This is a genomic window from Brevundimonas aurantiaca, assembly GCF_904830995.1.
Classification (GTDB): domain Bacteria; phylum Pseudomonadota; class Alphaproteobacteria; order Caulobacterales; family Caulobacteraceae; genus Brevundimonas; species Brevundimonas aurantiaca.
On sequence record NZ_CAJGVD010000001.1, the window covers coordinates 1 to 53,351 of the forward strand.

62 protein-coding genes and 1 pseudogene (1 of these 63 running past the window's edge) are annotated in these 53,351 nt (G+C 69.4%); 30 read left to right on the forward strand and 33 right to left on the reverse strand.

The features are described from left to right. From JMT67_RS00005 to arsH, 3 genes are all read left to right on the forward strand, one after another. A partial coding sequence (locus JMT67_RS00005) for an arsenic resistance protein (protein WP_407645706.1) occupies positions 1-635 on the forward strand: 635 nt, incomplete at its 5' end. Beyond that, on the forward strand, positions 635-1,054 hold the full coding sequence (locus JMT67_RS00010; protein WP_003169309.1) for a GNAT family N-acetyltransferase: 420 nt from the start codon (positions 635-637) through the stop codon (positions 1,052-1,054). The genes JMT67_RS00005 and JMT67_RS00010, both read left to right, overlap by 1 nt. After that, complete coding sequence (gene arsH / locus JMT67_RS00015; RefSeq protein WP_003169308.1) at positions 1,051-1,806, forward strand: arsenical resistance protein ArsH; 756 nt, start codon at positions 1,051-1,053, stop codon at positions 1,804-1,806. The genes JMT67_RS00010 and arsH overlap by 4 nt, the downstream gene beginning before the upstream one ends. 186 nt (positions 1,807-1,992) lie before the next feature. Here the strand turns inward: arsH and JMT67_RS00020 are convergent, their stop codons facing one another. The 7 genes from JMT67_RS00020 to lspA all read right to left on the reverse strand — a co-directional run bounded on the left by JMT67_RS00020 (position 1,993) and on the right by lspA (position 9,874). Continuing rightward, positions 1,993-3,102 (reverse strand): Fic family protein, encoded by a 1,110-nt coding sequence (locus JMT67_RS00020; RefSeq protein WP_128115441.1) that lies wholly within the window; start codon positions 3,100-3,102, stop codon positions 1,993-1,995. Between the two features lie 228 nt (positions 3,103-3,330). Further along, on the reverse strand, positions 3,331-5,262 hold the full coding sequence (locus JMT67_RS00025; protein ID WP_201462383.1) for a cytochrome c/FTR1 family iron permease: 1,932 nt from the start codon (positions 5,260-5,262) through the stop codon (positions 3,331-3,333). Positions 5,263-5,425: 163 nt separating this feature from the next. After that, a complete protein-coding gene (gene lpdA / locus JMT67_RS00030; RefSeq protein ID WP_197273300.1) occupies positions 5,426-6,826 on the reverse strand; it encodes a dihydrolipoyl dehydrogenase in 1,401 nt (466 codons plus the stop codon). A gap of 72 nt (positions 6,827-6,898) precedes the next feature. Continuing rightward, positions 6,899-8,158: a cytochrome P450 gene (locus JMT67_RS00035; protein WP_201462384.1), complete on the reverse strand. Its 1,260-nt coding sequence runs from the start codon at positions 8,156-8,158 to the stop codon at positions 6,899-6,901. A gap of 163 nt (positions 8,159-8,321) precedes the next feature. Beyond that, positions 8,322-8,756 carry a MerR family transcriptional regulator gene (locus JMT67_RS00040; protein ID WP_054765660.1) on the reverse strand — a complete coding sequence of 145 codons (435 nt, stop codon included), beginning with the start codon at positions 8,754-8,756 and terminating at the stop codon, positions 8,322-8,324. Positions 8,757-8,810: 54 nt separating this feature from the next. Then, positions 8,811-9,353, reverse strand: coding sequence for an MAPEG family protein (locus tag JMT67_RS00045; RefSeq protein WP_054765661.1), 543 nt, complete (start codon positions 9,351-9,353; stop codon positions 8,811-8,813). Next, positions 9,350-9,874, reverse strand: coding sequence for a signal peptidase II (gene lspA, locus JMT67_RS00050; protein WP_082382684.1), 525 nt, complete (start codon positions 9,872-9,874; stop codon positions 9,350-9,352). Before lspA ends, JMT67_RS00045 begins: the two co-directional genes overlap by 4 nt. Positions 9,875-10,031: 157 nt before the next feature. Between lspA and JMT67_RS00055 the strand changes: the two genes are divergently transcribed. From JMT67_RS00055 to JMT67_RS00090, 8 genes are all read left to right on the forward strand, one after another. After that, complete coding sequence (locus tag JMT67_RS00055; RefSeq protein WP_054765662.1) at positions 10,032-10,682, forward strand: cation transporter; 651 nt, start codon at positions 10,032-10,034, stop codon at positions 10,680-10,682. Continuing rightward, a complete protein-coding gene (locus tag JMT67_RS00060; protein ID WP_054765663.1) occupies positions 10,679-11,329 on the forward strand; it encodes a class I SAM-dependent methyltransferase in 651 nt (216 codons plus the stop codon). The genes JMT67_RS00055 and JMT67_RS00060 overlap by 4 nt, the downstream gene beginning before the upstream one ends. A gap of 68 nt (positions 11,330-11,397) precedes the next feature. Then, positions 11,398-11,727: a hypothetical protein gene (locus JMT67_RS00065; RefSeq protein WP_066624846.1), complete on the forward strand. Its 330-nt coding sequence runs from the start codon at positions 11,398-11,400 to the stop codon at positions 11,725-11,727. 53 nt (positions 11,728-11,780) lie between these two features. Next, entirely contained in the window at positions 11,781-13,037 is a 1,257-nt protein-coding gene (locus tag JMT67_RS00070; protein WP_201462385.1) for a TolC family protein, read from the forward strand. Then, positions 13,037-14,224: an efflux RND transporter periplasmic adaptor subunit gene (locus JMT67_RS00075; RefSeq protein ID WP_066624849.1), complete on the forward strand. Its 1,188-nt coding sequence runs from the start codon at positions 13,037-13,039 to the stop codon at positions 14,222-14,224. Before JMT67_RS00070 ends, JMT67_RS00075 begins: the two co-directional genes overlap by 1 nt. Positions 14,225-14,232: 8 nt before the next feature. Further along, positions 14,233-17,454, forward strand: coding sequence for an efflux RND transporter permease subunit (locus JMT67_RS00080; RefSeq protein WP_201462386.1), 3,222 nt, complete (start codon positions 14,233-14,235; stop codon positions 17,452-17,454). Continuing rightward, entirely contained in the window at positions 17,454-18,053 is a 600-nt protein-coding gene (locus JMT67_RS00085) for a cation transporter (RefSeq protein WP_054765668.1), read from the forward strand. The genes JMT67_RS00080 and JMT67_RS00085 overlap by 1 nt, the downstream gene beginning before the upstream one ends. A 118-nt stretch (positions 18,054-18,171) precedes the next feature. Continuing rightward, positions 18,172-19,338, forward strand: a complete 1,167-nt coding sequence (locus JMT67_RS00090) for an acyltransferase family protein (protein ID WP_201462387.1) — start codon at positions 18,172-18,174, stop codon at positions 19,336-19,338. On the opposite strand, the gene JMT67_RS00095 is transcribed toward JMT67_RS00090, so the two are convergent. From JMT67_RS00095 to JMT67_RS00115, 5 genes are all read right to left on the reverse strand, one after another. Then, positions 19,303-19,770 carry a DUF411 domain-containing protein gene (locus JMT67_RS00095; protein ID WP_201462388.1) on the reverse strand — a complete coding sequence of 156 codons (468 nt, stop codon included), beginning with the start codon at positions 19,768-19,770 and terminating at the stop codon, positions 19,303-19,305. The genes JMT67_RS00090 and JMT67_RS00095 overlap by 36 nt on opposite strands. A 30-nt stretch (positions 19,771-19,800) precedes the next feature. Further along, positions 19,801-20,031: a hypothetical protein gene (locus tag JMT67_RS00100; RefSeq protein ID WP_054765671.1), complete on the reverse strand. Its 231-nt coding sequence runs from the start codon at positions 20,029-20,031 to the stop codon at positions 19,801-19,803. A 72-nt stretch (positions 20,032-20,103) separates the two neighbouring features. After that, the gene (locus JMT67_RS00105) at positions 20,104-20,304 is read right to left on the reverse strand and encodes a hypothetical protein (RefSeq protein ID WP_201462389.1); all 201 of its coding nucleotides are present in this window, start codon (positions 20,302-20,304) and stop codon (positions 20,104-20,106) included. Between the two features lie 285 nt (positions 20,305-20,589). Then, on the reverse strand, positions 20,590-21,432 hold the full coding sequence (gene dmeF, locus JMT67_RS00110) for a CDF family Co(II)/Ni(II) efflux transporter DmeF (RefSeq protein ID WP_201462390.1): 843 nt from the start codon (positions 21,430-21,432) through the stop codon (positions 20,590-20,592). Positions 21,433-21,442: 10 nt separating this feature from the next. Then, positions 21,443-21,718, reverse strand: a complete 276-nt coding sequence (locus JMT67_RS00115; RefSeq protein ID WP_054765685.1) for a metal/formaldehyde-sensitive transcriptional repressor — start codon at positions 21,716-21,718, stop codon at positions 21,443-21,445. A gap of 223 nt (positions 21,719-21,941) precedes the next feature. Here JMT67_RS00115 and JMT67_RS00120 point away from each other — a divergent pair, with 223 nt between their 5' ends. Then, positions 21,942-22,505, forward strand: a complete 564-nt coding sequence (locus JMT67_RS00120) for a manganese efflux pump MntP (protein ID WP_054766931.1) — start codon at positions 21,942-21,944, stop codon at positions 22,503-22,505. Between the two features lie 43 nt (positions 22,506-22,548). Here JMT67_RS00120 and JMT67_RS00125 read toward each other — a convergent pair whose 3' ends face one another. Beyond that, positions 22,549-22,956, reverse strand: a complete 408-nt coding sequence (locus tag JMT67_RS00125; RefSeq protein ID WP_054765686.1) for a MerR family transcriptional regulator — start codon at positions 22,954-22,956, stop codon at positions 22,549-22,551. A 62-nt stretch (positions 22,957-23,018) separates the two neighbouring features. On the opposite strand from JMT67_RS00125, the gene JMT67_RS00130 reads away from it, so the two are divergent. Genes JMT67_RS00130 through JMT67_RS00150 form a run of 5 tightly spaced genes read left to right on the forward strand, consistent with a single transcriptional unit; the run spans position 23,019 to position 26,086 of the window. Beyond that, positions 23,019-23,405 (forward strand): MFS transporter permease, encoded by a 387-nt coding sequence (locus tag JMT67_RS00130; RefSeq protein ID WP_066624881.1) that lies wholly within the window; start codon positions 23,019-23,021, stop codon positions 23,403-23,405. Continuing rightward, positions 23,402-23,620, forward strand: coding sequence for a GDCCVxC domain-containing (seleno)protein (locus JMT67_RS00135; protein ID WP_054765688.1), 219 nt, complete (start codon positions 23,402-23,404; stop codon positions 23,618-23,620). Before JMT67_RS00130 ends, JMT67_RS00135 begins: the two co-directional genes overlap by 4 nt. A gap of 34 nt (positions 23,621-23,654) precedes the next feature. Further along, positions 23,655-24,014, forward strand: coding sequence for a bleomycin resistance protein (locus JMT67_RS00140; RefSeq protein ID WP_054765689.1), 360 nt, complete (start codon positions 23,655-23,657; stop codon positions 24,012-24,014). A gap of 46 nt (positions 24,015-24,060) precedes the next feature. After that, positions 24,061-24,981, forward strand: a complete 921-nt coding sequence (locus JMT67_RS00145; RefSeq protein WP_066625035.1) for a HEPN domain-containing protein — start codon at positions 24,061-24,063, stop codon at positions 24,979-24,981. 16 nt (positions 24,982-24,997) lie between these two features. Continuing rightward, positions 24,998-26,086 (forward strand): hypothetical protein, encoded by a 1,089-nt coding sequence (locus JMT67_RS00150; RefSeq protein ID WP_201462391.1) that lies wholly within the window; start codon positions 24,998-25,000, stop codon positions 26,084-26,086. Between the two features lie 29 nt (positions 26,087-26,115). On the opposite strand, the gene JMT67_RS00155 is transcribed toward JMT67_RS00150, so the two are convergent. Together JMT67_RS00155 and JMT67_RS00160 are read right to left on the reverse strand one after the other, a co-directional pair. After that, a complete protein-coding gene (locus JMT67_RS00155; RefSeq protein ID WP_054765692.1) occupies positions 26,116-26,352 on the reverse strand; it encodes a DUF2188 domain-containing protein in 237 nt (78 codons plus the stop codon). Positions 26,353-26,421: 69 nt separating this feature from the next. After that, on the reverse strand, positions 26,422-27,768 hold the full coding sequence (locus tag JMT67_RS00160) for a dihydrolipoyl dehydrogenase family protein (RefSeq protein WP_184272810.1): 1,347 nt from the start codon (positions 27,766-27,768) through the stop codon (positions 26,422-26,424). Positions 27,769-28,692: 924 nt separating this feature from the next. On the opposite strand from JMT67_RS00160, the gene JMT67_RS00165 reads away from it, so the two are divergent. The 9 genes from JMT67_RS00165 (at position 28,693) to JMT67_RS00205 (ending at position 34,834) form a co-directional block, all read left to right on the forward strand. Further along, complete coding sequence (locus tag JMT67_RS00165) at positions 28,693-28,989, forward strand: DUF736 domain-containing protein (protein ID WP_054765695.1); 297 nt, start codon at positions 28,693-28,695, stop codon at positions 28,987-28,989. A gap of 68 nt (positions 28,990-29,057) precedes the next feature. Further along, positions 29,058-29,948, forward strand: a complete 891-nt coding sequence (locus JMT67_RS00170; protein WP_201462392.1) for an ArdC family protein — start codon at positions 29,058-29,060, stop codon at positions 29,946-29,948. A gap of 79 nt (positions 29,949-30,027) precedes the next feature. Next, entirely contained in the window at positions 30,028-30,381 is a 354-nt protein-coding gene (locus tag JMT67_RS00175) for a hypothetical protein (protein WP_201462393.1), read from the forward strand. Between the two features lie 49 nt (positions 30,382-30,430). Beyond that, entirely contained in the window at positions 30,431-30,577 is a 147-nt protein-coding gene (locus tag JMT67_RS00180) for a hypothetical protein (protein ID WP_169802110.1), read from the forward strand. A gap of 227 nt (positions 30,578-30,804) precedes the next feature. Then, positions 30,805-31,326 (forward strand): MobC family plasmid mobilization relaxosome protein, encoded by a 522-nt coding sequence (locus JMT67_RS00185; RefSeq protein ID WP_201462394.1) that lies wholly within the window; start codon positions 30,805-30,807, stop codon positions 31,324-31,326. Beyond that, positions 31,323-32,315 (forward strand): relaxase/mobilization nuclease domain-containing protein, encoded by a 993-nt coding sequence (locus JMT67_RS00190; RefSeq protein ID WP_112862604.1) that lies wholly within the window; start codon positions 31,323-31,325, stop codon positions 32,313-32,315. Before JMT67_RS00185 ends, JMT67_RS00190 begins: the two co-directional genes overlap by 4 nt. A 71-nt stretch (positions 32,316-32,386) precedes the next feature. After that, positions 32,387-32,980: a DUF6088 family protein gene (locus tag JMT67_RS00195; protein ID WP_201462395.1), complete on the forward strand. Its 594-nt coding sequence runs from the start codon at positions 32,387-32,389 to the stop codon at positions 32,978-32,980. Continuing rightward, the gene (locus tag JMT67_RS00200; protein ID WP_112862337.1) at positions 32,973-33,989 is read left to right on the forward strand and encodes a nucleotidyl transferase AbiEii/AbiGii toxin family protein; all 1,017 of its coding nucleotides are present in this window, start codon (positions 32,973-32,975) and stop codon (positions 33,987-33,989) included. Before JMT67_RS00195 ends, JMT67_RS00200 begins: the two co-directional genes overlap by 8 nt. Continuing rightward, a complete protein-coding gene (locus tag JMT67_RS00205; RefSeq protein WP_201462396.1) occupies positions 33,986-34,834 on the forward strand; it encodes a hypothetical protein in 849 nt (282 codons plus the stop codon). The genes JMT67_RS00200 and JMT67_RS00205 overlap by 4 nt, the downstream gene beginning before the upstream one ends. Before the next feature lie 9 nt (positions 34,835-34,843). On the opposite strand, the gene JMT67_RS00210 is transcribed toward JMT67_RS00205, so the two are convergent. The 17 genes from JMT67_RS00210 to JMT67_RS00290 form a co-directional block, all read right to left on the reverse strand. Further along, positions 34,844-35,428: an LPD7 domain-containing protein gene (locus JMT67_RS00210; RefSeq protein ID WP_201462397.1), complete on the reverse strand. Its 585-nt coding sequence runs from the start codon at positions 35,426-35,428 to the stop codon at positions 34,844-34,846. Further along, on the reverse strand, positions 35,425-37,245 hold the full coding sequence (locus JMT67_RS00215) for a type IV secretory system conjugative DNA transfer family protein (protein ID WP_201462398.1): 1,821 nt from the start codon (positions 37,243-37,245) through the stop codon (positions 35,425-35,427). The genes JMT67_RS00210 and JMT67_RS00215 overlap by 4 nt, the downstream gene beginning before the upstream one ends. Next, complete coding sequence (gene virB11, locus JMT67_RS00220) at positions 37,211-38,218, reverse strand: P-type DNA transfer ATPase VirB11 (protein WP_054765301.1); 1,008 nt, start codon at positions 38,216-38,218, stop codon at positions 37,211-37,213. The genes JMT67_RS00215 and virB11 overlap by 35 nt, the downstream gene beginning before the upstream one ends. After that, positions 38,218-39,333: a type IV secretion system protein VirB10 gene (virB10, locus tag JMT67_RS00225; protein WP_197273290.1), complete on the reverse strand. Its 1,116-nt coding sequence runs from the start codon at positions 39,331-39,333 to the stop codon at positions 38,218-38,220. The genes virB11 and virB10 overlap by 1 nt, the downstream gene beginning before the upstream one ends. Continuing rightward, positions 39,330-40,157, reverse strand: a complete 828-nt coding sequence (locus JMT67_RS00230; protein ID WP_201462399.1) for a TrbG/VirB9 family P-type conjugative transfer protein — start codon at positions 40,155-40,157, stop codon at positions 39,330-39,332. The genes virB10 and JMT67_RS00230 overlap by 4 nt, the downstream gene beginning before the upstream one ends. Continuing rightward, on the reverse strand, positions 40,154-40,837 hold the full coding sequence (locus tag JMT67_RS00235; RefSeq protein ID WP_201462400.1) for a virB8 family protein: 684 nt from the start codon (positions 40,835-40,837) through the stop codon (positions 40,154-40,156). The genes JMT67_RS00230 and JMT67_RS00235 overlap by 4 nt, the downstream gene beginning before the upstream one ends. Next, complete coding sequence (locus JMT67_RS00240; protein WP_201462401.1) at positions 40,834-41,025, reverse strand: hypothetical protein; 192 nt, start codon at positions 41,023-41,025, stop codon at positions 40,834-40,836. Before JMT67_RS00240 ends, JMT67_RS00235 begins: the two co-directional genes overlap by 4 nt. A 1-nt stretch (position 41,026) precedes the next feature. Then, entirely contained in the window at positions 41,027-41,947 is a 921-nt protein-coding gene (locus tag JMT67_RS00245; protein WP_112862330.1) for a type IV secretion system protein, read from the reverse strand. Between the two features lie 9 nt (positions 41,948-41,956). Further along, positions 41,957-42,172, reverse strand: coding sequence for an EexN family lipoprotein (locus JMT67_RS00250; RefSeq protein WP_201462402.1), 216 nt, complete (start codon positions 42,170-42,172; stop codon positions 41,957-41,959). Beyond that, positions 42,169-42,897 (reverse strand): type IV secretion system protein, encoded by a 729-nt coding sequence (locus tag JMT67_RS00255; protein ID WP_233455738.1) that lies wholly within the window; start codon positions 42,895-42,897, stop codon positions 42,169-42,171. The genes JMT67_RS00250 and JMT67_RS00255 overlap by 4 nt, the downstream gene beginning before the upstream one ends. Continuing rightward, entirely contained in the window at positions 42,894-45,269 is a 2,376-nt protein-coding gene (locus tag JMT67_RS00260) for a VirB4 family type IV secretion/conjugal transfer ATPase (protein ID WP_233455739.1), read from the reverse strand. Before JMT67_RS00260 ends, JMT67_RS00255 begins: the two co-directional genes overlap by 4 nt. After that, positions 45,262-45,597: a type IV secretion system protein VirB3 gene (locus JMT67_RS00265; RefSeq protein WP_055808227.1), complete on the reverse strand. Its 336-nt coding sequence runs from the start codon at positions 45,595-45,597 to the stop codon at positions 45,262-45,264. The genes JMT67_RS00260 and JMT67_RS00265 overlap by 8 nt, the downstream gene beginning before the upstream one ends. Continuing rightward, positions 45,590-45,772 (reverse strand): hypothetical protein, encoded by a 183-nt coding sequence (locus JMT67_RS00270; RefSeq protein WP_201462403.1) that lies wholly within the window; start codon positions 45,770-45,772, stop codon positions 45,590-45,592. The genes JMT67_RS00265 and JMT67_RS00270 overlap by 8 nt, the downstream gene beginning before the upstream one ends. Then, positions 45,772-46,071, reverse strand: a complete 300-nt coding sequence (locus JMT67_RS00275; protein ID WP_055808232.1) for a TrbC/VirB2 family protein — start codon at positions 46,069-46,071, stop codon at positions 45,772-45,774. Before JMT67_RS00275 ends, JMT67_RS00270 begins: the two co-directional genes overlap by 1 nt. Beyond that, on the reverse strand, positions 46,068-46,682 hold the full coding sequence (locus JMT67_RS00280) for a lytic transglycosylase domain-containing protein (protein ID WP_055808481.1): 615 nt from the start codon (positions 46,680-46,682) through the stop codon (positions 46,068-46,070). Before JMT67_RS00280 ends, JMT67_RS00275 begins: the two co-directional genes overlap by 4 nt. 76 nt (positions 46,683-46,758) lie before the next feature. Beyond that, the gene (locus JMT67_RS00285; protein ID WP_201462404.1) at positions 46,759-47,019 is read right to left on the reverse strand and encodes a helix-turn-helix domain-containing protein; all 261 of its coding nucleotides are present in this window, start codon (positions 47,017-47,019) and stop codon (positions 46,759-46,761) included. Positions 47,020-47,078: 59 nt separating this feature from the next. Further along, entirely contained in the window at positions 47,079-47,579 is a 501-nt protein-coding gene (locus tag JMT67_RS00290) for a helix-turn-helix domain-containing protein (RefSeq protein ID WP_201462405.1), read from the reverse strand. Between the two features lie 256 nt (positions 47,580-47,835). On the opposite strand from JMT67_RS00290, the gene JMT67_RS00295 reads away from it, so the two are divergent. From JMT67_RS00295 to JMT67_RS16130, 4 genes are all read left to right on the forward strand, one after another. Then, on the forward strand, positions 47,836-48,447 hold the full coding sequence (locus tag JMT67_RS00295) for a GntR family transcriptional regulator (RefSeq protein ID WP_055808237.1): 612 nt from the start codon (positions 47,836-47,838) through the stop codon (positions 48,445-48,447). A 71-nt stretch (positions 48,448-48,518) separates the two neighbouring features. Then, the gene (locus JMT67_RS00300) at positions 48,519-48,836 is read left to right on the forward strand and encodes a hypothetical protein (RefSeq protein ID WP_112862326.1); all 318 of its coding nucleotides are present in this window, start codon (positions 48,519-48,521) and stop codon (positions 48,834-48,836) included. After that, positions 48,824-49,516 carry a lasso peptide biosynthesis B2 protein gene (locus JMT67_RS00305; protein WP_055808242.1) on the forward strand — a complete coding sequence of 231 codons (693 nt, stop codon included), beginning with the start codon at positions 48,824-48,826 and terminating at the stop codon, positions 49,514-49,516. Before JMT67_RS00300 ends, JMT67_RS00305 begins: the two co-directional genes overlap by 13 nt. After that, on the forward strand, positions 49,513-51,252 hold the full coding sequence (locus tag JMT67_RS16130) for an asparagine synthase-related protein (RefSeq protein WP_082503526.1): 1,740 nt from the start codon (positions 49,513-49,515) through the stop codon (positions 51,250-51,252). Before JMT67_RS00305 ends, JMT67_RS16130 begins: the two co-directional genes overlap by 4 nt. An 18-nt stretch (positions 51,253-51,270) precedes the next feature. Here the strand turns inward: JMT67_RS16130 and JMT67_RS16440 are convergent. After that, a pseudogene (locus JMT67_RS16440) lies at positions 51,271-53,351 on the reverse strand (hypothetical protein); its annotated part runs 214 nt beyond the window's last position; the annotation flags it as partial.

Here is a 53,351-nt window from a genome sequence, read left to right on the forward strand (position 1 = left end):
TGGCCTTCAACTCGATCTTCCAGATCCTGTTCTTCAGCCTCTATGCTTGGCTCTTCCTCACCGTTCTGCCGCCGCTGTTCGGCCTGCGGGGCAGTGTGGTGGACGTCAGCGTCTGGACCATCGCCGGCGCCGTTCTCGTCTACCTCGGTCTTCCCTTCCTGGCCGGCTTCCTGACCCGGCGCAGCCTGATCGCCCGCCGCGGGGCCGACTGGTACGAGCGGCGCTTCCTGCCGCGCATCGGACCGATCACCCTGATCGCCCTGCTGTTCACCATCGTGGTCATGTTCAGCCTGAAGGGCGGCGAGGTGGTGGCCCTGCCGCTGGACGCCCTGCGCATCGCCATTCCCCTGACCATCTACTTCCTCGTCATGTTCGTGGTCAGCTTCCTCATGGGCAAGTTGATCGAGGCCGACTACCCGCGCACGACCGCCCTGGCCTTCACGGCGGCCTCCAACAATTTCGAGCTGGCCATCGCGGTCGCCATCGCGGCGTTCGGCCTGGCCTCGCCGGTCGCCTTCGCCGCTGTCATCGGCCCGCTGGTGGAGGTGCCGGTGCTGATCCTGCTGGTGTCGGTCGCCCTCTGGATGGGCCGGCGGTGGTTTCCGGACACGGCCCCGCCGGCGGACGCCGCCTGATGGTCGTGCTGCATCTCCTGGACGCGGATGACGCCGGCCTGATCGCGGCCCTGCAGGGCGAGGGCCTGCCGGAGCCCGGGGCCGGCCGCTACTTCCGAGCCGACGACGACAGCGCCCTGGCCGGCTACGTCGGCCTGGAAGGAGAGGGGCGGGACCTGCTGCTGCGCTCCCTGGTCGTACTCGCTGGCCTGAATTCGCGGGGGCTCGGGAGCCGGATCCTGAGCGCCGCCGAGGCCGCGGCGAGCGAGCTGGGCGGAGAACGGCTCCACCTGCTCACCACGACGGCCGAGCCCTTCTTCGCCCGGCGCGGCTTCGCCGCCGCAGATCGGGCGGCCGCGCCCGCCGCGATCCGGCGAACCCGCGAGTTCGCAGACATCTGCCCGGCCTCGGCCGCCTATCTGACCAAGGATCTCGGATGATCTTCGCCCGCCTGCGGCCGCTGCCGGATCCCGATCATCTGCCGGCCCTGGACGCGGCCTATCTGTCGAGCAACCCGGCCGCCGGCCTGGGTCCGCACGACCACCCGCCACGCATCCTTCTCCTGTACGGGTCGCTGCGCGAGCGCTCCTATTCGCGGCTCTGCGTCGAGGAAGCGGCCCGCTTGCTGCAGCGCATGGGATGCGAGACCCGCATCTTCGACCCCTCCGACCTGCCTCTGCCGGGCTCGCCCGGCGACGACGACCATCCGGCGGTGCGCGAGCTGCGCGAGCACGCCCTGTGGTCGGAGGGCATGGTCTGGTGCAGTCCGGAACGGCACGGCCAGGTCTCCGGACTGATGAAGCTGCAGATCGATCACCTGCCATTGAGTTTGGGCGGCATGCGCCCGACCCAGGGCCGCACGCTCGCGGTGATGCAGGTGTCGGGCGGTTCCCAGAGCTTCAACGCCGTCAACACCCTGCGCCTTCTGGGCCGCTGGATGCGGATGATCACCATTCCCAACCAGTCGAGCGTGGCCAAGGCCTTTCAGGAGTTCGACGAGGCCGGCCGGATGAAGCCTTCGGCCTACTATGAGCGCATCGTCGATGTGATGGAGGAGCTGGTGCGCTTCACTGTCCTCACTCGACCGCACGCCACCCAGCTCGTGGACCGCTACTCCGAGCGCAAGGCGGCCGGCAGTCCGGTCGAGGCCGCAGCGGATCTCTCCGCCATCGCCATCGCGCGTCAGGCGTGAGGCCGCGTCGGCGGCGCCTTGCGGCGTCGCGCGCCTGGCAAAGGTGGTAATTCGCCACTTCTGGCGAATTAGGCGGGTTGTTGGCGGTAACTCGCCAGATGTGGCGAATTGCGATCCTCCCTGTTGAGGCTCGGGTCTTGAGCGACCGACCTGGCGAAGTGCCGTGCCGGCGTCGTGCGGTCCCGCCTATCCTCGATCGACCAGCGAATAGCTTGTGCTGCGCCCGCCGCCTTCATCCTTCACGAGGATGCCCCGCCCCACCAGATCGTTGATGTCGCGCAGGGCCGTGTCGGGCGAGGACCTCGTCAGCGCCGCCCATTTGGTCGAGGTGAGCTTGCCTTCGAAGCCGTCGAGCAGCCGGTTGATGACCGTGCTCTGGCGCTCGCTCAACGTCTGACCTGCTAGCGCCTCCCAGAAGCGCGCCTTGCGCATGACATGCGTCAGGGTGGTTTCCGCGCCATCGAACGCGCGATCGAGGCAGCCGAGGAACCAGTCCAGCCAGAGGGACACGTCCAGCGCGCCTTTCTGGGTCGCCTCCAGGGTGGCGTAGTAGTCCTTGCGCTCCAGCCTGATCTGGGCGGACATGCTGTAGAAGCGTTGAGCGCTTTTCTCGGAGCGGGCGAGCGCCATGTCGGCGATCGCCCGCGCGATCCGGCCGTTCCCGTCGTCGAACGGGTGGATGGTCACGAACCACAGGTGGGCGATCGCGGCCTTGAGGACCGGATCCGTCCGCGGCTCGTCATTGAACCAGTCGAGGAACGCCCGCATCTCGTCCTGCAGACGGTCGGCAAGGGGCGCTTCATAGTGCACGCGCTCTCGTCCGAAGGGGCCCGAGACGACCTGCATCGGGCCGGAGCTCTCGTTGCGCCAGGCGCCGACGACGATCCTCGTCATGCCGCTGCGCCCGGTCGGAAACAGGGCGGCGTGCCAGGCGAACAGCCGTTCCTCGGTGAGCGGAGACGCAAAGTTCTGGGTCGCGTCGAGCATCATTTCGACGACGCCTTCGACGTTGCGATCCGCGGCGGCGAGGGCCCCGATATCCATGCCGAGGCGGCGGGCGATGGAGGATCGCACCTGATCCTTGTCGAGCAGCTCGCCTTCGATTTCGCTGGATTTCAGGACATCTTCGGTAAGGGTCTCGAGGACGGCTTCAGCGCGGAGGTCGAAGCCGAGCGTGTGCATCCGGCCAAGCAGAAGGCCCTGGCGATGACGGACGGCTGCGAGGCGATCGGCAAGCGCGTCAGCGCGCCAGTCCAGACGCGGCCAGCCTTCGATCTCATGGATGTATTGCGCCATTCCCCGCACTCCTTGCGGAGAATATGGGCGCCATTCGCCGAAAGAGCAAGGTTATTCTCCGCGCGAAGTGCGGAGAATAGGGCGCCTAATCTCCGCACCAAGGGTGGTCTCCGCACGCTATCGGCTGCGGCCCCGCACCTTGGGTATCCGCGGACTGCGCGGCTATCGGCGCCCAAGCAGCTCCGAAACCCTGCCAACGGGTCGCAGTTGAGGGCCTCAGACGCCCGCTCAAGAGGCTGGGCGCGCGCCTTTCGGCGCCGCATGCCGGGAGAAGCCGACCACGAGGATAGCGATCGTCAGAAGCTGAACGGCGACGCCTTCGACCGTCGGATAAAGACCGAGGATCTCGATGCGGGGGATCCACGCCAGCGGATGGACATCGAGCCAGCCCGCCTCCTGCAGCGCCGCCACCCCCTTGCCGACGAGGACGACCGACAGGATGGCCATCAGGATCGAGCTCAGGGAGAAGAACCGGCCGATCGGGAGGCGCTTGCTGTAGGCCAGCAAGGCCCAGGCCACCACGGCCAGGATCGCCACCGCCGTAAGGGCGCCGGCCAGCATGCCGAGATGGCCGCCCTGGCTCCAGATCGCCGCATAGAACAGGATGGTCTCGAACACCTCGCGGTAGACCACCACGAAGGCCAGCAGGAACAGGAACCAGGCCGACCGTTTCGACAGGGCGTGAGAGAGCTTGTCGCGGATATAGGTCTGCCAGGCGTCGGCGTGCGACTTGCCGTGCATCCAGATGCCGACCGAGACGAGCACGACGGCCGCCAGAAGCGAGCCGAACCCTTCGGTCAGCTCCCGGCTGGCGCCGCTGATGGAGATGAAGAAGGTCGCGGCCGCCCAGGTGGCGCCGCCGGCGACCAGCGCGGCCACCCAGCCGCCGTGGACGTAGCGCAGCACCTCGGGACGTTCGGCCTTCCTGAGGAAGGCGATCATCGCCACCACGATGAGGATGGCTTCCAGACCTTCGCGCAGCAGGATGGTGAAGGCGCCGAGGAAGCTGGCGAGATTGTCCGCCTCCTGGGGCGCGAGTGCGCGTTCGGCCGTGTCCAGCAGGGCGTTCGCGCGGGCGACCCGGTCCGCGACCTCCGGGGCCGGCGCGCCCCTGCTGATCGAGACGCGCAGGTCGGTCATGGCCGTCTCGCCCCGCCGCAGCAAGGCGCCGTCGCGGGCGCCCAGCGCCGGCTCCATCGGTTCGACGCCGTCGAGATAGGCCGACAGGGCCAGGTCGGTCGCGGCCCTGCGATCGCCCCGGCGATAGGCGGCCTCGCTTTCGGCCAGTCGCGTCCGGGCCAGGGACAGGGTCGATCCCTCGGCGCGGACCGTCGCCTCCGGGTGGCGGCGCAGGTAGGCCGTGACCGCCCGTGCCTTCGTCTCGCCGATCCTTGTCGCCAGCTCGGCCGGCGTCGCCTGGGTGAGGGCGGCCAGGTCCGGGAAGACGGCGCGGATCGCCGGGTCGCTCTCCCAGAGGCGTCGACCTTCGGCGGCTTCGGCGTCGGTGAAGGCGAACCGGCCCACGTAGAAGGCCAGGGCCCAGCGGTCCTCGGCCGGCAGATGGGCGAAGCTGGCCATCGCCGTGCCCTCCAGCCCCTGATCGATGACCTGGTAGAGGCCGAACACGCTGCGCTGACGGGCGCGCTCCACATCCGCGAAGGCGATCGCGGGCGGATCAAGCCCCTCGGCGCCCGGGCCGTCGGCGCGTCCGGTCACGCCATGGCAGACCGAGCATTGCTCGGCATAGAGCGTCGCGCCGCGGGCCAGATCAGGCGGGAACGAAGGCGCCAGCGGGCTCGGATAGGCCGTCAGCACCGCGCCGGCGAGCGCCTTGGCCCGGTCGCCAACGACGCGCGGATCCGCCTTGTCCCTGATGGCCGCCTGCAGGGCCTCGGCGTCGCGGACCAGACCGGCCTTGGCCGGATTCGGCGGCAGGGCGTCCAGGCGGGTCCGGATCTGGCCGCCGAACTCGATCATCTCCCCGTATTCGGCCGGATTGGTCACCTGACCGTCGGCCACCGCGCCGGCGTAGTCGACCGCTACATAGTCGAGCAGCCGCCAGGCGACCTGGGCCTCGGAGGCGGACGGCGTCTGGGCCAGGGCGGGCGCGGCCAGCCCCAGGGCGAACAGCAGGGCAAGCAGACGGAGCAGAGGACGCATGGTCAATCCAGATGTGAACGGCTCGCATTAGCATTCAGGCGGCGACGCTGTCGCGCTTTATTCGCGACGCGGCCGGGCTCGTAGGCGGCTACGGGTCCTCTACGCCCGCCGGGACGCCTCGGCGCCGCGCGGCCAGCCCGGGCAGCCACGCGACGGGCGGTCGTTACAGGTGGATCGTGCGGTCGGCCACAGCCAGGCATGCCTCGCGCAAGGCTTCCGGAAGCGTCGGATGCGCATGGCTCGTCCGCGCCACGTCTTCGGCCGCCGCGCCGAATTGCATGACGGCGACCGCTTCATGGATCAGGCTGCCCGCGTCCGGCCCCAGGATGTGCACGCCGAGAATCCTGTCCGTGCCGGCGTCCGCCAACACCTTGACCAGCCCGTTCTTCTCCAACCGCGCCTTGGCCATGGCGTTTGCCGAGAACGGAAAGCGCCCGACGCGATAGGCCACGCCGGCCGCCTTGAGGTCGTCCTCGGTGCGCCCGACTGAGGCCAGTTCCGGCCAGGTGTAGACGACGGCCGGGATTGTTCCGTAGTCGACATGGCCCGCGGCGCCGGCAAGGCGCTCGGCAAGGGCGATCCCTTCTTCCTCCGCCTTGTGGGCCAGCATGGCGCCGCCGATGACATCGCCGATGGCGTAGACCCCTTCGGCGCTGGTTCGAAAGCCGTCGTCGACCGGAATATAGCCCCTTGGGTCCGGCTTGATGCCGACCGTCTCCAGATCGAGTCCGTCGGTGGCGGGACGTCGGCCAATGGACACGAGCACGACATCGGCCTTGATGGTTCCTCGCGCGCCGTCTCCCATGGGCTCGACCTCAAGGACGACGTCGTCCGCCTCCATTCGCGATCCGACCACCTTGTGCGCCAGGCAGAATTGGAAGCCCTGGGCCTCGAGCACCTTGTGCAGCGCCGTCGACATCTCTGAATCAACGCCGGACGCGATCCGGTCGAGCACCTCGACGACGGTGACCTCGCTGCCGAGACGGCGCCAGACGGAGCCCAGCTCCAGTCCGACATAGCCGCCGCCGATCACCGCCAGATGGCGCGGCGCCGCCGTCAGGCTGAGGGCGCCCGCCGAGGTGACGATCCGCTGCTCGTCGATGGGCAGGTCCGGCAACGTCGCCGCTTTCGATCCGCTGGCGAGCACGATCGCCTTGCGGACCTGCACCTCGAAGCTGCCGTCCGGGGCGCTCACTTCCACACGGTCGCGCGACAGCAGCCGGCCGCGGCCCTGCAGGCGGGTGACCTTGTTCTTGCGCAGGAGGTAGGCGACCCCTTCACCAAGCTCCGTCACGACCCTGGCCTTGTGCCGCATGACGCCTGCAAGGTCGGCCCGCACATTGTCGACCAGGACGCCGAAAGCCTCGAGATTGCGGGCCATCTCCAGCCGCTCTGTGGCCTGCAGCAGCGCCTTTGACGGAATGCACCCGATGTTCAGGCAGGTTCCACCGAGGAGTTCCCGGTCGTCGATAACCGCCACCGACATGCCGAGCTGGCTCGCCCGGATGGCGCAGGGGTACCCGCCCGGCCCGCCGCCGATTATCACCAGGTCATAGGATGTCATCGAAGCCATCGCGTCAGCCTTCGCTGTAAGTGAAAGAGGGACGAAGGCGCCGGCCACCCGCATGAGCAAACATCAGGCGCCGCCCTTACGCGGGGAAGTCCGACGCGTCATCATTCGGAACCCGCTCCTGGGGAGGGCCGGAAGGCGGCGGAAGTCGATCTCCAGATCCTGAGCCGGCAGCCGGTAGTTCAGGCCGGCGAGCATGCCGAGGGCCCGCTCCATCAATTCGACGACGATGCTTTCGCCGGGACAACGGTGACCGGTCAGGGCGTTCCCGCCGCCTTGGGGAATCAGGCCGAACGCGTCCCCGGAGCCGTCGATGAAACGCTCTGGCCGGAATTCGTCGGGATCGGTCCAGACGGCAGGATCGTGATTGGAGCCATAGAGATCGAGGATCACCTGCCGACCCACCGGGAAGTCAAGGTTGCGCCAGCGAAACGGCGCGCGCACACGCCCGATCACCGCCGGGAAAAACGGATAAAGGCGTCGCACCTCCTGAACGAAGGCGCGGCGGCGGCCGGCGTCCGCGGTGGCCAGACGGGCCGCCGCGGGGTGCGCCTGCATCGCGTGCGCCACAAACACGATATAGACCGAGGTCGCCACGGTCGGCCTCAGCACATTGGCCAGTTCGACCGCCGCCGTCCGGGCCGCCAACGGTTCGCCATCATCCGCGCTCGCCCAGGCCCAGGCGTAGGCGGCGGTGTCTGGATCCGGCGCCAGTCGTCCGGCGCGAATGCCCTCGATGATCGAGGCCAGCCAGGCGTCGACGCGTCGCCGCGCGTACCTCGACCACAGGTGGCGAGGCCCCCGCGATCCTGCCGCGTCAAACAGCGCCCTGAGGTGACTGACCCGTTTCGCTTCGTCGTCGGGATTCAGCGGCACCCCCGCCCAGCGGCAGACGGCGCGGGTGAGCACCGGCTGCAGGGCGTCGTACAGCACGATCTCTTCCTGGCCAGCCCATTCAACGGCCGCGCGTCGCCATTCCGCCTCGAACAGGTCGCCCAGCCGCGCGATCCGTTCCGGCGACATAAGAGCGATGAACACGCGTTTGCGGGCGCGGTGCGCTTCGCCATCCAGGCCCTGGACGCCGCCTTCGCCGAGCAGTGTGCGTCGGACAGGCGCCGGCATGGCGCCCGCGCGCGAGATGCGGGTCTCGTCGTAGAAGACCTGGGCCGCTTCACGCCCTCTCAGACAGGCCGTCTCCTTCAGCGCCAGACGGGTCTCGATTGCGTCCGCGCCGGCCTGCTCGAACAGGCGGGAGATGCGCCTGTACGGGTCCGTCAAAAGGGCGAACGTCTGATCGGCGTGTCGCTGTGTCGATCGATGCGCCATCGAAGTCCTCCATGGACGAAGGGAGCGCGACGAGGGCCGCGGGATTACTCAAAACGTCGCGGTGACCCAATGGCTCCTGCATCATCCCGGGCCCGTTCTGACCTTCAGCGCCGACCTGCACGGCGAGGCCGAGGAGCGGTGCAAACCCGGGTCGGGTTCGTCTTCAAACCGGCGCCGAGGGATCGTGCAGGGCTTCGATCACCTTGCAGGCGGACACGCGTCCGCCGGCACATTCCGCCGTCATCCGCGAAAGCTCGCGTTGCAGGGCCCGGAGTCGGGCGATCTTATGCGTCACCTCCGCCAGATGACGTTCGGCGAGGATGCTGGCTTCGGCGCAGGGCCGATCAGGGTGATCGGACAGATCCAGCAGGGAGCGGATCGAGTCCAGATCGAAGCCCAATTGCCGTGCATGCCGAATGAACGACAGGCGGCGTTCCGCCGCGTCGTCATACATCCGCCGGTCGCTGGCGGTGCGCGGGGCGGCGGGAAGCAGGCCGATCTCCTCGTAGAAGCGGATGGTCGGGACCTTGACGCCGGTGGCCGCGGCGAGCTTGCCGATAGGGCGCAGGCCGGACGAGGCCGGGGAGGGCAGGGTCATCGCATCATCTCGCAGCAGCGGGCTGAAGGGCGGCAGGCGCAGGACGGAAAAGGATCATCGGCCCAGCCCCATGAGGACGATGGCGGCGCCGAAGGCGGCGATCGTGGAAGCGCCGGTAAGGGCCATGCCGAAGGCCCTGGCCGCCGCGCCCCGGGCATAACCGTGGGCGAACAACACGCGGCCGATCAGATAGAGGGCGACCAGCACCGGCAGCACGACCATCTCCTCGCCGCGCAGCACGGTGGCGAGCACCAGGTGGGCGCCCACCGCCAGGACCGTCTGCTCCAGGGTGTTCTGAAGCACGGCGGCAGGCACGGCGAGCCTCGAGCTGGGCGCCGCATAGGCGGAACCCGGCCGGTCGGCGTCGGACCGGAACCGGATGCTCGCCACGGCCCTCAAACAACCGGCGAGCCACAGGAAAACGAGGAGGTCCGCCTTCAGGGCGTAGGCCAGCCGATCAGCTGTCGCCATGTCCGGCGCGGCGCCCAGGAGACGTGGCGAAAGCCATAGCCAAGCTGACGCCACCGCCGCAGCGGTGATGAGAATCGCCAACCCCGAACGGACGGCGATCGCCTTCTGTTCGGCGGAAAAGGTCATCGCGCCGCCCGTCCCAGGGTCGACGTCGCCGGGCGGCCGTCCGAGCCCCGGACGGTCAGGAGGAGCAGCGCCACGCCGCAAACAATGGCCGCATCGGCGAGGTTGAAGGTCGGCCAGTGCGCGTCGCCCCAATGAAGATCGATGAAATCCGTCACCGCGCCGGAGCGCAGACGATCGAGCAGGTTCCCGAGCGCTCCACCGGCGATGAGGCTCGCCGCGACCGCCGTGACGGCGCTTCGCGTACGCCAGATCCAGGTCAGCAGGACGCCGATGATCAGGAATGCCACGGCGCTCAGGGCCCATCGTCCCACCGCGCCCGAGTCTGCGAACAGGCCAAAGGTGACGCCGGGATTGAATCCCAAACGCAGCGCGAGGAACGGCGTGAGGTCCACCGGGCTCTCGAGTCGGGCGCGAGCCGCGGCCTTGGCGGCCTGATCCAGAGCGGCGATCAGCATGAAGAACGAGAAGGCGATCGCCCGCATGCGGCTGGGACCGCGTCGCGACGGGTGCATCGTGATCATGAGGCCTCCTGTGGATTTCGTCCGATTGTGCGTCCTCTAGCTACTAGAGGATCAAGTCGGTTCCGCCAAACCGCGTCTTTTTGGGCGAGGCATCCATTTTTGTTCTTGATCCTCGAGCGACTGGAGGATGCATTCTCGTGGTGAAAGGCGGACTTCGATGACTGACTCCCTCTCGTCCCCCGAACCGGCGGCCGCCGGCTGCGGCTGCGGCGCGGCCGTCAAGTTCGACGGCGCCACGCCGGCCTATCGCCGCATCCTGATGGCGGTGATCGCTATCAACGGCGCCGCCTTCCTGGCCATCGCCGGCGGCGCGGCCCTGCAGGGCTCGGCCTCGCTGGGTGCCAACGCCCTCGACTTCCTGGCCGACGCCGCCACCTACGGCATCAGCCTGGCCGTGATCGGGCGCTCGGTCGCCGTGAGATCCGGGGCCGCCATCATCAAGGGCGCCAGCCTCGCGGCGCTGGCGCTGTTCATCCTTGGCTACGCGATCTGGCGGGCGACCTCGGGGGCGCCCCCGGAAGGCGTCGTCATCACCGGCCTGGGCGCCCTGGGCTTTTTCGCCAACGCCCTGGCCGCGCTGCTGCTGGTCCGCCATCGCGAAGGCGACGCCAATGTCCGTTCGGTCTGGCTGTGCACGCGCAACGACCTGATCCAGAGCCTGGTGGTCGCGGCCACGGGCGTGGCCGTCTGGTTGACCGCCTCTCGCTGGCCCGACCTGATCGCCGGCGCGATCCTGGCGGTGGTCTTCCTGCAATCCGGCTGGTCGATCATTCGTCAGTCCCGCGAAGAACTGAAGGCCGCCGCGTGACCGCGAACTTCACCCCCGCGCTCGGCCATACAGCCCTGAGCGGGCTGTATGATCCGGCCATCGCGCTTTTGACCCGGGAACCGCTGTGGCGGAGCCGCCTTCTCGAACAGGTGGCTCCGTCCCCTGGCGAGACGATCATCGATCTTGGATGTGGAACCGGCTCATTCGCGATCGCCATGGCGAACCGGGCGCCGGACGCGCGCATCTTCGGCCTCGATCCCGACGGCGACATCCTCAGGCGGGCCGAGACGAAGACGGCCGCTGCAGGTCAGGCCGTCCGTTTCATCCAGGGGTTTTCGCGCGATGTGGCGGCGCTCCTGGGCGAGGACGCCGCCGACAAGGTGGTCTCCAGCTTGGTCTTCCATCAGCTGCCCATGGCCGAGAAGCGAGCGGGCCTCGCCGCGAGCCTGCGGGCGCTCAAGCCGGGCGGAACGCTGCATGTCGCGGACTACGGCCGCCAGTCGGGTGCGATGCGCGTGCTCTTCCGCCTGGTGCAGTCTCTGGACGGCTACGAAAACACCCAACCGAACGCCGACGGCGTTCTGCCTACGCTGATGGCCGAGGCCGGCTTCACACAGGTTCAAGTGCTCGATGTCATCCCGACCGCCACCGGATCCATCTCTCTGTATCGGGCGGTGCGACGATGAGGCGATTGATGTCGCGGCGCACCGTGTTATGGGACGGCATGGGGTTTCCCTCGACTAGGCATGGGTGGATGGCGGCGCTGCTCGCGTCGTTCCTGGCCCTGTTCGTCCTGGTTTCCGCAGCCGACGCCTTCGCCTGCGCACCCGAGACCGGAAGCTTGCAAGGCCTGGCCGCGTCGGACGTCGTCGCTGTGTCCGATACAGGTCACGGCGAACGCAAGGACGCAGCAGGTCAGGTCGCCTGCGCCCACGGCCATTGCCACCATTGCGGCATTACCGCGCCGCCGGCGATTGACGACATGAGGTCGATGGCCCTCGATCGCGCGCCCTTGGCGCCATCGCTCGATCAGGCGCCGGCCTCCCGGATGCCCGCCGGTCCCATGCGCCCGCCCAGAACCTGACGTGACCTCGCGTTCGCGCGCGCCCTTCACGTCAACCTTCCGGGACATGAGACATGCCATCCCCTATTCGCCGCTTGCCGCCTTTCGCGGTCGGCTGCGCTGTGGTCGCCCTGACGACCGCCTTGACCGGCCCGGCCTGGGCCGATCCCGCGCCATCCTTCCGGACCCTGCTTGAGCGCATAGGGGCCAGCCCCTCCGCGGCCGAGGCCGACGCCTTGCTCGAAGCGGCCGAGGCCCGGGTGCGCCAGGCGCGCGTGCGGCCCAACCCGACCGCCGCCCTCGAGGCGGAGAACGCCTTCGGCAGCGGTCCCTTTTCCGGCTACGACAACGCCGAGACCACGCTCTCGCTCACCCAGGACCTCGAACTGTGGGGCCGGCGCGGCGCCCGGGTCGAGGTGGCGCGGGCGGAGGCCGGAACGGCTTCGCTGCGTCGCGATCAGGCGGTCGTCGACGCCGCCGGACGGCTCGCACTCGCCTACGCCGAAGCGGAAGCCGCCGAGCGGCGCTTCGCCCTGGCCGAGGAGGCGCTCAGCCTGACCATCGCGGACGCCCGCGCCGCCCTGGTGCTCGTGGAGGAGGGACGCGAGCCCATGCTGCGCGGCATCCAGGCCGAGAGCGAGGCGGCGGCGGCCCGCGCGACCCGTGACGAGGCGCAGGCCGAGCGGGACGCGGCGTTCGCCCGCCTGACGGCTGTCGCGATGCTGCCCGCGCCGGTCACCTCGATCGTCGACAGCCTGCTGGACGACGCGCCGCCCCGGACGGCCATCGAAGCCGCTCCCGGGGCGCCGGCCGTTCGCGTCGCCGAGGCCGAACGCGAAGCGGCCGAACGGCGGATCGCCGTCGAGCGAGTGCGCGCGCGGCCCGACGTCAGCGCCAGCGTCGGCGTTCGGCGTTACGAAGCCGAGGATGCGACAGCGCTGACCTTCGGCATCAGCATGCCGCTGCCCCTGTTCGACCGGAACCGCGGCAATATCGACGCGGCCCAGGCCGAGTTCCGCGCCGCGGACGCCCGCCTGGCCGGCGCGCGCCAGGAGGCCGAGGCCGACGGTCAGGCCGCGGTCGCCCGGCTGAACGCCTCGGTGAGCCGCGTCGCGGCCGCCGACGCCGGCGTGACCTCATCCGAGGAAGCCTATCGCCTGTCCCGGATCGGCTTCGAGGCCGGCCGCATCTCGCAACTGGAGCTGCGCGGAACCCGCGCCGCCCTCATCACCGCCCGCAACGCCGCCGTCGACGCCCGCCTGGCGCGCGTCCGCGCCGAAATCGATCTCGCGCGCCTGCAAGCGCGCGCACCCTTCGGAGGGGGCCAATAATGCGCAAGCCGCAATCCAACAGAACGCTGCTCATTGGCGGCGTCGCCGCCGTCGTCCTGCTCGGAGGCGGCGGGCTGTTCCTGGCTCTCAATCGCGACGCGCGGCCGGCCGCCGAGGGCGAGGCCGGTCACGCGGAAGAGGAGGGGCACGCGGAAGGCGAGGGCGCCGAGGCCCCCGAAGGCGTCGTGGCGCTCACGGCCGAACAGATCCGCGCCGCCGGCATCGCCGTGGTCGCCGTCGGCGCCGGCGGCGGGTCAGAGACCCGGCTGGCGGGACGCGTCGAGCCCATGGTCGATGCGCGCGCCGCCGTGGCCGCCTCGGTCGGCGGCCGGGTCGAGCGCGTGCTCGTCGCGCCGGGGCAGTCCGTGCGCGCCGGTCAGGCCCTCGCCACATTGGTCAGCGGCGACGCCGCGACCTTCCGCGCCGACGCCGACGCGGCGGTGGCGCAGGCCGAAGCCGCGCGCCAGGCCTATCACCGCGATCGCAACCTGGCCGACCAGGGCGTGGTGGCCCGGCAGGAGGTGGAGACCTCCCGAGCCCAGTCGCTCAGCGCCGAGGCGTCGGCGCGCGCCGCCCGCGCCAGGGCTTCGGCGGCCGGATCGCCAAACGCTTCGGGACGGCTGAGCGTGACCAGCCCGATTTCGGGCGTCGTCACCTCGGTGCAGGTCGGCCCCGGAGGCTTTGTCCCCCAGGGCGGCGTCGTCGCCGAGGTCACCAACCCCGCGCGGATTGAACTGGTCTTCAACGCGCCGCCGGCTCTGGCCGCCCAGGTCCGCGCCGGATCGCGCCTGAGGGCGACCGGGCCCAACGGGGAATTCGAAGCCGTCGTCACCGGCGTGGCGCCCGGCGCCGGCGCCGAGAGCGGCGCGACGATCATTCGCGCCCGGCCGTCGGGCGTGTCGCTGCCGCCGACGGGATCCGCCGTCACCGGCGCCATCGTTACGGGCGATGCCGTCCCCGGCGGCCTGACGGTCCCCAGCGAAGCCGTGCAGACCATCGAAGGCGCGACGGTCGTGTTCGTTCAGGTCCAGGGCGGCTTCCGGGCCGTCCCGGTGCTGGCCGGTCGTCAGGCGGGAGGGCGCACGGAGATCCTGCGCGGCCTCGACGAGGGTGAACGCATCGCCGCCGCCAACGCCTTTCTCTTGAAAGCCGAACTCGCCAAGGGCGAGGCCGGCGATGACGACTGAGGCGCGGCATGTTCAAATCCATCATTGAAGCCTCGGTGCGCTTCCGCTGGTTCGTTGTGTTGGCGACCGCGCTGGTCGCCGCGCTCGGTCTGTTCGAACTGACCAAGCTGCCGATCGACGCCGTTCCGGACATCACCAACCGGCAGGTCCAGATCACCACCGTCGCCCCGGCGCTCGCGCCGGAACAGATCGAGCGGCAGGTCACCTATCCGCTCGAGACGGCCATGGCCGGCATTCCCGGACTGACCAGCACTCGCTCGTTGAGCCGCAACGGCTTCAGCCAGATCACGGTCATCTTCACCGACCAGACGGACATCTATTTCGCGCGCCAGCAGGTGGCCGAACGCCTCGCCCAGGCGCGCGAAAGCATGCCCGAGGGCGTGGAGCCGGCATTGGCGCCGATCACCACCGGCCTCGGCGAGGTCCTGATGTGGACCGTGGACTATCTGCCGTTCAACAGCCGCAACCTCGCCCGGCCGGGACAACCCGGCTGGCAGCCAGGCGGCGTCTACCTGACCCCCGAGGGGGAGCGGTTGACCACGCCCGAGGCGCGCGCCACCTACCTGCGCACTGTTCAGGACTGGATCGTCGCGCCGCAGATGCGGACGACGCCCGGGCTCGCCGGCGTCGACACCATCGGCGGCTATGTGAAGGAATACGCCGTCCGCCCCGACGCCGCCCGCCTGTCAGCGTATGGGCTGGGGCTGGGCGACCTCGTCACGGCCCTGGAGCGGGCCAACACCCAGGCCGGAGCCGGCTACGTCCAGCGCGGCGGCGAGGCGCTGACCGTCCGGACCGACGCCCTGGCCTCCACCGTCGAGGATCTTGCCCAGGCCCCGGTCGTCAACCGGGGCGGCCTGGTGGTGCGCGTCGCCGATGTGGCGTCGGTCGAGGTCGGGCAAGCTCCGCGGCTGGGCGGCGCGAGCCGCGATGGCCACGAGTCGGTGCTCGGCACGGCCTTGATGATCGCCGGCGGCAACAGCCGCACCGTGGCCCAGGCCGCCGGAGAGCGCCTCGAGGAGGTGCGCGAGACCCTGCCCCCCGGGATCGAGGCGGTGACCGTGCTCGACCGAAGCGCCCTGGTGAACTCCACCATCGGCACGGTGGCGCGCAATCTGACCGAAGGCGCCCTGCTCGTCATCGTCGTGCTGTTCCTGCTGCTGGGGAACCTGCGGGCGGCGAGCATCACCGCCCTGATGATCCCGATCAGCTTCCTGTTCGCCGTCATCGGCATGAACCGCTTCGGCATCAGCGGAAACCTGATGAGCCTCGGCGCCCTCGACTTCGGCCTGATGGTCGACGGGGCGGTGGTGGTGGTGGAGAATACCCTGCTGATGATGACCCGGCGGCGCGCGGAATTGGGCCGCATGCTCAGCCGTCACGAACGACTGGACGTCGCCATGGCCGCGGCCCGGCAGATGGTGAAGCCGGCCGCCTTCGGCCAGCTGATCATTCTGCTGGTCTTCACCCCCCTGCTGATGCTCGAGGGCGTGGAGGGTAAGACCTTCATTCCCATGGGGGCGACCGTCATGCTCGCCCTGGTCGGCGCCTTCATCTTCTCCTTCACCTTCGTCCCGGCCATGACTGCGCTGCTGGTACGCGACCCGAAAAGCGCCCACCTCGACGCCAACGACCGCGTGCAGGAGCACGAAACCCGCGTCCTGCGCTTCGCCCGCCGCTGGATCCAACCCGCGATCAGCGCCGCCGTAGACAAGCCCCGTGTCGTGCTCGCCTCGGCCCTGGGCGCCTTGGTCGTCGGCAGTCTGGCCTTCGCCACCCTCGGCCGGGAGTTCATTCCCACCCTCGATGAGGGCGATATCGCCATGCAGGCCCTGCGGGTGCCGTCCGCTTCGCTGGACCAGTCCTTGGCTATGCAGATGGCCCTCGAGCGGGTCGTCAAGGCCCAGCCCGAGGTGGAGACGGTGTTCTCGCGCACCGGCACGGCGGAGGCCGCCGTCGATCCCATGCCGCGTAACATCTCCGACAGCGTGATCATCCTCAAGGACCGAGGCGACTGGCCAGACCCGGGCCTCGAAAAGGAGGCGCTCATCGAGCGCATTGAGGAGGCGGTTAGTCAGCAGATCGGCAATAATTTCGAGTTCAGCCAGCCGATCGAACTGCGCTTCAACGAACTGATCTCCGGCGTCCGGACCGATTTGGCGGTGCTGGTCTACGGCGACGACTTCGACACCCTGCAGAGGGTCGGCGAGCAGGTGGCTCGCGCATTGGAGGAAACACCGGGTTCCGCCGACGTTCGAGTGGAACAGGCGTCGGGGTTGCCGACGCTGACGGTCAGCGTCGACCGCTTCGCGGCGGCCAACTACGGCCTGTCGGCGGCGGACGTCTCGGAGGCGGTCTCCACCGCCATCGGCGGAACAGAGGCTGGACGCATCTTCGAAGGGGATCGGCGCTTCGACGTTGTCGTCCGTCTGCCCGAGGCGACCCGCAACGATCCAACCAGCCTGGCCGCCCTGCCGATCGTCTCCTCGACCGGCGTGGTGGTGCCCCTGTCCTCGGTGGCGCGCATCCAGACCGCCGAGGGGCCCAACCAGATCAGCCGCGACAACGGCAGTCGGCGCATGGTGGTGCAGGCCAACGTCCGCGGCCGGGATCTCGGCGGTTTCGTCACGGATGCGCAGACGCGGGTGGAGCGGATCGATCTTCCGCCGGGCGTCCGGCTCGATTGGGGCGGTCAGTTCGAGAATCTCAAGCGCGCCGAACAGCGTCTGGGCCTCGTGGTTCCGATCGTATTCATCCTCATCGGGGTCCTGCTTTTCATGGCCCTCGGCTCATTCGCTGAAGCCGGTCTGGTGTTCGCCTGCGTCCCGCTCGCCTTGGTCGGCGGGGCCCTGGCGCTGCTCTTGCGCGGCATGCCCTTCTCCGTCTCGGCGGCGGTCGGCTTCATCGCCGTCTCGGGGGTGGCGACCCTGAATGGCCTGGTGCTGATGCAGGCCATCCGCGAGCGGCTGACGGCGGGCCTGGCGCCGCGTGAGGCCGCGATCGAAGGGGCGTCCAGCCGCCTGCGGGCGGTTCTGACCACCGCCCTGGTGGCCATCGTGGGCTTTATTCCCATGGCCATCGCCCACGGGGCCGGGGCCGAGGTCCAGAAACCATTGGCCACAGTGGTCATCGGGGGCCTTTTGACGGCGACTGCGTTGACACTGCTGGTGTTGCCCACCTTCGCCGCCAAGGCGGTGAAGCATCGCAAGGCGGAAGGGATCGAGGATTGATGAGCGAACGAGACGAGACGGAAGGCGTCCAGCGCCGCACCCTGCTGGTGGTGTTGATCCTCAACGCCGCCCTGTTTGTAGGGCTCGGGATCGGCGGCTTGCTCGCCGATTCCAGCGCTCTGCTGGCCAATGCCCTGGACAATGCGTCTGACTCCGCCGTCTACCTCATCAGCTTTCTGGCGGTGGGCCGCGCCCTGATCTGGAAGACCCGCGCCGCCCGGGCCTCCGGAATCCTGCTGCTGATCTTCGCTGCGGGCGTCCTGCTGGACGTGCTGAGACGAACGCTGATGGGGACGGAGCCCATAGGCTGGACGATGATGGGCATGGCGGTGGTCGCCGCCATCGTGAACCTGGTGTGCCTGGAACTGATCCGGCGCCAACGCAGCGAGGATGTGAACATGAAGGCCGCCGAGACCTTCAGCTTCAACGATTTCGCCTCCAACGGCGGCATCCTGATCGCGGGTGGCCTGGTCCTGTGGCTGGATCAGTCCTGGCCGGATCTGGTCGTGGGCCTAATCGTGGCCGGCATCGCCGTGAAGGGCGGCGTCGACATCCTCCGCGACTCCCGGGCCGAAACGAGAGCGGGGGAAGAAGCCTGAGTGACGACGGCGGCTACGCCCATGATCACACGGCCGGGGCCAAAGCCCGGGTCGGTGGCGAAGTGAGCGGCCCGCGCTGATAACCATTCCTTGCCCCGTTGCGGACTAGGCTGCGCCCATGGTCCGCAGCGACGCCGCGCCGATGAAGTCCCGCCCACCGCGCATCGCCCGCGGCGGCTGGCTCGACGCGCTCCGCTTCATCGTCGGGGCGCTGATCATCCTCTACCATTTCCGCGAGGCCTCGCCGGTCCCGCTGCCCCAGCTGCATCCGGTGTTCGACCGCGGCTATCTGCTCACCGACTTCTTCATCATCGACTCCGGTTACGTCCTGGCGCGCATCTACGGCGACCGGCTCGCCGCCGGTCAGGCGTCGCTGCGCGCCTATGCGCGCCAGCGGCTGCTGCGGGTCATTCCGGCCCACCTCGTCGTCAGCCTTATCCTCGTCGTCCTCGTCGGCGGCGCGGCTCTGGCGGGGATCGCGCCCAGCAACCCGCGCTGGTTCGACTGGTCGCAGCTGCCGGCCCAGGTGCTGCTGCTCCAGGCCTGGGGCGTGCCGGGCGGGCAGGGGTGGAACGCCCCGACCTGGACGCTCTCGGCCCTGATTGCCTGCTACCTCCTGCTGCCCTGGATCTGCCGGGCCCTGTGGCGCTGGCCGCCGATCGCCGTGGTGATCGGCGCGACGCTGCTGGTCGTCGGCGCCGACCTCGCGGCCTCGGTGTGGCTCGGCGATCCGATCTACCGCCTGCCGATGCGCTACGGCGTCCTGCGCGCCTTGCCGCTGTTCCTGCTCGGGGTCGCGGCGGCCTTCTACGGTTCACGCGTCTATGTCGCATCCCGTCTGGCCGGCGCGATCGGGGTCGGCGCCGCCATCGCGCTTGTCATCCTTCAGGCCTTCGGCGCCTTCAGCCTGTTGTCGCTGGGCCTGATGACCGTGATCATCTGGGCCGCCGGGGCCGTATCGGTGCGCAGGCCGTCACGCCTGATCGAACATCTGGCCCTGATGTCGTTCTCGATGTTCCTGACCAATGAGGTCACCCGTATCGTTTGGTTCGGCCTGCTCGACGCCCTGGGCCAGGACGCCCTGTCGTCGGGGGTTCGCTGGGCGCTGTGGTCGATCGGTTTCATCGGCGCCTTCGCGGCCGCGGCGGTGTTCCGCTATGGCTTCGACCGGCCGGTGCAGAGCTGGCTCAACCCGTCGCGCGTCAGGCTGGCGGCTGCGGACAGGAACGCACCCGCGACGCCTCGGGCGTCAGGCGCCGTTGTGGCGGCCGAACACGCGGGTTGAACCATCGTTGAGGATCAGGACGGTCGTATAGGGTTCGCGCCCGGCGGCTTCCATGCCCGGCGAGCCAGCCGGCATGCCGGGGGCGCTCAGCGCCCGGGCGGCGGGGCGTTCGCTGAGCAGCCGGTCGACGTCGCCGGCCGGAACATGGCCCTCGATCGCATAGGGGCCGACGACCGCCGTGTGGCAGGAGGCCAGCCGGTCCGGAACGCCATGTTGCGCCCGGGTCGGCGCGAGATCTTCGCGCTCGACGACCTCGACGGTCCAGCCGGCCTGGCGCATGTGGGCGATCCAGCCGCCGCAGCAGCCGCACCAGGGCGTCTTGTAGGCGGTCATCCGCTTCGGCGGCGCGGCGAGGGCCGGGGCGGCTAAGGCGGCGAGGGACAGGCCGCTCAGGATGGACCGGCGGTCAAGGATGGTCGGAGAACGGTTCATGGCGGTCCTGGGTGACGATGACGCCGCGGCTTAGCCGGGCGTGTGACCTGCGTGCCCGCCGCTCTGCGGCGTTTCGGGAGCGGGCGCCGGAGCCGGGGCGGGTGCGTCCGGAGCCGGGGCCGGAGCGTTCATCTCGTCGCAGCACTCCATGGCGGCGCCGGGGGCCATGTCCTTGCAGCAGGCGCAGGCCTCCGCCGCGAGCACCGCGCCGGCGCTGAGGGCGAGGAAGGCGGCCGCCGCGGCGGCGATCTTGAGGGTCATCGCGGGTCTCCTTGAAATCGAGCCGCCTTGATCGGCCCGCGGGCGTCCGCCGTCAATGGGCGACCCCTGCGGTCAGGTGTCCACCCGTTCGACCGCGACCCAGCGTCCGCCGCGCTTCTCGACCACGAAGCGGGCGGACGTTTCCTCGAAGGCCGGCACGTCGCCGTCCAGGAACCAGATCCACGCGCGCGACCGGCTGCCCGGGCGCACGAAATAGGCGCGGCTGGAGCCGGCGTCCTGCCATTCGATGGTGACGGTCTTGCGGAGGGGCATGGCAAGAACAAAAGCAGAACACGAAGCGGGGTCAAGCCGGCTTCGCGCGCCCGCCGTCGTCATCCACAGGCGCACGCCGGGACGCCGCCCAGAAGGCTAAGGGCTCCGCCCTCGCGCGGGTCAGGGTGAAGCGGCTGCGCCGCCGGACCGGCCGGTCTCCCCGACCTTCCGCGCGGTCATGCTGTTCATTTTCATCATCGTCGTCGGCTTGTGCAGGCCGGGCGATCCCCCTCCGGCCGGTCCGCCCTGGCCCTTGCTACCCCGGTCTCGCCGACGGGCAGGGTTTCAGGCGCGCAGTTCGCGTGCCTGCAACCCTTGCCCGTCGCCCGGCCCCTCGACGAATTCGCGGACCTCGGCCTCGATGGCGGTGTCCGTTGTGTCGAGCAGCACCGCGGCGGTGTCGCGCATCAGGGACCACGACCACCGGGCGATGACGATCGCGCCGACGATGCCCATCAGCGGGTCTAGCCAGACCCATCCCATATAGCGGCCCGCAAGCAGGGCGATGATCGCCAGCACCGAGGTCAGGGCGTCGGCCAGCACATGGATGTAGGCGGCGCGCAGGTTGTTGTCGCGATGGCCGCCATGACCGTGCTGGTGATCATGGTCGTCGTGATGATCGTGGTCGTGGTGATGGCCATGCCCGTGGCCATGACGACCGTGGTGGTGCCCCCCGCCGGACAGAAGGACGGCGCTGACCAGATTGACCACGAGACCCAGGATGGCGACCAGCGTCGCCTGGCCGAAGGCGACCGAGCGCGGATCGATCAGGCGGCCGATGGACTCTCCCGCGATCCCGAGCGCCACGATGCCCAGAACCAGCGCCGAGGCGAACCCCGCCAGGTCCCCGACCTTGCCGGTCCCGAAGCTGAAGCGCCGGTTGGCGGCATGCCGCTTGGCGTAGGCGTAGGCGCCGGCCGCAACGGCCAGGGCGCCGGCGTGGGTCGCCATGTGAAAGCCGTCGGCCAGCAGGGCCATCGAGCCGTAGACCAGGCCGGCGATGATCTCCCCGACCATCATGACGGCCGTCAGGCCGACCACCCACAGCGTTCGCCGTGCGCTGTCGTCGTGCGAACGGCTGAGGAAATAGTGGTCGTGGGTCAGATAGTCGGTCTCGGACGCGGACATGGCGCGGGCCTTACTTTGAATAGCGGCGAATGATGGCGATCAACTCGTCGGCGCCGCCCTGCCGGGCGTCCTCGCTCAGATCGGGATGAGCGACGTGGTGGCGCAGATGGTCTTCAATCAACTCTTCCAGAAGCCCGCCCATGGCGCCCCGCGCGGCCGCGACCTGCTGCAGGATTTGCGAACACCCGGCTTCAGACTCGATGGCGCGCTCTATTGCGCTGAGCTGACCCGAGATCCTCCGGACCCGCGCGACGAGCTTCTTCTTGTTCGTGGAGGTATGCGCCATGGATACTCCCCTATAGTATCTTGCACCGGCGCGCGACACCTCCTATGAGGCCGCTTCCTGTTGGGGAGTAGCTTCCGGCGTCTGATCGCCGGGGTCGGATCAACACACTCGCGTTTCGGCGCGCGGTCCGACCAGCGGAACCGCCGCCTAGCGAGACCAGCGCGTCCCACCGCCGCACCGGCCGGGGAGGGAAGCGCTGTTCGTTGCCGGGTGGATGCTCGTCATGACTCCTGTCGCCATCGCCGTTCTGTCTCTCAGCATGTCTACCGACGCCTTCGCCGCCGCCGTTGGGCGTGGTGCTTTGCATCGACCGAACCTGGCCGGCGCCGTGAAGGCAGGCCTGGTATTCGGGTGTATCGAGGCCATCACCCCGGTGATTGGCTGGGGGCTCGGCATGGTCGCTGCAGGCCTCGTCGAACGCGTGGATCATTGGATCGCCTTCGGCCTCCTCGCCGCTGTTGGCGGCAAGATGATCTGGGAAGCGACCCGTCCCCTGGCTGAGGATGCCCCACGCCGGTCCGGACCTTGGGCGCTGATCGCCATGGCGGTCGGGACCAGCATCGACGCGGCGGCTGTTGGCGTCGGCCTGGCCTTCATCGGAGCCAATATCTGGGTTATCGCGGCCTCAATCGGCGTCACGACCTTCCTGCTGACCACGATCGGCATGCTGATTGGCCGGGCCGTCGGCCAGCGTTTTGGCAAGATCGCCGAGCTTCTGGGAGGGCTCGCGCTTGTCGCGCTCGGTCTGATGATCCTGCTTGAGCACCTCGGCGTCATCGGCGCGTGATTGCCAGGACCCTACCGGCTCGACAGGGTGCGCAGGTCATCACCTATGCGATCGATCCGAGTTCTGCGATCACCGGACACCGAACCCGCCCGCCTTCGCTGCAGTCCGCGACGGCCTGCTTAAGCACCGTCCGGAGCCGCTCCAGATCCGCGATTTTGGCGTCCACGCTGGCGATGTGGTCCTGGGCCATGTCGCGGACTTCGCAGCAGGCCTGGACGCCCGGCTCACTCAACGCGATCAGCCGCCGAATGGCGTCGATGCCGAATCCCAGTTCGCGGGACCGGCGGATGAAGCGCAGGCGTTGGGCGTGTTCCGGCTCATAGCTCCTGTGTCCGCCCTCGGTGCGGGCCGGGGCGGGCATCAGGCCGATCCGCTCGTAGTAGCGCACCGTTTCCAAGTTCACCCCGGCGCTCTCTGCGAGGCGCCCGATCGTCAAACTTCGTGCGGACATGGCTCTTGATCCCGTAGCGGCTACGGGTTGTAGCCTGTAGCAGAAATCGAACGGGAGGCCCCATGGCCATCGATCAAGACCGGCCCAACATTCCTGAGGTCGCCGTCAGCGCCTCGGCCGCCATCGGCGGTGTGGCCTCGGTGTTCGCCTGGGCCGCGTGCTGTGTACTGCCTCTGGCTCTCTCGGTGGCGGGCGTGTCCTTCGCCGGCGCCGCGGTCATCGCGGGCGCGCGAACCTGGCTGACGCTTCTGGCCGCCGTCATCTTGGCCGCCGGCTGGCTGCTGCATTGGCGTCGCCTGCGGATGTGTCGGAAGGACGCATCCTGCCGCCGGCCCTCGCGTCTGGCGTTCTGGCTGCTGGTGATCGCCAGCCTGCTGATCGTCCTGTCCCTGGCCTGGCAGCCCTACATCGAACCATGGGCCATGCCGCGACTGGCGGCCATGCGATGAGCCCCGCCATCGTTCTGGAATCGACGCTGACCTGCCCGCACTGCGGTCACGTCGCGACCGAGACCATGCCCACCGACGCCTGCATCTGGTTTTACGATTGCCTCGGTTGCGGCGTGAAGCTGAAGCCTCAACCCGGCGATTGCTGCGTGTTCTGCTCCTATGCCGACGTGCCGTGTCCGCCGATCCAGGTGGATGGAAAGGGCTGTTGCGGCTAGGCTTAGGCGGCACTGCTGCATTCCGGAGTTCGCCGTGACCGATCACGCCACGCCCAACCTGCCGTCGCGGGATTTCGAAGCTACGTCCCAGTTCTACACTCGACTGGGCTTCCAGCAGGGCTGGCGCGACGAAGGGTGGATGATCCTGAAACGGGGCGGGCTGACGCTTGAGTTCTTCCCGCACCCGGAACTTGATCCGCTGACCAGCAACTTCAGCTGTTGCCTGCGGCTTGACGATCTCGACGCGTTCTACGCCGTGTGCCTTGGCACCGGACTGCCGGAGACGTGCTGGGGCCAACCCCGATTGCACGCGCCCAAGATCGAGGAGTCGGGCATGCGGATCGGCGCGCTCATCGACCCGGACGGAACCCTGATCCGCCTGATCCAGAACTGAGGCTTCGCGCCTTGCCCCGATGCACGCGTTGCGCGAGACTCGCGTCATGAAGACTTCGATCGATCATCTGCCGCCGCGCAAGCAGGTGGAACTGCGCCGGGTGGTCGAGGTGATCCGCGAGTCGTTCGCCGAAACCGTCTCGACCCGTCGGGCCGAGCGGCTGAAGAACGGCAAGATCCTCAAGATCATCCTCTACGGATCGTATGCGCGCGGCGATTGGGTCCATGATCCGGTCGGACGCTACTTCTCGGATTTCGATCTGTTGATCGTTGTCGATCATGAGGATCTGACCGACGGCGAGTTCTGGCATGACGCCGAGAACAAGCTGATGCCGGGCGAGACCCTGATCCGCACGCCGGTGAGCCTTATCGTGCACAGTCTGGAAGACGTGAACGAGCAGTTGGACCGTGGGCGATACTTCTGGGCCGACATCGTGCGTGAGGGCATCGTTCTCTTCGACACGCCCGGCGCCAAGCTGCGCAAGCCGGCTGACCTGAAAGCTCAGGTTGCCCTTAAGGAAGCGGAGGAGTTCTTCGGAGATTGGACGCAGAGTTCGGCCAGCTTTGCTCGTGGCGCGAAATTCTATATGGGCGAGGGCGCTGATCCTAAGCTCGCCGCGTTCAACCTTCATCAATCGGCTGAACACCTCTACCACTGCGTTTTGCTGGTTGTGACGCTCTACAGCGGCAAGGCGCACAACCTCGCCTTCCTGCGCAAGAAGTGCGAGGCGATCGACGCCCGCCTGGCCGAGGCCTGGCCGCGCGAGACCAAGTTCGAGCGCCGCTGCTTCGAGCTGCTGCGCGAGGCCTATGTGAAGGCTCGTTACTCCAAGCACTACAAGATCAGCGTCGAGGAACTGACCTGGTTGACCCAGCGGGTTGAGGTGCTGCGCGCGCTGGCGACGACTGTGTGCGAGGAACGGCTGGCCCATCTGCGCGAAGCGGCGAGCGATGACCCTTCCGCGTGATTTGATCCCGCCCAGCATGCGCGCGACGCTGGACGCCGCAAGACGGATGGCCGATCCCTTTGAGGACGTCCGCCGACAGCACGATATGCTGCGGGCCAGCGGCGTGCTCGGCATCGCCGAGCGCATGAAGCTGGAGACCCCGCTGGCCTTGGCCGCGATGGGTCGTAACCCGTTCATGGACCGGATGCAGGGCGTCGGCGCCCTGATGAGGGCTCAGACCGACGCGGACCGCGTCTATCGCGCCGCGTTTCCGAATGGCCTGATCGAGCAGGCCGAGCGGATCGCGCAACTGTCCGCCGGCTTCGCCTTGCCGGATGGTCTCGAGCGCTTCAGGACGCCGACGGACAGTTTCGTCGATCGCATCCTCCGACTGTCGGACAGTGGTCTTGGCGCGAGCGCCCTGGCAATCGGGCGACCCGCCCAGATCGAGGCCTTCGCGCGGGCCTCGGCGATGGCCGACATGTTCGCCGAGAGCGACCGGCTGACGCGGGGAGTGCGAGAGGCGGTCGGCGCCTTCTCCATCACGGAGATGCCGCAGTTCGCCAATCTGGCCGGTTATCGCAGTTTCCTCGACGCGGCGGGACTGCGGCTTGCGCACTGGCCGAGACGGCGTCTCCTGACGATGGCGGAGAAGCGCCGTCGCCTGAAGGCCCGCCTTCAGGCCAACTCGGCCCCGCCGCATGTGAAGCGCGCCAAGACTCTGGTTCACCGCTACGAACTGACCTTGAGGGAAATTCTAGATGCCGTGATGGCCGAGACCTACGGTGAGGACTGGGCGGACGAGCGCCTGCCGCTGTGCGACTGCAAGGATTTGCTGGGGAAGTGGAAGAAGCGGGGAGGCGAGGTTTTCGACCATGCCGACTACACCCACTACGCGCGGATCATGAGCCATCCGGAGCATTTCCAGGCGATCTTCGAGGCTGGTTTCGACGACCCAGAGGCGGTGTTCGATCTTCTGAAGCAGGCCGGGAAGCTGCGCGCGGCGTCGCACCATGCGCACCTGTTCACGCCCGAAGATCTGAAGGCGCTCCGCCTGACCTGGAACCAGATCGAAACAGGCTTGATCGCGCTCACTCCGGATTTCGAACTCGAGTGGACGGGTTAAAAGGCGACGAGGTCGGAATCGCCGTCCTCTTAGTGGAGCACTTCCCCGCCGACCGGATCGACCTGACGCAACTGGCCGGCCGCGTCCTGGACAAAGACTTCCACTTGCTCGCCCTTGTCGATCAGCGTCGTCGCCTTCACGAGCGCGGACTCTATGGCGTCGACGCTGAAGTCGAAATGCCCTGAGGGTCGGCCATCGCGAAGCACCCGCCAGTCGCCGTCGCCCCGGATCACCGTGAACTGGATGGTGTCGGACTGCCTCTCCAAGGGATCCCTCCTTCGCTCCAATCCGCGATGCGGATGGCGCCATGAACCTACCGCGACACCGCTTGAGCGTCATAGCATGTAGCCCACATCCGATGCGCCCGTCGGATAGGCGAACATCGTGGTCTTGAGGTCATCCGCAGTCAGTCCATGGCGGATCGCCAAAGCGAAAATATTGATGACCTCGTCCACGTTCGGGCCCACGAGGTGGGCGCCCAACACCCGTTCCGTCCCTTCCTCGACCAAGACCTTGAAGCCGAAGGTGGGTTCGGCCGCTGCGCGTGCTGTGAACCAGTCGGAGGCCTTCTGATTTTTGACTCGGTAGAGCAGACCCTGATCCTTAGCCTCCCTCTCCGTCAGCCCGACCGCCGCGATAGGCGGGATTGTGAAGGCCACGCTCGGGACGCCGCGATAGTTCGGCCTTTCGGAGTTACCGTTCAAAATGTTGGCCGCCACGACCTTGGCGTCGTGGCTGGACACGGGGGTCAGCGGCGGACCGACCTGGGCTGCGTCGCCCGCGGCATAGACGGCTGGATTGGAAACGCTCTGCAGAAATTCGTTGAGCTTCAGGCGGCCTCCTTCATGCTCGACCCCGGCGGCGTCAAGGCCGAGATCGTCGATCGCAGGTCCTCGTCCGGCGGCGTGAATGACCAGATCAGCATGGACATCGACGGCTTTCCCCTTCGTCTGGGCGTGAACCCGAAAGCCTGCGCGCGTCTGCTCGACCGCCTGGACTGTCGTTTCGAGGCGCACGTCAACGCCGAGTTGGCGAAAGCTTTCCATGAGCCAACCGACCACGTCCGGGTCGAACTGGGGAAGCAATCGCTCGCCACGCTGGAGGATTACGACTTCGGCGCCAGCCCGCGCGGCGATGTGGGAGAACTCGGCCGCGATATAGCCTCCGCCGACCAGCACAATGCGCTTTGGCATGTCACCCAGCTCGAGGAAGCCCTCGTTGGTGACCAGATGCTCTTCCCCCGGGATGCCGAGTTTCCTGGGTTCGGCTCCGGCGGCGATGAGCAGGTTCGAAAACTCCAGCGTTTCCTCGCCCACCTCAAGGCTGTTGCGGCCGGTGAGGCGCGCCCGTCCATGAAAAGTGTCGATGCCTCTTTCAGAGTACCGCTCTTGGTGCTTTTGGGGAACGGGATCGGTGAAACCCCGCTTGAAGGCCATGAGGTCGGCCCAAGCAATTCGGGCGTCGCCGGCGACACCCCTGCCTCGCATCCGCCATGTATGATCGACGGCGTTGGCCCCGCTGATCAGCATTTTTTTTGGATCGCAGCCCCGGAGCGCGCACGTGCCTCCAAAGGGACGAAAATCGACAACCGCGACGCTGCGACCAGCAGCGCGAACCCGCATGGCTCCGACCATGGCGGCGGTCCCGGTCCCGATCACCACAAGATCATAATGTTTGGTCATCGATGTATGCTCCGCGCTCGCTCTGTAGCGGCTACCTTGGGACGGACGAGGCGGTACAGTGCCTCGGTCACCACCGCGTTGACGGCGCCAAAGAGAAGGTGCCCGGCGACCCCTCTAGCCTGGGTGAGCAGGGGGTTGTCTCGATTGGGAGCACTGTAGCCGAACACAGGCGTCAGACCTTCGTCGATCATCAAGAGCATGGTCGCTCCAGCACTTCCTCTTCCCGTACTTTCGGCGGCTTGATCTGGTAGAGCGCCGTCTGCGCCCTCTCGGTTACCCTCGTGGCCACGAGACCGGCGATGACGCCGAGGGCTGTCTCCGCAGCCAGCGATTTTGATGGAGTTGCGCATTGTTCTGACTCCCGATGAGCACGCTCCGGCCGCCTCATCCGGCTGGCTTACGACACCGCGACTGTCCCTCGAACGGAACGCTCGGAAGGGGAACGAAGCTGGAGTTGCTTCAGGTTCCCTTCATAGCAGGAGACACTTCAGATTCATGCCAGGCGTGGCCGCGCCCGTCGCCATGCCGCGCGTCAGCTGCGACGACGCGGAAGCGGTGAATCCTGGGCACGTCTTTGGTGGCGGAGCGGATGCACCGGCATTGGCGGCACGATCCCTACGAGCGCCGCGATTGGCCGCATGGTTCAAGCGGCGGTGACCAGCCGTCTCTCCTGCGACGCGCCAAGCCTTGCGCGGCCTCTCAATGGCCTGATCTGACCGAAGCCCGTCCGGCTTCCGCAACCGTTCGCGCGACTTTCTTCCCCGGCCTGACGGCCTTCCTCGCGAGGCAAGAAAGTCGCGCTCCCGGTCCTCCGCTGCGCTGCGGGGCTCCCTGTGCTCGCCTGCGGGCCGCCCGGCCTCCGGTCCGCCGATCGCCATCGAGGCCGCGGCAGGCGTGGCCCGAGATCAGCAAGGAGAGACTTCCATGGCCACCATCGGTTCCTTCACCCAGCAAGCGGACGGCAGCTACAGCGGTTCGATCAAGACCCTGACCCTCAACGTCAAGGCGGCCCAACTCCGGGCCAATGACAAGACCGACGACAAGGCTCCTGATTTCCGCATCTTCTCCGGCCAGACCGAGTTCGGCGCGGCCTGGAAGAAAACGAGCCAGCAGAACCGCGACTACCTGTCGGTCAAGCTCGACGATCCCAGCTTCCCGGCCCCGATCTACGCCTCGCTGGTCGAGATCGATGGCGGACACAGCCTGATCTGGTCCCGCTGAGCGAGCCGCGGCGGCGCTGACGACAGCGCCGCCGCCCCTTCTTCAAATCCCGTCTTGAGGAGGCCGCCATGTCGCGCCCCAACGAACCCTCACGTCCCGACCTCTACACCCGCATCACCCACCAGATCGTCGCCCAGCTCGAAGCCGGCGTCCGGCCCTGGAGCCAGCCCTGGGCCGCATCCGAAAGCGTCAGCCGACCCCTCCGGCACGACGGCACGCCTTACCGCGGCGTCAACGTCGTCCTGCTGTGGGGCGAGGCCGCCGCCCGAGGCTTTCAGTCCTCCACCTGGATGACCTTCCGGCAGGCGCTGGCCCTGGGCGCTCATGTCCGCAAGGGCGAAAAGGGTTCCACCGTCGTCTACGCCGACCAGCTGGTCCGCATCGACGATGACGACGCCGGGGAGGAGACGACCCGACGCATTCCGTTCCTGAAGGCCTACACGGTCTTCAACGTCGAACAGATCGAGGGTCTCCCGGCCTCGTCCGCCCCGGCGCCCGCGCCGGTCCTGAACCTCGGTCAACGGATCGCCCGGGCCGAGACGTTCCTCGCCGCGACGGGCGCCGACGTCCGTCATGGCGGCGGCTGCGCCTTCTATGCGCCGGGACCGGACTTCGTGCAGATGCCGGTGTTCGAAAGCTTCCGCGATCCGGAAGCCTACTACGCGACGCTGGGCCACGAGCTGACGCACTGGACCAGGCACCCCGCTCGGCTCGACCGCGACTTCGGACGCCGCCGGCATGGAGACGCCGGCTACGCCCGGGAAGAACTGGTGGCCGAAATCGGCGCCGCCTTCCTCTGCGCCGACCTGGGGCTGGCTCTCGAGCCGCGCGAGGATCACGCCGCCTATGTCGCCTCATGGCTCGAGGTGCTGCGCGACGACAAGCGATTCATCTTCTCAGCCGCCGCCCACGCCCAGCGCGCCGTGGACTTTCTTCATGCGGCCGGCGAGGGCGGCTGACGCCGGGGACGTAAAAGATGCAGGGGCGCGCGCCGGTCATGGCTGGCGCGCGCGTCACCTGCGCTGTAACCTTGGGGTCTTGCTGGACGTATTGAGCTTGATGATCGGACGTCGAACAACTGCGGCCTGGGCGCCGGCCATTCTGGCCGTGTTCGCCCTGCTGTTCGCGTCGAGCCCGGTCACGGCCTGGGAGACTCCGGCCGCGGCCATGTCGATGCCGATGGCGCCCGCCGACGGCTCCAGTCCGGATGCCCCCTGCGATCCCGTGAAGATGAGCTCCGCTCGGCTGTGCGCCGTGCTCTGCCATGGCCTGGTTCCGACGCCCGCCGCGGCCGTCCCGGTAGCGGCCTCCGCCGATGTGCACGATCGTTTACCGGCCGACGCCCTCGCGGGGGTGGAGCCGGAAGCGGAGGACCCGCCCCCTCGAACCTGATCTCCACCGACGATCCTTTTCTCAGAAAACCGATCCATGGAGATCAACAATGAAACGTGCTTTTTCGCTCGCGGCCCTCGTGCTGCTGACCTCGGCCTCGGCTGCCTTCGCGGCCGCGCCCGACTCGGTGGTCAAGGCCGCCGCCTCCTGCTGCGAGCTTCTCGCGGCCTGCTGTAACGGCGGACCCTGCTGCTGATCCGCTGACGGAGGACGCCCGCGCGAAAGCGCGGGCGTCTGCCTCCGAGGCCGCTTCCCTCCTCATGATCCGTCCGGCTGGGGCGTCCGACAGGACGGCGGGCGAGCGGCCGTGCAGCGGTCGCCGAGGGGAGGACGTGCAGCACCGGAGGCCTACGGGGCGAGGGGGGTGACGGTCAAGGGCAGGATAGGCTTTGCGCCGGCAACGTCTGACAGACCCACCTCCCGATGGACCGCCTCACCCTTCGCGTCTCGCCCGATCTGATCCGCCGGTTCGACGCCGCGGCGGCGGGGCAGGGCGGGCGCTCGCGCTTGCTTCGCCGGCTCATGGAGGGGGCTGCGCAGGCGTCCTTTCCGGCGCCGCCGGAGGCGGTCAGCGCGCCCAGGTCGGGCAAGCTGACCCTGCGCCTCGGCGAGACCGACCTGCGTCTCCTGGAGGCCGAGGCCGCCGCCGTCGGGCTGTCGCGAACCCAATGGAGTGTCGCGCTCATCCGGCGGCGGTTGCGGGATCGTCCGCAGTTCAGCCGTCCCGAGGCCTTGGCGCTGATCGAGGTGCGGCGCGAGCTGCGGCGCATCGGCGTGAACATCAACCAGATCGCCCGCGCCCTGAACACGGCGGTGATGGAGGGGCAGGTGCTCGATCTGGAGATGGCCCAGCTCGGCGCCTTTCAGGTTGAGATCGCGGCCTGGGTGGAAGCGCTCGGCGAGGCCTTTGACGGCAACCTGTCCTATTGGGCCGGGCGGCCGTGAGCGACTTCCGCTCGCCGCGCGGGTTCGAGGAAGCCTTGCGGCCGCCGGTCGATCCGCGCCGCGCGCGGATCACGCCCGCGGTGCTTCGGCCGTCTCGGAACAGAGGGCAGGAGTCGGCCGCCCGCTTCATCCGGGTCCTGCGCCGGGCGCCGGAGGTGATGGTCAAGGTGACCGGCCGTACCCGGGACGGCGGCCACCTGAAGGCGCACCTCGACTACATCAGCCGCAATGGCGCCCTGACTCTGGAAGGGCCGGACGGGGAGCGGCTGGACGGGCGCGCTGAGGTGCATGCGCTCGCCCGCGACTGGGCCGAGGAGTTCGCGATGGAACCGGGACGCAGGCGTGACGCCTCGGTCTCCCTGTCGATCGTGCTCAGCATGCCGGCGGGGACGGATGCGGTGCGTCTGCACGACGCCGCCCGGGCCTTCGCGGCCGAGACCTTCAGCGAGCGCTTCCCCTATGTCTTCGCCCTGCACGACGAGGGACGGCACCCGCACGTGCATCTGACGGTGCGCCGGCTGGGACGCGAGGGCGAGCGGCTGAATCCGCGCAAGGCCGACCTGCAGATCTGGCGCGAGGGCTTCGCCCGGGCGCTGCGCGACCGGTCCATCGAGGCGGAGGCCACCCCGCGGCGGACGCGCGGCGTGACCCGAAAGGCGGAGCGGACGCCGATCCGCAAGATGCGGGAGCGGTTCGTGGCGGGGAAGGGCGATCTGCCCGAGACGCTCGCCGCCGCCTACCGCGACGCGCTCCGGGGCGACGGCGGGGAGGGGCCGTGGCTGGAGGCAATTCAGGCGCGTGAACTGGCGATGCGGCGCGCTCTGGTCGCGGAAGCGGTTCGACTGGGTCGGTCCGATCGGCTGGCGGATCGCACCCTGGCCCTGGTGGTGGAGCGGTTCGTGCGGGACCGGCCCGGGCCGAAGACGCGCGACCAGGCCTTGAGGGACGCAGGCGTCGATCGCTCGACCGGGCGAGAGCGAAGCCGATGAAGCGGCGCGACTCCACGGGCCCGGTTGCGAAGTGTCAGAAACAGAACTATATTTCTGACACGGAGACGATCATGCAGGTGCTCGCTGAACAGATCATGGAGCGCGCCCAGGCCTTGCCGGAGGGCGCGCCGGTCGCCGCCAAGGGGCTGCTCCATCTGGGCAGCCGCGCGGCGGTGGATCAGGCCCTGTCGCGCCTCGTGCGACGGGGGCGGCTCGTGCGCGCCGGGCGCGGCGTCTACATGCGTCCGCTGGAAAGCCGCTTCGGATCGCGGACGCCTTCGGTGGAAACGGTCGTGCGCGCGGTGAGCGAGCAGCGTGGCGAGGTCGTCGCCTCCAATGGGGCGGCGGCCGCCAACGCCCTGGGCCTGACCACCCAGGTGCCGATCCGCATGGTCTATCTGACCAACGGCAAGAGCCGGCTCCTCAACGTTGGCAAGCAGACGGTGGAGTTCAAACATGCGCCGGCATGGCAGCTGCTCCTGGCCGATCGTCCGGCCGGCGAAGCAGTTCGCGCCCTGGCCTGGCTGGGGCCGGAGAAGGCCGCGACGGCGCTGGAGGCCCTGAAACGAAAGCTGGGACCCGCCGCCTTCGGCGAACTGGTGTCCGTCGGACCGCGTCTGCCCACCTGGCTGGCGCGGTCGGTCAGCCAGGCGGCCCATGTCTGAAATCTTCCTGCAGCTTTCGGCCGAGGACCGCGCTGAAGCCCTCGCGGCGGCGGCGTCGGACTCCGGCCGGCCCGCCCATCTGCTCGAGAAGGACGTCTGGGTCGTCTGGGCCCTGAACGCGCTGTTCGAGTCGCCCTTGGGCGAAGGCCTGGTCTTCAAGGGCGGGACATCCCTGTCCAAGGCCTACGACGTCATCCAGCGGTTCTCGGAAGACATCGATCTGACCTGGGACATCCGTCGCCTGCTTCCCGATCTGGCCGATGCGCCTGAAGACCCCGTGCCGCAGACTCGCGCCGAGGAGCGGCGCTGGTCCCGGGACGTTCAGCGGCTGTTGCCGCTCTGGGTAGAGGGCGAGGTGCGGCCGCTTCTGGAGGCCCGGATCGCCGCAGACGGCGTCGGCGCCACGGTGCGGATCGAAGGCGCCAAGGCCTTCGTCGACTATGCGCCGACCAGCACTGGCACCGGCTATGTCTCGCCCAGCGTGATGCTCGAGTTCGGCGCGCGGGCGACCGGCGAGCCGAGCGCGCCGCGACCCGTGGTCTGCGATGCGGCGGCCCATCTGCAAGGCGTCGTCTTCCCGACCGCCACGCCGCGGGTGATGGCGGCCGAGCGGACGTTCTGGGAGAAGGCCACCGCCGCCCACGTCTATTGCGCGCAGGGACGACTCCGGGGCGATCGCTTCTCTCGCCACTGGCACGATCTGTCCCGACTGGACGCGGCCGGCTTCGCCGAGACCGCGATCGCGGATCGGGCGGTCGCCGAGGCGGTCGCGCGCCACAAGGCGATGTTCTTCCGCGAGACCGCCGACGGCGCGGAGATCGACTATGGACAGGCGGTCACGGGCGGGCTGCGTCTGAAGCCTGAAGGCGCCTCGCTGGAGGCCCTCGGGGATGACTACCGCCGGATGGTCGAGGACGGCCTGCTGGAGGCGGACGCCGAGCCATTCGAGAAGCTCATGGAGACGTGTGCGGCGCTCGCGGACCGCGCCAACGCCGCGGCGACGGGTTGACCCCGCGCTACGCCCCGATCGAGCAGGAAGCGATCCTGCTCAAGGCGGTCTGGGACATGATCGACGACATGGTCAATCTGGAGATCTTCGAGTACCCGATGACCTCCCGCCCGACCAATTTGGTGTTCAAGTCGGGAACCCACAAACGGGTCTTCGCCATCCTGCTGGCGGATTTCCTGGCCCAGCCCCGGCCGTCTGCGCTGCCCTTCGCCTTCGCCCCGTCGACCGCAGGCGCGCGCGAAACTGATCGAACCTATCTGTTCTATCTGGACGCCATCGGCCGTCAGCCGACGCTGGGCGCCGACGCCTCCGGTCTGGCGGCTTCCGCCTCGGCCTTCGCGGACTGGCTGAACGCGGAGTGCGTCTGTCCCAAGGTCTGGCTTCCCGGACTCGACCTGTCGGTGGACCTGCGCGTCTCCCGCATCTGGCTGCTCAAGGTCGTCGGCGACGCCAACAAGCACAACTTCTCCCGGCTCGATGCCCGGGTGAAGCAGATCAGGGCGATGCTCGCGCGGCACGGCCATGAGGTCGATGAGGGGATGGTCTATCGGTCGGTGCCGGACTTCCAGCAGTGGTTCTACACCGACGTCTTCTCCTATCACGCCAGCACCATCGGCGAGTTCCTGGACCAGATCCGCCGGGCCCTGTTCGCCTACCTCTCGCCGGAGTTCGCCCGGGCCTGGCGACGTGGCGACCGGTTCGAGGGCGATTACAGCTTCGATATTCCGGCGGACATCCGCGATCCGCTGGCGCTGGGCATGTATTGGGACCTGATGAACCGGATGAGGGACGGCGTCGGATTCCCGGCCTTCACCGTGTCGCCGTATCTGAAGAACACTTTCTAGGCGCGACCGCTAGCGCCGCCGCTCGCGGTCGCGCGTCGTGTCCCGTTCCGTCGGACGCGCGCGGCCGGCGCGCGCCCAGGCGGCCTCCAGCAGCTTGGTCTGGATGGCGGGATCGGGGATGAGACGGGCCACCACCACGGCCGCGCGGGCGAGCCGCTCGGCGAGCGGATCCTGGAGGGCCTTCTGGGAGGAAGCCCGGTCGATTCCGGCCGCCTGGCGATCGCGGTCCCTGGGCCGATGGCCGTGGACCTCCAGACCCAGGCTCTGGGCCTGGATCCAGACCTCGCGCCGGAAGGCGGGGTCGCCAGAGACCTGTATCCGCTCCCAGCCGCGGTGCCGCGCGATCTTGAGCATGTCGATGACGGCGTCGGGATAGGCCTGGGTCGAGGTGAGCGATCCACCCCGGTCGCGGAACATCGGCGCGGGCGCACGATGATCCCGGAAGAACCGCTCCGCCCGGCCCCTGAGATCGCGCTCGACCAGATAGCGGTCGAGCACCGCGTCCGGCACGTCGCCCTTGGCGGTGGAGCGGGCGGGTGCGCCGGGCGCGGGCCGCAGGCGGTTGACCGCCGGAGCGGGCTCTGACGGGGTCATGGCTCGCGCTCCGGCGGGGTGGCGTCGACGACGCGGTCGAGCCAGGCCGCCACATCGGTTTCATCCGCGTCGGGCGGGGGCGGAGGAAGGCCTTCGGCGGCGAAGGCGCGGGCGATGACGTCGAAATCCATGGGATCCTCCTCGAGAGCGGGCGGGACGACCGGCGCTTCGACCGTCGGCCCGGGCGTGGGAGCGGGACGCAGACGGCGCTGGAAAATCCGGTCGCGCCAGTAGGCGATCTTGCGGCCGCGAACAGGCGGAAGACCGGCCTTCAGGACGATCAGGGCGGTCTGCGGAAGCTGCATGAGCTCCTGGGGCAGCATCAGCGCCCGGCGCTGGTCGGACACGGTCGTACTGCGTCGGCCGCGCGCGAGGCCGGCCGGCCGGCTGCGGCTTCGCCCGTCCGTCGTATAATAGCCCAGCCGTTCGCTGAGCTCCCGGGCGATCCTCAGTTCCTTGGGCGCGAAGACGATCTCGATGCCGCAATTGGTCATCACATCCTCGGCCAGATCGGGTCCGTAGAGCGCCCGGAGCTGGGAGGGACTCTGAAGCACGGCCAGCAGACGCAGCCCGTAGCCCGCCACCCAGGCGAAGGCGTGGGCCAGCACCGGCGCCGGGCCGAGGCGAGCGAATTCGTCGAGCATGACGAGGGTGGGACGGTCGGCGGGGGCCGGAAGGCTGCGGCTGTTGAGATCGACCAGCTGCTGGAAGAGCAGGGCGTAGAGTGGCTGTATCCTCAGCATGTTGTCCGGCGTGGCCCCCAGATAGAGGGAGAGCCGCCCGCGGCGCAGATCGCGCAGGTCGAAATCCGAGACCGAGGTGGCGGCGTCGATCCGGGGGTTGAGCCACAGGCCCATCCGGGTGGTGATCGACTGACGCACGGAGGCGAAGGTGTTCTCGCTGGAGCTGGTGAAGTCCGTCAGGGCGGCGACGACGGGCCCCGGAAGAGGGCGTCCCTCCCGCGCGCGCGCCGCAACGATGCGGGGCAGACGGGCGCGGGCGTCGCCGGCGGTGAGCTGGCGGAAGATCTCGCCGAGGGTGAAGGGGCGATCGGGCGTGGCGGCGACATAGCCGCCGACGCCGATGAAGCCGGTGCGCGACGCCTCCGCCCAGAAGGGATCGGCCCTGTCATGGGCTGGAAACAGCATCGCCGCCATGCGCTGGAGTTCGTCCAGCACCTGGATCGGGTCCGAACGGTCGATGTGATCCAGCGGGTTGAAGCGGGCGGTGCGGCCGTCCGGCGCCAGCGGATCGAATAGATGGACCGTCTGGCCGGCCTCGGCCCGATAGCCGGCGGTGGCGAGATAGTTCTCACGTTTGATGTCCAGCACCACGATCGAGTCCGGCCAGGCGAGCAGGTTCGGAATGACCACGCCGACGCCCTTGCCGGTGCGCGTCGGGGCGTAGAGCATCACATGCTCCGGGCCGTCGGCGATCAGGAACCTCCCGTCCGCCCGGCCCAGGACCACGCCGCAGCGCGATCTGAGACCGGCGCGGCTCTGTTCGGCCGCCGACGCCCATCGGGCGGCGCCGTGCAGAGGGCGTCTCTGGCGGAGCAGGACAGCGACGATGAGGATCCCGCCGACCAGACCCGCGCATGACAGGCCCACGGTCAGCCAGCGTCGCACCTCGGGATCGTGACGGTAGTACCAGAGCCAGCCGGGGACGCGCGTCGGGTCGATGTCGCCGGAGAACCGACCCAGGCCGATGAGGGCGATGGTCACGGTGAGGACGCCCAGGACCACGGCGGCGCCGAGAGCCGCGGTGGCGATCAGCGCCGCCCTAGTCGCCGGGCTGGCGCTTGCGAACCGGGTCATGCCAGACCTCCGTCACACGGAACCGGCCGTCGACCTTCTTCATCTGGACGACGACATCGACGAGCAGGTGCAACAGGGCGCGGATATCCTCGCGCGGCAGATCGCGCCCGCCTTCGGACTCCCGCACTAGCAAGGTCAGTTGCTCGAAGGCGAGGGCGGCCGAATCCGCGTGCACGGTGGTGATCGAACCGGGATGCCCCGAGTTGACGTTGCGCAGGTAGAAGAACGCCGTGCCGTCGCGAAGCTCCTGAAGCAGGATGCGGTCCGGCCGCATGCGCAGGGCGCTTTCCAGAAGCTGTTTGGGGCCGATCCGGGCCAGACCCTGGCCGTCCTTGGAATAGACCAGATGGACGACGTTGCGGTGGGGCGTCACGAACTCGCGGGTGTCCTCGATCGTCAGCAGACGCTCATGATCGGGGATGAGGGCGATCAGACCCTTGGCCAGGGTGGTCTTGCCCGAGCCGGTAGCGCCCGAGATCAGGATGTTGCGGCGAGCGGTGACGGCCAGGGTGAGGAAGCCCGGCCAATCTCCGACCTCGCGCAGGCGCGTCAGCTCGGCATCGACGGGATCGGCGGTCTCGGCGCGGGCGTCGGCGACCTGGTCGAACAGGCCGGCCGCCGCGAACTCGGCCAGGCCCAGGCGTCGCCGCGACGGCTTTCTCAGGGTCAGGGACAGGCCGCCGTCGGCGACCGCGGGCGGCAACACGATCTGGCAACGGATGTCGCCGGGCAGGGTGGTCGAGCAGATTGGCTGTTCGGGGCTGACGTCCTGTCGGGTGTAGGCGGCGGCCGCGATCGCGAGCGTGCGCAGCCAGGCTTCGGTCAGCTCCGGCGTCTCGGCCCAGCGCCAGACGCCGTCGGCTTCGACCCCGACCTCGCCGGGACGGTTGACGACGACCTCCGTCACCGTCTCCGGCTCCAGAAAGGGGCGCAGCGGCGCGAGGTAGTGATCGAGGACGGAGGTGTCGTCCATCACCGGGATCGCAGCCGATAGACGCCGGCGAAGTCCAGATCCTGGGCGACGAAGATCGATACCTCCGCGCCCTGGCCCTTTCGCAGCGTCGGCGGGATATCGACCGAGCCCTGCAGGGCGACCCCGGCCGCGTCGGACGGGAGGCGGGCGGTCGCGCCGCCGTCGTCGCGGCCCACGGCGGCGTAGACGCCGTCGTCGACGATCGACAGCAGCAGCGCGCCCCCGAACCGATCCCAGAAGCGGGTGTCGACCACGCCGTCGAAGCCGGATCGGCCGAGCGCATCGGCGGCCGGCGAGGCGAGGGCGACGGCGACTCCCGTGGGCGTCACCGCCCGGGTCCAGAGGACGAACAGACGGCGCCGGCCTTGCTGGAGGCCGCCGCGATACTCGCCGAGGACCCGGGTGCCCCGCTCCATCAGCACCACGGCGCCGTTGTCGGACCAGGCATCGCGGGACAGGACACAGGTCACATAGCCCGGAGTGGTGCTGTCCATGGCCGTCTGCAGCACGCAGGGGACGCTGGTCCCGGCGGTGATCAGCAGATTGCGGTCGGGCAGGCGGTGCGCGCGGGCCTGACCGACCGGGGTGACCTGCCTGAGCTGGTCCAGAGAGGTCTGCGGTCCCGCAGGCGCGCCGGGCGCCGGTGCCTGCGGAGGAATAGCGGAGCCGCCGCCCGCCCGGCTGTAGGCCAGCAGCGGCGCCCGCCGCGCGCTTTCAGCCAGAGCGCGTCGTTCCTCCGCTGGCGACGGACCGGAGCGGGGCGCGCCTTGAGGTCCGGCCTCGATCGGCGGAACGGAAGGCCCGTCGTCGAGCACGGGGGCCTGGGGATCGACGATCGGGTCGCTGAGCAAGGGCGCCGGGTCGCGACGCGCGGGCTCGAACGGCGCGGTCTGGCGCGGCGGGTCATCACGCGTCGTCGGGCCTTCGGCGTCGCGGTCGCCCCGATCCCAGCTCGCGATCAGGAAGACGCCGCAACCGGCGGCGAGCGCGGCGAGGGTGATCATCTTGCCGCGCGGTCCGCCAAACCGTCCGGCGATCGGCGAGACGCCGCGGTCCGCCGCCGTCGAGGCCGGGGACGGACTCTCGTCCGGAGGCGGCGCCGCGACCCCGGTCATGACGGATCTCCGAGGGGAGCCCGATCGACGACAGGCGAGGCCGTGCCCGTGCCCAGGCCCCTGCCGCGCGGATCGAAGGCGTCGTTGAACAGGCAGAGGACCGATGATCCGCGTCTCAGCCGCAGGCCGCGCGCGACTCCGTGGACGACCACCAACTCACCGCGCACGTCGTAGGGGATAAGCCGCTCCGAGCCGTCCTCGGCGACCTCGAACAGGGCCGGCAAGGCCTGAACCCCCGGAAAGCGCAGGATAGTGAAGCGGCCGTTGTCGCTGACCTCGCTCGGCTGCAGGGCCGCGTCGCCCTGTGCGGACCAGGCCAGATTGCGCGGACCCTCGAGCACGCCGCGGTCCAGTTCGAGGCCGATCAGGCGCTGTTCGACCGCCTCGGCCTGAACGGCAAGGGCGCGGGCGGTCTGGGCCTGATCGTCGGCCGGGTAGCGGAAGCGCACCTGATAGGCGAGGGCGGCGCGGTCGCCAGGGTCGCGCGCGACCAGTTCGAAGGCGTAGTGGCGGATGACGCCGGCCCGCTCGGTGACCACCAGCAGATTGGTCGCCTGATGGCGCTCGCGCGGCTTCAGGAACAACACCGACCCTTCAGCGGCCACCTCCCAGGCGACGCTGTCACCGATCGCGGCGTGGCGGATGATCTCTTCGGGCGAGAAGACGATTTGCGTCGCCGTCCGGAAGGCGCCGGCGATGCGATAGACCGCCGCCGGGTCGTAGACGATCTCCCGGATCCGCGGATCGGGGGGCGTTTGCGCCATCGACGGAGCGGCGAGGACAAGCCCGGCGATCAGCGCCAGGGCGGACAGGGGGCGTATCATCGGATGACCTCCGGGTCGGCGCGGTAGGAGGTCACCTGGAAGCCGAGAGGGTTTCTCAGCCGATCCGGCTCCGACATCGGCGCGCGCGTGTAGGTGAAGGCGATGGTGGCGATCCAGTCGCTGTCGACGGTCTGCTGGGCCTGCCGGACCGTGCGTCGGAAGCGGACATTGGCGACGCCGTCGTTGATGAAGCCGATGGCGCGGATCGCCACGATGGCCTCGCCGTCCGGACCGTAGAGATTCTGCGGACTGGCCGGGTTGGAGCCCCGGAACAGATCAGCCCAACGGCGTTGCTCGCCGGGCGCTGAAAGGATGGACACCAGCTGGAAGGCGTCTTCCGCCGCCGGGTCGAGATAGCCCTCCCGCTGACGCACATACTGTCCGAGGAAATATTTGCTGACGGCTTCCTCGTAGCGGACGGGCCCGTCCTCGGTGGAGAGGCCGCGCATGACATCGACCGCCCCGGTGGCCTGATCGACCCGGATCACGAAGGGCTCGGTCGATTTGAGCGGCGTCAGCAGGGCGACCGCTCCGGTCGAGATCGCGGCCAGACCCGTGGCAAGCGCCGCGGCGGACCAGGCCAGGCGGCGCGACCGCAGCGCCGAGGCCAGCCGGTCCTGGTCCCATCGCCGCGCCTCAATGAAATAGCGCTGCAGCTCGGAGGAGGGGACGCCGCTCATGCGCAACCTCCCGTGTCCGATGAGGCGACGGGTTCGGCGGGACGCTCGGCTCTGGGCGTCAGCACCGATCCGTGGGGATTGGCCGGTCGCCGGGCCATGCCGTCGCAGGTCGGGAGGGCGGGATCGCCGCCATGAGCGCAGGCGCCCAGAAACAACAGGGGGACGAGCAGGAAGGGACGGTAGGTCATGTCAGGCGCCTCTCGGTCGGATGGAGCCGCCGCTCCTCGGGGGCTGGCGGCTGGATTCCTGCGGCCCCTGGGCGCGGCCCGAGCCGCGTCCGCCCAGGGCGGCGGCGTTGGCGAAGTCGGCCAGGCCGGCGCTAGCGCCGCCGGCGATCCCGGCGGCGATGGCGGGGGTCTGCAGGAAGAAGATCGCGCCCAGCAGGCACAGGGCGATGAAGATCAGGCCGCCAATCATCGGATCGGCGCCCTGGATCGCGCCCCATTGATCTCGCACCAGCGACAGCACGAGCTGGAAGATGACGATGATCAGGGCGAACAGGACGAGATAGTTCACCGCCTGGCTGAGCCAGCCGAAGAAGAAGCGCCGGGTCGCGTCGAAGAGGGCGCAGGCGATGAAGATTGGGCCGAGGGTGACGAGCAGGGCGAGGGCCAACTTGGCCACCAGCACAACGCCGAAGCCGAGGGCCGCGGCCAAGGCGCCGACTAGGAAGACCGCCGCCGACACCACATAAGGGCCGGGGTTGAAGGCCGACGCGTCGCGCGAGATGTCCTCGCCCAACCAGGCGGCATAGGCGAAGAACTGGTCGAAGGCCGCGCCGACGCTGGGCGTATCCGCTCCGCTGACCGCGCGGGTCAGGGCGTTGGGCAGTCCGGTGAACAACGGCTCGGTGACGAAGGTGGAATAGGCCGCTGTCGTCGCCAGCAGATAGAGGAAGGCCAGCTTCAGCGAGCGGACCGCGAAGTCCATCACCGGTTCGCTGATCGCGCCGCGCAGGATGGCGACGCCGTAGAGCACGACATAGAGGACCAAGGCGATCCGCAGCGGACCTTCGACCTCGGCGATGACCGAGGACAGGCGGTCGCCGAGAAAGACGTTCAACCGCTCGTCGATGAAGTCGTAGCTGGGCTCGAAGACGCGGAAGCTCATGGCCGGTCCTCAGAACGCCTGCTCATAGGCGCGCATCCGGGCGTCACGCCGGGCCTCGGCCAGGCCGCGGCGCGCCGCCTCGCACTCCGTTTGCGTCCGGCCGGCGTCGCAGGCGGCCACGACCCGGGCCGCCGCGTCAGGGTCGGCCGCGAATTCCCCGGCCGTTCGGTCCGGCGCGCCGCAGCCGGCGAGCGCGAAGGCGGCGAGCAGGGCGATCCGCGTCACTGGAAGGCCCTCTCGTAGACGCTCATGCGCGCCGTGCGGGCGGCTTCGGCCCGTTCCCGGGCGCGTTGCTCCTCCAGCCGGGCCTCGGCCGCCTGGGTCAGGGCCAGACCTTGCAGCCGCACCTGTTCGTTCTGGATCAGAGCCTGTTCCGCCGCGAGCCGCGCCTCCAGATCCATCACCGCCCGGGCGTTGGGCGCGGTGTCGAGGGCCGAGCGCAGCGTCTCCAGACCCTCAAGCCGCCGGTCGGCGGCTCCGGCCACCGCCTCGCCCACGGCGAGATCGCGCGCCGTGCGGGCGCCGGCGCGTTCGAGGCTGTCCCGGTAATAGGCGTCGGCCGGGCTCAGATCGCCCGTCGGCGGCGTGTACAGCCGGGTGTCGCGACGGATGGCGTTGGCGCGGTCAGCCAGGTCGCCGAGCGCGCCGAGGTCGCCGTTCGCCGCCGCCCGCATCGACCGCATATCGGGCAGGGGATTGCGCACGGTCGGCAGGCCGAGCTCGCCGGCCAGGGCGTTGACGTCGGACAGGTTGTTGAGACTGTCGAACAGCCGCTGGCCCTGTTCGACCTGGGTCTGCAGCGCTTTCAACTGATCCAGGGTGGTGCGTGCCTCCTCGATCATCTGGGCGAGGGCCCTCGGGTCGTGGACGATCTGCTGGGCCCGGGCGGCCGGAGCGCCAGCGACAACGAGGGCGGCGACGGCCGCGGCGGACAGGATTCGGGCTCTCACAGGAACCTCCTCTGGTTATGGAAGGGGGCGCGCCATTGCGCGTAGTCGTCGCCCGCCTCGGCGCGCAGACGGTCGAGCAAGGCGACGGTCTCGGTCCGGCCGGACAGGATGGCCAAGGCGTCGTCCATGCCGCGCAGGTCGAGTTCGACCACCACGCTGTCGTGACCCTGTTTGACCAGGAAGCGGTGCGACTCCGGGGTCAGCACCTCGCGGACGAGCCGGAACTCCTCCTGGGTCAGGCCGAAACCGTCGACGTAGTCCCGGGCCTGGCCGTGGGCGTTGGGCAGGAAGATCTTGGTCGCGCACTGCTCGAGGATGGCGTGGGCGATGGGCGAGCGGAGCGCGTCGGCCGGCGACTGGGTGCCGAACACCATCAGGGCGTTCTGCTTGCGCCAGGTCTTGAGACCGTCCCGGGCGAGCTCGGTGAAGGCCGGATCGTCCAGCACCTTCCAGAACTCGTCGATGTCGAGCACGAGGCGTCGGCCATCGACGCGCTCGGCGATGCGATGAAACAGATACAACATCGCGGGCGTGCGAACCTCGTCATGGTCTAGCATCTGGGTGATGTCGAAGCCGGCGAACCGCGCCTCCAGGCTCAGGGCGTCCTCCTCATTGTCGAGTACCCAGCCCAGCGGACCGCTGCGCTGCCAACGCTCCAGGCGCGCGCCCACGCCCCCGGCGTCGCCCTGGCCGAGCAGGCTGCGCAGGGCGGCGATGGATCGACGCTCGCGAGGCAGGGCCTCCAGCGCCGCGACGCCCTGATCGATGGCGCGCGCCTCCGGAACCGTCAGGGTTTCGTGGGGGCGGTCGACCAGGGCGCGGACGAGGCGAACCAGGAAGGCGCGGTTCGCCGGCGTCGGGTCGAGCGCCTTGAATGGGGCGAAGCCCGTCGGCTCGCCGTTGCGCAGGGCGAGATAGGTCCCGCCGCAGGCGCGCACGAAGATCTCGGCCCCCCGGTCCTTGTCGATGAACAGCTGCTGGGCGCCGAAGCGTTCGAGCTGGGCCAGCATGAAGTTCTGGACGACCGTCTTGCCCGATCCGGACGGCCCGCAGATGAAGGTGTGGCCCAGATCGCCGACGTGGAAGTTGAACCAGAACGGCGAGCCGGCCGTGGTGCGCAGCACCGCGACCGCCTCGCCCCAGTGGGCGCCGCGCGCCTTGCCGACCGGATGGGCGTGGAACGGCGCCAGGGCCGCGAAATTGCGCGAGGTGATGGCGGCCGGCCGGGTGCGGCGGGCGAAGGCGCCGGGGAACTGGGACCAGAAGGCCGCCTCCAGTCCGAGATCCTCCCGGGCCACGACCAGACCGGAATCGGCGAGAATGGCGCGCGCCTTGGATAAATGGTCCGCCAGCGCCCCCGGCGTATCGCCGTGCACGAGGATCGAAGCCTGGTGCTCGCCCATCACGAAGCGGTTGCTGACCAGGTCGTCGAGCGCGTCCGACAGGCCGGTGATCTGAGAGGCCGCGCGGTCGCGCGCGGAGACCATCTGGTTCTGCTTGCGCTCCATCACCGTCCGCGCGGCGGCCTTGGACAGGAACGCGAAGGACTGGCTCGCCACGAAGCCGAAGCGGACGCTCAGCAGATCGTCCCACAGCCCCGGCCGGGTCGTCGCCGGATATTCCTTCACCGCCAGGACGCCGGCGTAGCGAGCGTCGGCGACGTCCCGCAGCTCCAGGGTCTCGCGACCGAAGATGACGCGCACCGTATGAACGGCCGCGCCGAGGTGGCCGAAGACGATCGGAACCGCCGAGCGCCGACCTGTCAGAACCAGTCGCATCACCTCCATCGGCTCGGAGAACCAGAGACCGTCACGTTCATACAGGCCGAGCCGGAGCGGCGCGTAGCGGTCGAGATACTGGATCAGGTCCCGGCCCGCTTCCTCGATCCGCTGGAGGTGGGCGGTCTCGACCTCGGCGTCCGCCCGCCGCGCCGCCTTCAGGCGACGCGCCAGGGCCGCGGCGCGATCGCCCGCCTCGCGGCCGGGGTGGAGGACGAGGGTGACGAAGAGCTCATTGATCCAGAGCCGACGCTCCGCGACCCGATCGTCGTAGAGCGCGCCCAGTTCGCCGGCGAAGTCCGAGCGGAAGCCGGCGGACCGCTCGAGTTCGGCCGGGCGGCGCACCACATGGTGCCAGATCGCCAGGCGATCGTCGGCCAGATTGCGCCAGGCCTGGTTCAGCTTGATATGCCAGTCGTTCAGATCGCGCGCATCCGCGGTCTCGAAACTGGCCCCGTCGATCTGGAAAACCATCATCAGGGCGCCGTTGTCGAGCGCCACCACGGCGTCGGAGACGTGGCGCGCGTAGGGCAGATGAGGCCGGGCGTCGGCCTCGCGCCGCAGGCGCATCGCGCTGACGCCGCCCTCAGCCACGGGCCAGCTCCGTCGGACGGTAGCGCCGGATGAGAGGCAACGGTGTCGCCGAACTGCCGCCCCAGAGGGCGGCGTTGCGCGACCGGCCCTTGGTGTCGACATAGACGAACAGCAGCCGGAAGGCGTTGTGATCCGCCCGACAGATCGCCCGGAACACCAGGTGCAGGGCCGGCGCGACGAGGAGATAGAGCAGGCTGCCGCCGACCAGGAAGACGACGCCCGAAAGGATGACATTGACGCCCATGGCCTCCATGGGGACGCCCAGGATCATGGCCGGTCGGGTGCAGGCCAGGAACAAGGGGTCTTCGGTCAGGCGCTCTTCAGCCATGCGGGCCTCCGGCGGACAGGCGCGACAGGGCCAGGCCGATGGCGACGCCGGAGGCGAGGCCGGCGAAGATCTGGGCGAAGCGCTTGGGCGAGATCAGCTTCAGGCCGGGCATCAGGACCAGCGCCAGGAGCACCGAGGCCGATCCGATCACGACCCAGGAGAGGGCGTCGTCCATCAGGCGCCGCCCGTGATCAGATTGACGATCTCGGCCGCGCCGAAGACGACCACGATGCCGAGCACCACGATCGCCGCGCGCCGCAGGTCGAACAGGCCGAACATCCAGAGAATGCCGACGACCACGACCGCCAGGACGGCGAGCAGCCGCGCGGTGTTGCCGGTCAGCATGTCGACGACGTTCTGAAGCAGGCCTTCGACGTTGGCGGAGGCGAAGGCCGGCTGGACCAGAATCAGGCTGGTCGCCAGGGCGATGGCGCCGACGGCGCCGAACCGGCGAGAGGAGATGGAGGCGGTCATTCAGAACTCCCGGTCTGGGTGGCGGTGAAGGTCAGGACCAGGCTGGTCCGGGCGCGCGCGAAGACGTCCCAGTCCGCCGCTGGCGCGGTCTGGACCGGGTCGGGCAGCGGCGCGGTCGCAAGGGGCTGGACGGGGCGCAAGGCCTGAACGCCGAGGCGGACGGCGGCCGCCTCGACCCGGGCGACATAGCCGTTGCGGAAGCCGCGCTCGGGATGACCGGTGTTGTAGCGGGAGAGGGCGATCCTCAACGTCGTCTGCGGATCGACGCCCTCGGCCGGCCGATAGCCCGCGCGAAGCACCTGACCGGCGGCGGCGAGGTTTCGGCAGGGATCGAAGGCCGCCTCGACCGACAGGCCGAGCCAGTCGAGGTTGTCGCTGTTGATCTGGGCGACGCCGAGATCGAGGTTCGCGCCTCGGGCCAGAAGGTCGCGCGCCACGCGCGCCGCCTCGGCGGCGTCGCGTGGCGTCCGCGCCGGCCGGGGGCCGCGGTTGACCCCGATGGCGTTCGGATTGAAGCGGCTTTCCGCATAGGCGACGGCCGCCAGGGTTTCGGGGGCCACATGCGGGGCGCAGGCTTGGGACAGGCTGAGGATGAGGGCGAGGTCCAGCAAGGGAGGCTCCATCGTGAGCCCCGAGCAAAGCCGATGAGTCCCGGCCGCCGCGACCCGCGACCCTCCCGCCGGGCGTTTACGGTAGGAAGGTCCAGGGTTCAGGCGGCCGCTGGGCGGCCGCGAGCCGCGCCACGGCCTGGACGCGCGTCCGCACCCCGAGCGCACGGCAAGCGCCCATCAGATGTTCATCGACCGTGCGGGCGGACAGGCCGACCCTTTCGCCGATCGCCGCCGATGTCAGACCCTCGGCGGCCAGGGCAACGCACTGCTTCTGCCGATCGGAAAGCCGGTCGAGCGTGGAGGAATCTGAAAGAGGGTCGGCGGGTAGCGGGCGCATCCGGTCATGAGGCGCCGAATGGAACCCTTGGACCAGTCCGTAAGCCCGCCACCCGGGATCTACGGTGCGCCCTTGTCCGAGCCGCCGTCGTCTCCGGTGGGGGAAACGAGCCGATGTCGCCGTTCCTCAAGCCAGGCGTCCGCCGCGCTCTCCCGGCGGACGGACTGCGCGGCCAGCTCGCGCAGGGCCTTGGTGAAGGTGTTGATGATGGTCAGGGACTCCAGCTCCGCGATCGCGTCGCCCGCCTCCTCGTCGAACTCTTGCAGCACGACCGCGAGAATGGTGGCGAGCTTATTGTCGGCGCACCGCAAGGCGAAGGCGGGCGACCCGAGCGCCAGCGCCGCGAGGATCGCGTGGGGATCGCTGTCCGTGACCTCGGCGAAACGATGGACGCGCTCGATGTTGATGCGTCCGCCGCCGGACTCGAAATGCTCGTAGGAGCGCAGCGCCATGTTCATGGACTTGGCGACATCCGCCGCCCGCAGCCGACGATGGGTGCGGATCAGCCGAAGGGCGGTGGACAGGGTCTCGCTCTGGGACTGACGGTCGGCGCTCTCCATGACGTCGCTCCAACTCCGTTTCCGAGCACCGCGACTCGCGCGCACCGCACCCCTACTGGTTGAAAAATGAAGCAACCGTGCATCAAATGAAAGGTGGGAAACAAACGGGTCTATAAACCTTGTGTATTTGCGCAAAATATCTGCGGGTCGCACGCGAAATATTTGCGGAAGTCGCCGATTACATGGTCGCATTCTCATCGCAACCCGAACTCGGCGTGGGTCGCGGCTTGAGCGCCCTCGCTGGGGGTTGGTCGTGATGCGATCGCGAGACCCCTATAACGACGCCCTGACCGCCTTGGCGGCGTTCGCCGGATCAGGCCGCTTCGGCTGGGGAGAGCCGTTGGTCGCCACCGCCTTGGCCGCCGAACTGGAGCTGTCCCAGACGCCCGTGCGCGAGGCCCTGGCCCGGCTCGCCGGCGAAGGTCTGATCGAACATCGCCCCGGGCGTGGCTACTACGCCCCCAGTCCCAGCGCCGACGACATCGTTGATCTCTACGAAATCCACCGGCGGCTGGTGCATTTGGCGATCGACCTTCTTGACGCCGCCGGAACGACTGTGGCGCTCCAGAGCGTCGGCGAGAGGAGCGAGGAGCGCTTCTACGCCGCCCTGGTCCGGTCGCCGGGGCGGGCGGTCTTGGCGCAAACCCATTGGCGCCTGACGCTGCGGCTTCGACCCATTCGGATCGTCTCGGCCGAATTGGCGCCGCCGGACCTGGCCTGGATCGTCGGTGTCGAACGCCACGTCGCGGACGGCGCGCTCGTCGCGTTGCGGCGCGAGGTCGATCTGCATCATCGAGAGAGATCGGCGCTCGCCACCGCCGTCGTGGCAGTCATGCGACAATCTGTCGAAAGTATAGGACAGATATAGTTTGAATATAGAGCCTCGCGGGCGCTGGCTTAGGGTGCGGGGCGTTTGGCCCCGTTCAAGGAGGCTACGACATGAAGACCAATCCCCTTCCGGGCCTGATCGGGCTCGGCTGCGCCAGCGCACTGACCCGCGCCGGCGGCGGCGTCGAAAAGATGGAGCTGATCCCGCTCTATTTCTACGACGACGCGTCCACGACCCAGATCGTCGGGCTCGGTTCCGCGGTGGAGCAGACCCGCGCCGACGGCCCGGGGCACAATCGGGAACTCAACCCGATCTACACCTACGTCGATCCCTCGGTCGCCCGCATCGGCGGGGCCGCGGAGCAGACGCGGGCGGACCAGCCCAGCGGCAATCGCGAGCTGATCCCGGTCGAGCGTTGGACCGCCTGAGCGCGACGGCTCCGACGGGGGGCGACGGCGGCGACGCCGCCGCCCCTGCCGTGCGCCTGTATTTCGCGCCGGACGTTCACCACGCCTGCGTCGGTGGTGACGCCGTCCTGCTCGACGTGCGCGGCGACGGTTATCATTGCCTGCCGGACGGCGCCGCCCTGTGCCGGCGGCTCGCGGGAGGCGGTCTCGTCCGGATGAACGGCCCCGTCTCGGCCCTGATCGCGGCGGGGTTGATCGGAGCGGAGCCTTCGCCGAAGCCCCGGGTTCCGCCGGCTCGCCCGGTGCGTTCCGTGATCCACGCCGGAGGGCGTCTGGACCTGATGCGGGACCTGATCCCGGGGCTCTGCGCGATGCACGAGGTGCGGGCCGCCCGGCGCGGGGCCGGCCTGTCGCCTTATGTCAGTCTGGGCGGCGCCGAGCCTCGTGACGACCCTATGGCCGCGATCGAGGCCGGTCGGCGGTTCTGGACCCTGATGGCCTATTTGCCGATCGAGGGGGAATGCCTCGTCCGGTCGGCGCTGCTGGTCCGTTTTCTCCGGCGTCAGGGGCTTCGGGCCGACTGGGTGTTCGGCGTGCGCCTGTGTCCGTTCACCGCCCATTGCTGGGTGCAGGTCGGCGAGGTCTGTCTCAACGATGATGTGGAGCGGCTCGTGGCCTACACGCCGATCATGGTGCGATGAGCGGCGACGCCGGCTATCTCCTCGTCGCCGACGCCGCGGACGCCCGCGATCCCGCCGTCGAGGCGGCCCTGGCGGCGCTACTGCGGAGCGGCTGGACCCTGCGGCTCGACGGCTTCGGTCTGAGGATTCTGACCGGACCGCGTTTCCCATGGCCCGTCGCGCAGGTTCATCGCGCCCATGCCCTGATCGGGGAATGGCGCGGGGAGGGCGCGCATCCTTCCGCGATCGCAGGCCGCTTCCCCGAAGGACGCCCGCTCGGCGCGGGCCTCATGAGCGAAGGCTGGGGCGCCTATCTGATGGTCTGGCGAGATCGCGACGGCCACCTGAACCTGGTGCGGGATCCGACCGGAGCGGTGGATGTGGTGTGGTGGCGGCGAGGTCCCGTCACCTTGGTGACCGACTGTCCTCCGCCGGCGCTCGACGCCGTCTTGCCGGACACGCTCGCGATCGACTGGCCACAACTGGGCGCCCTTCTGGCGACGCCTTCGCTTCTGACCGACGGATTGCCCCTCCAAGGTTTGACGCCGGTCGGCGCCGGTTGCTGGAGCCGGCCGGACCAAGACCTTCCCGACGAACCCCTGTGGCGGCCGGCCGACTTCGTCCGTCGGGGCGCCGACGACGCCCCGGACGCTCTCGTGCGGGTCGTCGATCGCACCATCGACCGCACCATGCGCTCGCGTCGCCGGGTGGTCTCCGAACTCTCCGGGGGACTGGACTCGGCCATCGTGGCGGGAAGCCTGAGGGCGACGGGGCACGCCGAGCGCGCGGTCTTCATCAACTACTATGGCGACGACGCCGAAGGCGACGAGCGTCGTTACGCGGAGGCGGCCGCGGCGCTGAGCGGCGTTCCGCTCGAGACCGTTCGCAAGCCGGTCGAGGCGATCTCCGACGCGGACTTCACCACCCTGGCCTCCGGACTCCGTCCCGCCCTCCAAGGGGTGGACCCGGCCTATGATCGGCACGCCGCGGGCCGACTGGCGGCGCTGGGCGCCGACGGCCTGTTGACGGGACAGGGCGGCGACAGCGTCTTCTTCCAGGCCCCGGATCCCCTCGTCGCCGCCGACCGGTTCCGCCGCCAGGGCTTGCGCGCCCTCAATCCGGCCTATCTGGCGGCGGTGGGCCGCTGGACCCGCCACTCCGCCTGGACCGTCGGCCGACTGGCGGTGCGCGGCCGGACGCAGACCGGATCGGGGCCGCGTCACCGGTGGCTCGACGACGCGGCCGAGCTTGCGCCCGCCAAGCGGGGGCAGCTGGAGCGGTTCGTGAACTGTCAGCTGTTCTGGACGGACTGTCTGAGGGCGCGCCAGGCCCCGCTGCTCAATCCCTTCCTCAGTCAGCCGGTCGTCGAACACTGCCTCGGCGTGCCGTCCGACCGGCTGACCCTGGGCGAACGGGACCGGGGCCTGGCCCGCCTGGCCTTCTCGGAGCGCCTGCCGCCCTTGATCGCCGAACGGCGGGACAAGGGCGATCTGAGCCACTTCTACGGCCAGGTCGTACGGGACAGCGCGCCGGCGCTCGCCGCCTTCCTCCTGGAGGGACGACTAGCGGCCCAGGGCGTCCTCGACCGGGCGACGCTCGAGGTTGATCTCGACCCGGCCCGCCTGCTCTGGCGCGAGGGCGCCAACGCCCCGTTGCTGGCCGCCGTCCTGGAGGCCTGGGCGCGCCACTGGGAGGGTCGGATCGCGCGTCGCCGGACCGAGGTAGCGCGCCAGCCAGTCGAGGATGTGGGCGTGTAGGTCGCGCAGGTTGCCGGGGCTGGCGAGCACATGGCCCTCGCCATAGTAGGTCAGCAGAGCCGCGTCCCGGTTTAGTCGGTAGAGGACGCCGAACAACTTGCCCATGCGCGGCCGCTCCAGATCGCTTTCGATCAGCAGGGCCGGCGCCCGCAGGTCCGCCGCCGAGAACAGCGGGCTCATCTCGACATAGCGGGCGGCGTCCGCCGGGAAGGCGCCGATCGCCGCCTGGCCTGTCTCCGCCCAGCCGGACAGCTGGCCGATGGGCACGCCCTCGTCGGGTGCGGAGCGGAAGAAGGGCGGCAGTTCGAAGGCGCTGATCAGGTCGGCGTAGCCGTTGGAGGCGATCACCGCCGCGACCCGGTCGCTGTGGGGCGCCGCGTTGAGCACATTGAAGGCCCCGTAGCTGTGACCGAGCAGGGCGTAGCGGTCGGCCCGGACCCGGCCAGTGGCGCCGGCCGCATCGGCGATGGCGTCGATCTGCGCGGCAAGGGCCGCGCCGGACCAGCGCCCATCCGGCGGGTTCGGCAGGCTGACATAGAGAACCGCATAGCCGCCCCCGGCGATGACCGCCGGATTGTTCTGGAGCATGGCGGAGCGGCGCGTGAGCGGTGACGGCGGACGCGACGAGACGCGGCCGGGGTAGACCTCGACGACCAGCGGCGCCTTGACCCCTTCCGGCAATCCCGGCGGCAGGAGCAGCCAGCTCTTCAGCGCCTGGCCGGCAGGACCGGTGTGCGCAACTTCGATGATTTCGCCCCAGTCGAAGGTCGCGCGATCGAGGTTGATCTCCGCCAGGGTCAGGCCGGCGTTGGCGCGATGGAGCCGGAAACGGGCGGATCCGTCGGCGGAGTCCTGACGGGCGACGACGAAGGCGCCGTCAGGGCTGGAGGCGACGCGGGTTTCATCCGGTTCCAGCGGCGAGACGCAGACCGGCGCCGCGTCGATCGCGGCCTTGGCGCAGCCGTCGCTGATCAGGGTGCGGCCGGGGGTCGCCTCGCGCACATAGGCGGCGCGGAAGCCGGCGTCGCGAGCCTCGCCGAGGTCGCTGATCCGGCCGGCGACGTCCGGGCCTCCGTTCAGGGACAGAAGCCGGTCGCCGCGCTCGATACGGGTCTCGCCGTTCCAGTCGACGAGCCGATCGCCCGTCTGGGCCGGGATCGGCGCGAGACCGCCCGGCACGCGCCATTGGGCGACGCCGGCGTCATCCAGGACCCGGAGCACGGGCGTGTCGCCGAGCCAGCCGCCCAGCGCCACCGGTTCGTCCCACGGGCTTCGCTCCGTCGCCGGCTTGTCCGCGAACCTGGAGACCAAGCCGTCCAGCCCGATCGCGACATAGGCGCCGGACCGCTCGAAGCCGGCTTGGCCCACGTGGCGCGCGAAGGCGAGAAGCCGACGGCTGTCGGGGCTCCACGCCATCAGATAGGGGCCGTAATCGAGAGCGGGGTCGATCCGGGTTTCGGCGCCGGTGTCGATGTCGATCAGGCGCAGGGCGCGTCGGCGGATCGGGTCGCCGACCAGGACCGGGCGATCGGGATCGGGCTGCAGATCCTCGCGGTCCTCCAGCACGGCGATACGGGCGCCGTCCGGCGACAGGGCGAGATCGAAGATCGCACCCGCGGCGAGCGGCGTCTGCGCGCCGCTACGCACATCCAGGCGGAGGAGCGACAACGGTGGGCGATGTTCGCGGGTGTCGCGGGCCGAGCCGCTCGGAATGAAGGTGCCGCCGACGGATCGGCCGGACGCTGTCGCCGCCCAGAGCGCCGCGATACGGTCCTGGGCCTGGAAGCCGGTGCGGGCGATCTCGGGCAGCTGTCCGCCCGGCTGCACGACGACGAGCAGTTCGTCGACGGTTCGCCAGAGCGCCGTCAGCCCGAGCCGCGGGTCTTCCGGCGCGAGCGCGGTCCAACGGACCGCGCCGGTCTCGAGCGACAGGACGCCCAGCCGCCAGCTGTCCGGCGTCAGCTCGTAGACGATCAGCCGGCGACCGTCGGGCGAGAACCGTCCAGCCGTATAGCCGGCGGAATGGTCCGGGGTCTCCAGGGTGCGGACCACCTCGCCAGAGCGCGCGTCCACGATCTGGACGGCGCTGAGGAGGCGGT

Excerpts from the sequence above, each read along its gene's own strand:
- JMT67_RS00010 (WP_003169309.1), top strand. The coding sequence starts at position 635 with ATGGTCGTGCTGCATCTCCTGGACGCGGATGACGCCGGCCTGATCGCG.
- arsH (WP_003169308.1), top strand. The coding sequence starts at position 1,051 with ATGATCTTCGCCCGCCTGCGGCCGCTGCCGGATCCCGATCATCTGCCG.
- JMT67_RS00020 (WP_128115441.1), bottom strand. The coding sequence starts at position 3,102 with ATGGCGCAATACATCCATGAGATCGAAGGCTGGCCGCGTCTGGACTGG.
- JMT67_RS00025 (WP_201462383.1), bottom strand. The coding sequence starts at position 5,262 with ATGCGTCCTCTGCTCCGTCTGCTTGCCCTGCTGTTCGCCCTGGGGCTG.
- lpdA (WP_197273300.1), bottom strand. The coding sequence starts at position 6,826 with ATGACATCCTATGACCTGGTGATAATCGGCGGCGGGCCGGGCGGGTAC.
- JMT67_RS00035 (WP_201462384.1), bottom strand. The coding sequence starts at position 8,158 with ATGGCGCATCGATCGACACAGCGACACGCCGATCAGACGTTCGCCCTT.
- JMT67_RS00040 (WP_054765660.1), bottom strand. The coding sequence starts at position 8,756 with ATGACCCTGCCCTCCCCGGCCTCGTCCGGCCTGCGCCCTATCGGCAAG.
- JMT67_RS00045 (WP_054765661.1), bottom strand. The coding sequence starts at position 9,353 with ATGACCTTTTCCGCCGAACAGAAGGCGATCGCCGTCCGTTCGGGGTTG.
- lspA (WP_082382684.1), bottom strand. The coding sequence starts at position 9,874 with ATGATCACGATGCACCCGTCGCGACGCGGTCCCAGCCGCATGCGGGCG.
- JMT67_RS00055 (WP_054765662.1), top strand. The coding sequence starts at position 10,032 with ATGACTGACTCCCTCTCGTCCCCCGAACCGGCGGCCGCCGGCTGCGGC.
- JMT67_RS00065 (WP_066624846.1), top strand. The coding sequence starts at position 11,398 with ATGGCGGCGCTGCTCGCGTCGTTCCTGGCCCTGTTCGTCCTGGTTTCC.
- JMT67_RS00070 (WP_201462385.1), top strand. The coding sequence starts at position 11,781 with ATGCCATCCCCTATTCGCCGCTTGCCGCCTTTCGCGGTCGGCTGCGCT.
- JMT67_RS00075 (WP_066624849.1), top strand. The coding sequence starts at position 13,037 with ATGCGCAAGCCGCAATCCAACAGAACGCTGCTCATTGGCGGCGTCGCC.
- JMT67_RS00080 (WP_201462386.1), top strand. The coding sequence starts at position 14,233 with ATGTTCAAATCCATCATTGAAGCCTCGGTGCGCTTCCGCTGGTTCGTT.
- JMT67_RS00085 (WP_054765668.1), top strand. The coding sequence starts at position 17,454 with ATGAGCGAACGAGACGAGACGGAAGGCGTCCAGCGCCGCACCCTGCTG.
- JMT67_RS00090 (WP_201462387.1), top strand. The coding sequence starts at position 18,172 with ATGGTCCGCAGCGACGCCGCGCCGATGAAGTCCCGCCCACCGCGCATC.
- JMT67_RS00095 (WP_201462388.1), bottom strand. The coding sequence starts at position 19,770 with ATGAACCGTTCTCCGACCATCCTTGACCGCCGGTCCATCCTGAGCGGC.
- JMT67_RS00100 (WP_054765671.1), bottom strand. The coding sequence starts at position 20,031 with ATGACCCTCAAGATCGCCGCCGCGGCGGCCGCCTTCCTCGCCCTCAGC.
- JMT67_RS00105 (WP_201462389.1), bottom strand. The coding sequence starts at position 20,304 with ATGCCCCTCCGCAAGACCGTCACCATCGAATGGCAGGACGCCGGCTCC.
- dmeF (WP_201462390.1), bottom strand. The coding sequence starts at position 21,432 with ATGTCCGCGTCCGAGACCGACTATCTGACCCACGACCACTATTTCCTC.
- JMT67_RS00115 (WP_054765685.1), bottom strand. The coding sequence starts at position 21,718 with ATGGCGCATACCTCCACGAACAAGAAGAAGCTCGTCGCGCGGGTCCGG.
- JMT67_RS00120 (WP_054766931.1), top strand. The coding sequence starts at position 21,942 with ATGACTCCTGTCGCCATCGCCGTTCTGTCTCTCAGCATGTCTACCGAC.
- JMT67_RS00125 (WP_054765686.1), bottom strand. The coding sequence starts at position 22,956 with ATGTCCGCACGAAGTTTGACGATCGGGCGCCTCGCAGAGAGCGCCGGG.
- JMT67_RS00130 (WP_066624881.1), top strand. The coding sequence starts at position 23,019 with ATGGCCATCGATCAAGACCGGCCCAACATTCCTGAGGTCGCCGTCAGC.
- JMT67_RS00135 (WP_054765688.1), top strand. The coding sequence starts at position 23,402 with ATGAGCCCCGCCATCGTTCTGGAATCGACGCTGACCTGCCCGCACTGC.
- JMT67_RS00145 (WP_066625035.1), top strand. The coding sequence starts at position 24,061 with ATGAAGACTTCGATCGATCATCTGCCGCCGCGCAAGCAGGTGGAACTG.
- JMT67_RS00150 (WP_201462391.1), top strand. The coding sequence starts at position 24,998 with ATGCGCGCGACGCTGGACGCCGCAAGACGGATGGCCGATCCCTTTGAG.
- JMT67_RS00160 (WP_184272810.1), bottom strand. The coding sequence starts at position 27,768 with ATGACCAAACATTATGATCTTGTGGTGATCGGGACCGGGACCGCCGCC.
- JMT67_RS00165 (WP_054765695.1), top strand. The coding sequence starts at position 28,693 with ATGGCCACCATCGGTTCCTTCACCCAGCAAGCGGACGGCAGCTACAGC.
- JMT67_RS00170 (WP_201462392.1), top strand. The coding sequence starts at position 29,058 with ATGTCGCGCCCCAACGAACCCTCACGTCCCGACCTCTACACCCGCATC.
- JMT67_RS00180 (WP_169802110.1), top strand. The coding sequence starts at position 30,431 with ATGAAACGTGCTTTTTCGCTCGCGGCCCTCGTGCTGCTGACCTCGGCC.
- JMT67_RS00185 (WP_201462394.1), top strand. The coding sequence starts at position 30,805 with ATGGACCGCCTCACCCTTCGCGTCTCGCCCGATCTGATCCGCCGGTTC.
- JMT67_RS00195 (WP_201462395.1), top strand. The coding sequence starts at position 32,387 with ATGCAGGTGCTCGCTGAACAGATCATGGAGCGCGCCCAGGCCTTGCCG.
- JMT67_RS00200 (WP_112862337.1), top strand. The coding sequence starts at position 32,973 with ATGTCTGAAATCTTCCTGCAGCTTTCGGCCGAGGACCGCGCTGAAGCC.
- JMT67_RS00210 (WP_201462397.1), bottom strand. The coding sequence starts at position 35,428 with ATGACCCCGTCAGAGCCCGCTCCGGCGGTCAACCGCCTGCGGCCCGCG.
- JMT67_RS00215 (WP_201462398.1), bottom strand. The coding sequence starts at position 37,245 with ATGACCCGGTTCGCAAGCGCCAGCCCGGCGACTAGGGCGGCGCTGATC.
- virB11 (WP_054765301.1), bottom strand. The coding sequence starts at position 38,218 with ATGGACGACACCTCCGTCCTCGATCACTACCTCGCGCCGCTGCGCCCC.
- virB10 (WP_197273290.1), bottom strand. The coding sequence starts at position 39,333 with ATGACCGGGGTCGCGGCGCCGCCTCCGGACGAGAGTCCGTCCCCGGCC.
- JMT67_RS00230 (WP_201462399.1), bottom strand. The coding sequence starts at position 40,157 with ATGATACGCCCCCTGTCCGCCCTGGCGCTGATCGCCGGGCTTGTCCTC.
- JMT67_RS00235 (WP_201462400.1), bottom strand. The coding sequence starts at position 40,837 with ATGAGCGGCGTCCCCTCCTCCGAGCTGCAGCGCTATTTCATTGAGGCG.
- JMT67_RS00240 (WP_201462401.1), bottom strand. The coding sequence starts at position 41,025 with ATGACCTACCGTCCCTTCCTGCTCGTCCCCCTGTTGTTTCTGGGCGCC.
- JMT67_RS00245 (WP_112862330.1), bottom strand. The coding sequence starts at position 41,947 with ATGAGCTTCCGCGTCTTCGAGCCCAGCTACGACTTCATCGACGAGCGG.
- JMT67_RS00265 (WP_055808227.1), bottom strand. The coding sequence starts at position 45,597 with ATGGCTGAAGAGCGCCTGACCGAAGACCCCTTGTTCCTGGCCTGCACC.
- JMT67_RS00270 (WP_201462403.1), bottom strand. The coding sequence starts at position 45,772 with ATGGACGACGCCCTCTCCTGGGTCGTGATCGGATCGGCCTCGGTGCTC.
- JMT67_RS00275 (WP_055808232.1), bottom strand. The coding sequence starts at position 46,071 with ATGACCGCCTCCATCTCCTCTCGCCGGTTCGGCGCCGTCGGCGCCATC.
- JMT67_RS00285 (WP_201462404.1), bottom strand. The coding sequence starts at position 47,019 with ATGCGCCCGCTACCCGCCGACCCTCTTTCAGATTCCTCCACGCTCGAC.
- JMT67_RS00290 (WP_201462405.1), bottom strand. The coding sequence starts at position 47,579 with ATGGAGAGCGCCGACCGTCAGTCCCAGAGCGAGACCCTGTCCACCGCC.
- JMT67_RS00295 (WP_055808237.1), top strand. The coding sequence starts at position 47,836 with ATGCGATCGCGAGACCCCTATAACGACGCCCTGACCGCCTTGGCGGCG.
- JMT67_RS00300 (WP_112862326.1), top strand. The coding sequence starts at position 48,519 with ATGAAGACCAATCCCCTTCCGGGCCTGATCGGGCTCGGCTGCGCCAGC.
- JMT67_RS16130 (WP_082503526.1), top strand. The coding sequence starts at position 49,513 with ATGAGCGGCGACGCCGGCTATCTCCTCGTCGCCGACGCCGCGGACGCC.